We start from the raw sequence: 57,671 nt of genomic DNA on the forward strand, positions 1-57,671 counted from the left end.
TAATTTTATGCTAACCGGAAATATATGTCTATTCTACACATTTATATAATTTCTGCTAACTGAAAATATATGTCTATTCTACACATTTATATAATTTATGCTTCTTCCATGCATCTATATATTGAGGGTTATTACACACATCTATTTTGTTCTATAAACTACCGCGCTACATGCAGGAATGGTAACTGCTATATCACCATTTTCTACCATTACCGGAATTCGACCCACATTATACAATTCCTCAGATGTTTCCATTAATCGTTCCATTACGTTTCCATTTGGAATGTTTAACTGCCAAACAGGAATTTTCACATTGATTTCATGGTCTGATGTATTGATAGCTGTTACTGTGCCATTTAATGCATCAAATCGTCCATAACTTAAATAATTGTTGCCCCAGTCTAATTGCTTGTAAGAACCTTTCTTCAATTCATCGCAATGATTGTGTATAAAAATCATATCTCTGTAAAATTCGATTAATTCAAAATCTTCTTTGCCCCAAGGATATGTTCTTCGGTTGTCCGGATCTGTCCATCCACACACGCCGGCTTCATCCCCATAATACAATGTTGGTGCTCCCGGCAGAGTCATCTGCATTACGACTCCCTGTTTAAATATGGCTTTCTTTACATTTTCATTTGCCGCTTCTGCTCCTGCAATTGCAATTCTTCCAGCCATACCGTTTGTTCTTGTCATAAATCTTGAATGATCATGATTTGACAATTCATTCATTGCCACTAATAACGACTGATTCTGGAATTGCGCCATATGATATTTCATTGCATCATTAAAGCTGTGGGCATTTCCCTTAAGTTCCGGTTTTACATTGTCAGAATGTTTATCAACACCTGTTAAAAACCAGCTTACAGGATCCATGAACGCATCATAATTCATTACCGTATCCCATTGGTCGCCCTTTAGCCATTCTCCCGCTTCGCCATAATGTTCTGCTAAAATAATTGCATCCTTATTTGCTTCCTTAACTGCCTTTCGGAATTTACGCCAGAATTCATGATTAAATTCACCACTATGTCCCAAATCAGCTGCAACATCTAATCTCCATCCATCAACATTATAAGGAGGTGAAACCCACTTTTTTGCAATGTCTAAAATATACTGTTGCAACTTTTCACTATCTTCATAATTAAGTTTTGGCAAAGTATCAAATCCCCACCATCCTTCATATGTTGAATTGTGAGGCCACTGACCGCCATTAAATTTAAAAAAAGAATTATATGGGCTGTCCTGAGAAATATATGCACCTTTCTCATAGCCATTCTCTTCTCTATAAATTTCCTCGTAATCCATCCATTTGTTAAAAGAGCCACAATGGTTAAATACGCCGTCAATAATCACTTTAATTCCACGTTTATGAGCCTCTTCTACTAATTCAATAAACAATTCGTTACTTGCTTCAAGATTTTTCTTATTTGTAACTCTTGAAATGTATTTTGTTGCCTTTGAATTATCTGTCTCTCCATCTTTTAATACATCCCCCTCATCAACAACTATTTTTCCAAAATGAGGGTCTATATAATCATAGTCCTGTGTGTCATACTTATGGTTTGAAGGAGATACGAACAACGGATTAAAATAAATAGCCTTTACGCCTAATTTTTCCAAATAATCCATCTTATCTATAACTCCCTGTAAATCACCACCATAAAACTGTCTGGTATCGTCTGCTGCCGGATTTTCATACCAGTCTTCAATTTTTTCTACGCCTTTTCCAATATACGCATATTCATTTGTTTCAACATCGTTTGTTTTATCTCCGTTGCAAAAACGTTCTACATATATCTGGTACATAACTGCACCTTTTGCCCAATCCGGTGTATTAAATCCGGGTGTTATTGAAAAGTCATAAACATCTGAGTAGCTTGTATCAGCTCCTGCTATATTGTAAAACAGGATTTCATTTCCATCTATCTCAAATCTATATCTATAACATCTGTTTTCAAGGTGAATTCTTACAGTATAATACTCAAATATTTCATCCTGATAACATGATGTCATTTGAATTCTTTCATTATCAATAATTATATATACTTCATTTGCCATTCTATGGCCTACGCGAAGTATAAAGCTATATTTATCTGTCTGTTTATTGTATCTGCAAAACTGTTCTGTTCCGTCATGAAAAATAGAATTTCTATTATGGTTCATATTGTTCTCCTAAATATAAAACTATATAAAATTTCCTAAAAAAAAATCAGGAAATAAACATTACTTTTCAACTATCTGTTTGTAACTGTCATATATATTATTTCATATATTATTCAATATCTTATTCCAAACCTACTCACTAAATTATATTACATATTTGCATAAATTGGTGCTATTTATTTTTATACAAACAAAAAGGACAGCTGCTACTGCTGTCCTTTTCGGAGAAGGTATTCGTTTTTTCTTTGGGGTGTAGCAAAAAAAACTATATAATGTATTGGGGGGTTTTACAATAATTATTATAGCATAAAATCAACTGTTGTAAAGCGTTTTGTTACCGATAACAACACTTTTTATCTTTTGCACAATTTATTATTGTTTATTATTGTTTTTTATTAGTATTTTACACAATTTCTTGTTTTTTAAAACATTTTTATTAGTCATTATTACTTTTGTTAAAAAATACTTTCGAATTCCTGTTGGTTTATCTTCTCTTTTTCGATCAACATTTGAGCACATTTTTGTAATTGTTCCATATGATCTTCGATAATTTTTTTAGCATCTTTGTAACATGTATCAATGATATTTTTTACTTCTTCATCAATTACTGATGCTGTATGTTCTGCATATCCTTTTGACTGTGCTAAATCACGTCCAATAAATACTTCTTCAGAATCATTATCATAATTTATTAAACCTAATCTGTCAGAAAATCCATATTTTGTAACCATTGCCTTAGCCATTGCAGTTGCCTGTTTAATATCTTGAGATGCTCCTGTTGTAATATCATCAAGAATTATTTCTTCTGCAATTCTTCCACCAAGGCTTACCATTATTTCCTGAATCATATGTCCTTTTGTATCAAACATTTCATCTTTTTCAGGTAATGGCATTGTATAACCTGCTGCTCCTGCTCCTGTTGGAATAACTGAAACCGTATGAACAGGTCCTACGTCAGGCAATACATGGAATAAAATTGCATGGCCTGCTTCGTGATAAGCTGTAATACGTTTCTCTTTGTCAGAAATAATTTTACTCTTCTTTTCTTTTCCAACCCCAACTTTAATAAGTGCTTTATCAATATCTTCCTGAATAATAAATGCTCTGTCAGATTTTGCTGCAATAATAGCCGCTTCATTTAAGAGGTTTTCCAAATCAGCTCCTGTAAATCCTGATGTAATCTGTGCGATTTTTTTCAAATCAACATCCTCGCCTAACGGCTTATTCTTTGCATGAACTTCAAGTATTCCCTTTCTGCCTACAACATCAGGTCTTCCTACTAATACTTTTCTGTCAAATCGTCCCGGTCTTAAAATAGCCGGATCAAGAATATCTACTCTGTTAGTAGCTGCCATAACAATGATACCTTCATTAACACCAAATCCGTCCATTTCTACAAGCATCTGGTTTAATGTCTGTTCACGTTCATCATGGCCACCACCCATTCCTGTTCCCCTTCGTCTGGCAACAGCATCGATTTCATCGATAAATATAATACATGGTGCATTTTTCTTTGCTTCCGCAAATAAATCTCTTACTCTGGAAGCACCTACGCCTACAAACATTTCCACAAAATCAGAACCTGAAATTGTAAAGAAAGGCACCTTAGCTTCACCTGCAACAGCTTTTGCTAATAATGTCTTACCTGTTCCCGGAGGGCCTTCTAATAAAACACCCTTTGGAATTCTTGCTCCTAAATCTATATATTTTTTAGGATTCCTTAGGAAATCTACAATTTCTTCAAGTTCTTCTTTTTCTTCAATAAGACCTGCGACATTTGAGAAATTAATATTCTTAACATCAAGTACAAGTCTTGCGCGGCTCTTACCAAAGTTAGCCATTTTTGCATTGCCTGCATTGGCACTACCATTCATAACCATAATAATAACAATTACAACACCTGCCATTAATAGCACCTGTATAATTGATATCATCAATGAATTATCACCTGCAACATCAGTAACTGTAGGCTTAACATCTGTATCTATTTCATCTATATCACTAATTACTTTATTTACATCTGTTACATATACTACTTTTCTTGATTTATCCTTTGATAAAACAACAACAATACTTCCTGATGGTACCTCATTATTTTGTCTGATTGTAACTTCTGATACATTTCCAGCCTTTAAATCAGTAATAAAATCATTATATTTATAATCACTGTCTTTCGTTGAAAATATTGAAAATGCATACATACCTACAATCATTAATGCTATAACTATAAAGTAAATTCTAAATCCTCTTGAACTATTCTTCAATTTTTCACCTCCTATGGTAGTATTTTGTATCGCTGTCAGTAAAATTTCACGCATCCGTCATCTTAATCGGAGGCAAATTTTTTTTGAATATTAAATTACTCTTCAACAACGCCTACAAAAGGTAAGTCTCTGTACTTCTGGTCGTAGTCAAGCCCATAGCCTACTACAAATTTATCTTCTATTTCAAACCCTGTATAATCAACATGAACATCTACTTCTCTTCTTGATGGTTTATCAAGAAGTGTTGTTACTGCAATGCTTGCAGGCTTTCTTTCTTTTAACAACGGTATTAACTTGTTTAATGTATTACCTGAATCAATGATATCTTCAACAACAATTACATTTAATCCTTCTATGTCATGATCCAAATCTTTTTTGATTTTAATATCACCTGTACTTACAGTACCTGAGCCATAACTTGATACACTCATAAAATCAAGAGTTACCGGTATTGATATTCTCTTTGCTAATTCGCATGTATAAAAAACGCTTCCTTTTAGGATACAGATAAGACGAACAGATTTTCCCTTATAATCTTCGCTAATCTGCTTTGCAATCTCTCTAACTCTTTTATCAATTTGTTCTTCACTAATCATTTCCTCGATATGACTTGCCATTTTCTTCTCTCCTTTGTTTTTTAATTATAAAATTCAATCTTAATTATGTTTCTAGTATTACTGTTGACTTTATAGTAACTACTCATTCTATATCCGACTATCCACACTATATGATTTCCATCGGCCAATAGTAATACTTTATCTCTGTCTTCTTTAGGAATTTTTTCATTGATAAAATATTCTTTCAGTTTCTTTTTACTTCCGAAATCATTTACTACAAGGTAATCACCCTCTTTACGATTCCGTAAGGTTAACGAACCTATTTTATCACAATCAATCCATTTAGTATACAGTAATTCCTGTATATCATCTACTGAAAATCCGTTGTTTTCGAAGTCTATTTTAAATTTTCCATTGTACGGATTCTCGTTTATAAGTTCATTATTTACAATAATTGGAATCTCCTTAATTTTTTCAATTTTTATATCGGATAAATCCGAAAGTAGAATTCCCTTATACTTTTTTATTGCTTTGATATTATAAGGCAAATTAACTGACTTTGACACTTCAAGCTTTGCCAAATTTATAATACTTTCAACGTGCGCCGCCGTTACATCTTTTAATTTTCCTGCTTTTTTCTCAATTCCTTTTCTGACAATCCTTTTTGCTATAGCCGGATGAATTTCAAAAGCCTTTAATGAGATGAATATTCCTTCTTCATTTTCGTCTACATATTCATCATATGTCTTATTTGTTTCAATCTCTAAATAATCTTCTATTTCTCCTAACATTTTTCCGGCATTTACAATATTATATTCAGCTTTTTTATTTATATTTTCTTTTATATACGGAATCAATTCTAATCTAAGCTTATTTCTGCTATATTCTGTTTCAAAATTTGTTTTATCTGTCCTATATGATATATGATTTTCTTCAAGATATTTTTCAATCTCTTTTCTAGATACACAAAGCAGTGGCCTTACAATGTTATCACGCTGCATAGGGATACCCGAAATTCCTTTTATTCCGGTTCCTCTAAAAAGGTTAAACAAAATAGTTTCACTATTATCATTCAAATTATGTGCCACCGATATTTTATTTGCATTATATTTCTCCTGCACTTTTGCAAAACATTCATATCTGCAGACTCTTCCTGCCTCCTCCTCTGACATTCCTCTGGCTATTGCCTCTTTTTTAGCATCTATGTGAAAAATTTCATACGGAATATGCTCTTTGTCACAAATTTTTCTAACATATTCCATATCTCCATCTGCTTCTTTGCCTCTGATATGATGATGTACATGAACCACTACAAGTTTTAAATTAATAAATTTGCTTATTTCTTTTAGTACATATAGCATACAAATGGAATCAGCGCCTCCGGATACTCCCAGAACGACGCTGTCTCCATTTTGCAGCATATTGTTTTCTTTAATAAAATTCAATACTTTTTTTATCATATTTTTAATATACTGTATGCTTATTCTAAAGTCAAACAACCCGGTTAAATCGTTTAATATTTTCATCTATCTGTTACTTTGATTGTCATAAAATACCTTAAATCAATAATTTATGTGATACTCTTTGTTTAATGCTTTCGCCATATTCCTGTCACAAGAACCGTCATATCATCTTTTGGCACTCCACCCGACAGTTTTATCGCCTCATTCATAATAATAAGTGCCATTTCTTTTGGATTATTACTCTCTATATCCATTATCACATTTGCCATCTCCTTTTCTTTATCATCGCACTGCAATGATTCCACTATTCCATCTGAAATCATTATTACAAAATCACCGTCATACAATTTTTTAGTTATAGTCTCAACATCCACCTCATTTAAAACTCCTATTGGTAAAGATGTTGACTTTATACATTCTACCCAGTTTCCTCTTTTTATAAACGTGCATGCAGCACCTGACTTCAAAAATCTACATGTTCCCGAATATAGATCAATCATTCCCATGTCGACCGTAGTAGAAATATCCCATCCACTTTTTGTCAGCAAAACCGAATTAATAAGCCTTAATATTGTATTTTCATTCAGTCCACTGTCCATAAACTGTTCCAACAAATCAATTATGATTCCACTATACTCATTTGCAACACTTCCTGAGCCCATACCATCGCATATGCTCATAAATGTCTGCCCTTTATCTAACACAAGATACGTAAAATTATCCCCTGAAACCTGTTCATTTCTTTTAACTGTTTTTGCACTCCCCTGTAATGTGTGAAAATTCACCTCCTCTAATAACTGAAATTTTCCATATTCTAATGGTATATTTCCATATTCTAAGTTTACCATTCTCATCTTTTTGCCAACCACCCGACTTATTATATCCGTCATCATTCTAACCGTAGCTTTTGCCCTCTTCTTCTTTTTGGCGTAAAACTCTACTTCTATATATTCTTTCTCATTTTTCACCACCCTTATTTTCTTTGCATATATTTTTTTCTCTCTGAATTTTCGTTGTATTTTTTCTGCCATTCTGTCTGTAAGTAAATCTTCACTAATTGCCGGTCTCAAAAATTTTTCCACGATTTTACTTACTTCATTGAATTGTGATGCCATGGCTTCCCTCGTTTCCACCATTTTGCTAAACCACAAATAATTAAGCCTTGCCCTTTCCATATACTGTATTTCACTATTCGCACATCCGCTACACACACACTCATTTATATGATTTTCCAAATATTCGTTTTGAAAATTTTCATTATACTCACTGTTTATATACTGCATTTTAGAAGCTATTCCCTTAAAAGCTTTCGCCGTTTTTAACACCTGCTCCGCATCTACATTTTGCATACCATCATCTATTGGCGATAATTTTTTCTGAACCATAAATTTATTTATTCCATATGCAAATATTATGGTTGTTGACCAGTTAAGCATTATTATCGGAATATATGTAAGCATTTTAAATGTACTCCAATGAAGCGACGCCATATTATTCATATAAAAATCTGCTCCCTCCATAACAACCATTGTCATAACCGAAATTCCTGCCAAAATAAACGGATTTGGATTCTTTGCCCATTTCTTATATAAATTAATACACACATATGTCATCAAAATTATCATTGTATACTTGCACATTGGCAAAAATCCCTGATAAAAATATATTCCCCCTGCCATAACCGGTGCTATCACTACTCCAAATACGGGCAATATGTTTCCCGCACTATACCATGCCAAAGCTATCGGATTACAGCCAAAAAATGTAATTCCTGTTACTGCCCAGGATATCATAAGTAAAAATAATGGTTTCAATACCTTTTGCGTCATTAATCAATCCTCCATTTTTTTATTGACAACAGTATATCGGATGTCAATATCCAAAATTGTCGAATCATAACCTTATGTTCCTTAGACTTTTTGACATTTTTTCCTTTTAAACTTTTATAGACCGCCTTGGTCAAAAGGTCTAAGTTCACATGAATTTGTTCATAAGCGGGTTAAAGCCAAATTCATATAAACATCAAGTATATTATACAAACATGAGCTTACTCATAAGTAAATAAAAGACTTTTTAATCTGTCCAAATACGAGCAAAAAAAAGAAGCTGACCTTTAAAGTAAATGCAAAAAGTTAAATTATCTTATAACTATTAATTCCATATACTTTTAAAATCAGTTTCTTTTTTAATTATATAGAAAATAAATCTCTTTAAAAATTAATTTTTTATTATATTAATATAAACATCTTTAAAATTGGTTTCTTTTGTATTTAGGAAAATTTACTTCGTAAATCGCTTTCTTACTTATTTCCTATAGCTTTAGTCTTCTGGCTTAAAGATTACTTCATCCGGATACACTAATCCCATCTTTCTTGCCATTTCTTCTATATATTCGTCTGTCTTAACGTAGTCTTCTTTTTCTTTTAATTCATCTGATAATTCTAATTGGTCATTATATTCCTGCGTAAGTTCTTTTTTCTGTTTCTTTAAATCTGATAACGTTCCATATGCATTAAATGTCTGTACAAGTAAAATAGCACATAACATAATAACTACAAGGCTTATTCCAACTATCATGCCTCTGTTATCGTTTTTTTTCTTACTCTTACTTACTCTGCTCACTCTGGAAGTAGCAGTGCTTTTCCTTGGTTTTCTTACCTGTTGTCCGTTTTGCTGTCTGCGTTGCATGCTTTCCTGTGGTTTTCTTTTTTCCGACATCTACTCACCTTATTTCCTTTTGCAAACTTTTCTTCTATTTTCGTCTTTCTTAGTTTAATTCGTTTCCATGCTTTTTTCAATGGTTTTAATAAAGTTCTAATTATCTTTTCCAAAACTTTCGAAATTTTCAACACTAATTTTCTTCCTACTATTATTTCATAAACTGCCATTGCCAAAAGCATTCCAAATATAGGATACCATCTTAAATTTCCGTAATTTTTTTTAATCAACATACTAAAAAATATGTAAGCTACACATATCCAATATATAAAATCTTCAATAACCACTCTAATAAAATGTGGTTTAATAAGATTTCTTATTATCCTTATAGCATCGTATACAATTGCAAATATTATTCCGCAATACAGTGAAGTAAAAAGCAAAATAAGTTCATCTTTAATCATTTAAACATCCTTTTAAGCATGCTTTCTTTTTTTCTTTTATATGATGAGATTTCAGAATATTCCATGCTGTCCACAGTTCCTTCAATCTCTAATTCCCCTTTTTCTATACTTAACCTATTTACTTTTAAATCCTCACCTTTAATAGTCAGAATTCCCATTGTCGTTTCAAGTAATACCTCTTTTGTATCAAAAGAAATAACATCCTCGACCCCTGTAATCTCCATTGATTTCCTGTTAAGCATCATAAGTTTATGAGCTTTGGAAATATTATCATTCTCCACTAAATCACCCACATAGCTATACTTACATAAATATATGAAACTCTTTTTTTATTTATACTAACTAAAAAAACAATCCGTAGGTATCAAAGCTAGAGCTTTTGACCCAAACATCTAAGTTTATATTTCTATCAAATATTTTCTGTATGGGCTAATTTAGGCACTCTTTTATTAGATGCATTAGTACATTTATATTTGTATACTATCTTAAATTTATGTCAAATCTTTGTACATTTCTGTAGTTTCTTCTTTTTTTACAGTTTCATTCAAATTTAATACCTGAACTTTAACCGTTCTCTGTCCAAATTGAATTTCAATTACATCGTTAATCTTAACATCGTAAGAAGCTTTTACAGGTTTTCCATTTACTATTACTCTTCCTGCATCACAAGCTTCATTAGCTACTGTTCTTCTTTTAATAATTCTTGATACTTTTAAGTATTTATCTATTCTCATGTTTCCTCCTGATTTTGTTGTTAATTAGATATCCTTTTTTCTGCTATTATATTCATTAACCGGATATCTTTTCTGTTTTGCACAATTACATTATTAATTACAAATCTTATATTTTATTGTAAATTTAATTATTTTATAATTTATTTCTAAACTTCATGATTAAAAAGCAGTATAAAATAAAGGGCTTTTGATAACAAAAGCCCTTAAAATCACTTATATATTTACTCTTTTAAATTAGTTAAGAGCTTCTTTTAAAGCCTTACCTGCTTTGAACTTAGGTACATTAGCTGCAGCAATTGTGATCTTTTCCTTTGTTGCAGGGTTGATACCTTCACGAGCTGGTCTCTTAGAAACTTCAAAGTTACCAAATCCGATTAACTGTACTTTTTCACCCTTCTTCATTTCTTCTGTTACAACGTCTGTAAAAGCCTTAACAGCCTTTGCTGCGTCTGTCTTTGATAATCCTGCTTCTTCAGCTACTGCTGCGATAAATTCTGTCTTGTTCATGTTTATATCCTCCTAAAAATTAGTTCAGAAACTACTTTAATTTCATGTGTTCCTGTAATATACGTTTTCCTCGCGTACTTCAATAAACTTTATACATCATTTACCCTTACTTTGTCAAGGTAATTTGCTTATTTTAAGGGGATTTCAGCCAAATTTTATGTGCATTTTTCATAAAACATTTTTTTTATTTTTTTCGAACTTTTACGACTTATTTTTTTTAGCACAAAATTTTGTCATTTTAATTGTATTTTTTACCCGTTTAAATTTAAGACTCCATTTGCTTTCCTAAAAAATTTGCTGCAACTGCCGCTAACTTTTGTTCAGTTACCGATATTGGATTCTTTATGTCTTTTCCAATTATTGCAACCGCACCAACTGCATCTCCTTCACAGATAATCGGATATATTACTTCACCCATAGATGGTTCTTCACCTTCCTCAATGATAGCTATCCCCTTTTTTAAACTATTATGAGTTGTAAAGACTTCACGTTCATCTATTAAGTTTTCTACATCCTTACTTATCTTCTTTCCTATGTTTTCTTTTTTAGCTCCACCTGATGCAGCAACTACCTGATCCCTGTCGCAAATCATAATCATTTGGCCTGATGTCTGCCCTAACGCTTCCGCATATTGTTTTGCAAAATTGTCAAGTTCTCCAATTGGTGAATATTTTTTTAAAATGACCTCACCATCTCTATTTGTAAAAATCTCTAAAGGATCGCCTTCCCTTATTCTTAAAGTTCTTCTGATTTCCTTTGGAACAACAACTCTCCCCAATTCATCGATTCTTCGTACGATACCTGTCGCTTTCATGTTATTATCCTCCATAACTAATCTTTTAAAGAATTTAATTTTTTCTTTAATGTAATTAAATCCTATTTTGCTAAATTTAAGTTATGGAGTTAGTATGTGGAAAACTTAAGATAATATTCTTAATTTTACTCTAACCCTGTAAGCCTGCTGACTGACGAATCATATCTTCAACTACAATATCGTAAATTTCTCCAATTGAGTTACAATATTCTAAAACTTTCCAAGGCTCATTTGTATGGAAATGAATTTTAATCAAATCTTCATCTCCTACTGCGATAAGACAGTTACCTTCAAAATGTTCTGTTATGTACTCTGATATCTCATCCTCATCTAAATCTTTATTTCTTCTGTCAATCAAAAGCTGTGTATCATAACGATATGCAAACTGATCTTCTTCTACATCAATACTATTAATTTCTGACATAATTATCACCTCTTAAATTTTGTTATATTTATAATTCTTTAAAATTATGACGTTGTGGTCAAAAGTCCCTTACTTTGATGACTACAGATTGTTCATACTGCACACTCCTATAATCCTACTCCTTTATGAGCAAGCTTATGTGGGCTTAAGCCTTTTGAACCTGGCATCATATTATTTTCCAATAATAATACTTATCAATCTCTTATCAAGCATTATTGTTTTGTTCCACGGATTAATTATAATTCCACTTATTCCATCTGTTTTTAAGGCTGTCACAAATAAGCTGTCAATGTCACTCATAAAAGTAGACATTACACTACCGCTTCCTTTAACTTCCTCATCAAAACTTGTAAACGCCATCCACCACATTCTTCCATCATCTGTCTTAATTGCCTGAATATTCAAATTCCCATCTGCTTTAGGTGGCTCAACCGCAATAATTAATCTGCCTTTTTCCTTCATTCTTCTTCGGATAACTGTTAAAGTATGAGCTAACATTTCCTGAGTGCTTTCCTGCTGCAATGCTGCAATCGCATTTTCAATCTTAATATTATCCTTTAAGCCCTCATCTTTCATATTATCCGAATTTAAATCTGTTCTCACATTTTCTAAATTATCCTGTGAACCATTCAAATCATCCGGCAAATTATTTTTTATCTTTTTACTCATTTATATTATAACCTCAATGAATCACATAATTAAAATCCTAACAATATACTAACGTTTTCATTGAACCTTCCACTCTTTAATAAATTACATATTGTTAGAATCCTGACCTTTAGCATAAAATTTTACTAATATCTTAACAATAAATTTAGGCCAGAATTTTGAAAACATAACTTCATCTTCATCGCTTCTCTTATTATCGGCAATAATGGCTGATGTTTCTGAATCTTCATGTATTCTATGTGCCACTAATGGCTTTTTGCAATAAATAAAGCTTCCTTTAAGTTTAGAAAGTTTCTCCCATGCCTGCCAGTCTTCATTGCTTCTAAATCCAACTTCAAAAATAGGATTCGGCAAATTTGCTCTGACATATCCTACTGAAGGGCAACAAATAGGTGATCCAAATGATAATATTCTTCTTCTTACAAATCTGCTGTTAAAAAACAATCTTGTCTTTAATGGTATAAGCATGATTCTTTTAACTTTAAGTAATTTGTTTTCTTTAACATATTCACCATTTCTAAGTTCCCAGTAATCTGTAAAGAAAATCAAAGGATGTTTGCTTCTTTCAAATTCCTTTAATAAAGTTTCTGTATACTCTGGAAAATATACATCATCCTGATGTGCAATTGTCACATAAGGAGTATCAATCTGTTTATATCCGAAATTCCAGTCTTGGACAATTCCTCCCTGACCTTCGTTTACTATCAGTTCTATATTGTGTTTTTTTGCCATATCAGCAATATACTCATTAGGTGTTGAAGTAACCATTTTAATTGTACTTTTTACTGTCTGTTTTTCTAATGACTGTATGCATTCCTCTAAAAAAGGACTTTCTTTGTATGCACATATTACAAATGAATGTTTCATCTTTCTTCTCCTAAAAACTCTGTTGTTATTTACTAAGTTTTTTTGCTCTACTATTGTTTATTATTTTGGTTTACCAAACTATATCATTGCTTATTATTCACGATTACTAAACTTTAACATTGTTTGTTCCCATTTTTTTAATTCTGTTGCTCTCTATTTATACAATCTTTTTATATAGCATCATTATACATATTACTATGCTCTTTGGCATTTTGCAAAATATAGTTACAATTAGTCTTATTAAAGCTGTTTCACCTTTAGGCTTTCCAAGTCCCACATAAGGATTTTTCTTATAATCAGGAATCTTCCCGGATAACCAGTTAAAATATTCTGTATACGCTTTTGACATTTCTTTTTTAGTACTCTGTTTACATATAAAGGTCAAATTCCAGATAACATATTTTATAACAAAATACTCAAACATTTTAGGCTTCATATATTTTTGATTTTTATTTCTCTCTATTAACCCTTCAAGAAAAGGAATTGGAGAATTTGCCACTTTTTTCTGAGTTGTATTTGAAACCGACTCATCTCTGTAAATCCAATTATAACCCACATAATCTGTTGTTATGATTTTGTCACTTTCGCCGTAAGCTGTAACATTAAAATATGAATCCTCTCCCATTTTATAATCGCCAAATTTAAGATTATGTTCTCTGACAAATTGCGTTTTCATAATACGTCCCCAAGGACTTATCATTCTAAACTTTGCCCATTCATCTTTTGTGAGAACCATTTCATCTAAAACTTTTCCTCCAGGAGTAATTCGCCTGTATCCACCAATTACCATATCAGCATCAGTTTCCAAAATTCTGCTTAGCAGCATTTCTATACAGTCTTCTTTCATGGAATCATCATTATCCATAAACATCAGATATTCACCTGTGGCAAATTCGATTCCTCTGTTTCTTGTATAAGCTATTCCATGATTTTCCTGTGTAAGAACAATTAAATTATTATATTCTTTTGCAAGCTCGTTTAATATTTCTAGCGTTGAATCCTTTGAGCCATCATTAACAACTATAATTTCTATATTTTTATATGTCTGCCTTTGCAGTGACAAAATACAATCCTTTATATATTTTTCACTGTTATATGCAGGTATTACAATTGATACTTTTTTATCCATTTCCTAAACCTCTCAAAAAGGCTTTACAAAATCAGATTTTGTAAAAGCCTTTCCTTTTATGCTAGCTTTTGAACAATTAATACCGCCAAAAGTCCATATGCAGTTATAAATGTCATGATTCCGGTAAGCAATCGGGCGTAACCTGTTTTTGTTACATTAATACATAATTTCCCGTTATATGCAGCTACTATAGCCAGCCACAATATTGGAAGATAATATCTGGCCTGTACACCTACTATAGCCTTCTGACCTACAGGTGTAAATGCAAGATACATTGCTGTCCATATCAATACAACAATAATAAAGATAAGTCCCCAAACACCTAATTTTGTTTTTACATTAAGAGGCTTTTCTTCTTTATTTTTGCAAATTAAAATCATAATAAGTGCCATTATTACATAAGCAAATTTATCCGGTCCTACGACTGTTCCACCATAATTCATAAGCATTAAATTACCAATTGTATATGGGTCTCTTGTCTCAGCTGAAATACCAAAGTTTTCAAAACTAAATATACTTGATAACAATTCTTTTGCATAATTAAATGGCTGTCCAATAATGTTTCCAATCTGACTTCCTGAGTTTGTATCTCCACCTCTGATATCCACAGTTGCCGTAACATCCGGTGAAATCATACTTGCTATTGTTGGCAACACAAATGTTGTAAGCATCCATCCACATACAGCCAATATTCCAAGTTTAAACCAGATTACACTCTTTTTACTTGAAAATTTCCTATTAGGAATAAATAGTGCAAGCATAACTAATGGTGCATAAACCATCTTAGATAAACTTCCCACTGTAATTGCAACCATTCCGGCTACTAATAACTTTGTATTTATCTTTTCTTCATCACTAATAATTTCATTTATCAGCAATACAACTCCAAGTGAAACAAAGCATAAAACAAAGCCATCATATGTTATAGAACTTGCCTGTAAAATACTTGTAGGCATTAATGCTATACAAACAAGTGCATATTTACATACTTTTGTCATCTTTATTGCAATCACCATAACAACAAGATATACAATTAAGTTCATAAATTTAATAAGCATCAGCATATTAGAAAAGCTTAAATGTAGTGCTCTTGCAATTTTTGCTCCAAGAATCTGAGGTATATATGCTACTGCAGTATAATTTGTTGCAACTGCCTTATTTGTTCTTGAAATTACTTTTTTATCATTAGCATTCATGTATTGGTCTACGAGATTTTTTTCCTCCAAAGTGTTATATGCAGGAATTCCTACTTTTTCCTCATACTTAACAACTGCACTCGTGTTATCTACTAAATCTCCGTAGGCATTTTCATATACGGCCTTAAAATGTGTTTCTTCATCCCATGTAAACGGTGTTGCGCCTGTAGAATAAATTAATGATACTCCGATTAAAAAACCTGATACAACGAAGAACAGCTCTATTCTTTTTCTAAGAATATCCTTACATAAAATAATCATTGCAAGCATCACAAGTACTGAAAATATAAAGCACATTCTATATTTGTTAGGTGTAAATGAATTTTTAATCTTAACTGCTTTTATACAGTCCACGTATTCTTTAGGAACATCAATTTTAATCTTGTTTCCGTATTCCCCTACAGAAGTCACCCCTGTTTTTAATTCAGGATACAATATGTCATTATATCCTTTTTTATTTTCTTTTCCATAAGACGATACAGTAGTAACTTCAAAACTGTAATGGATTATTTTATTTTCTTCTGATAATCCATATATCTGTACCTTTCCTATGTAAGTAGTCTTTTTTAACTTAACTTCAATTGAGTTATTTTTAACTGTAAAATTAGTAAAAGTTGTATCTTTAAGTCCATATCTTATACTCTTAAAATTAAAGCCAAAAAATTCGATTACAAACGTTAATACAACAATTAGAAATAATACAATTGCATACGCTAAAGGCTTCGGTATTTTATTTGTTATTCTTTTTACCATTAGACCCTCCATTGGCATTTGCTTTCATTTTAAGAAAATTAACTGTAATTCCTATAAAGGCAATCAATACTAATCCCCACAAAAAATCTGTAGAAATTTTCTTTCTTCCTTCAACTACAATACATAAAATATTTCCACTTATCTGCATATCATCATCATATGATGCTAAATTTTCAATTTTATCCTGTCTGTTACCATAAATAACAAGTTCACTGTCCTGTGGAATATTTTTGCCTTTCACAACAATTTTTAAAGAATCAGCACTAATTTTTAAATCGTGACATTCTATGTTTGAATATGCAACTGAGCTGTCTGAAGATTCTTCAGCATAATATAATGTTAACATGATATCCTGAACTTCTAACTCTTTTTCGCCTAGAACTTTTCCTGATTCATTATCATAAAACTTTATGGAAATAATTCCATTGTTTCTTTTTTCCTGCGTATATTTTTCTCTTAAATCTTTTATCTTAAGAGAAATGCTTTTAAGGTTGCTAACCTTCTTGTCTACAACTATGGAATATTCCCTGTCATTAGAAATACGTCCAACCGTATACTCTGTATCTTCGTTTGTATTTGCCGCTATTGTAGATTTGCCTACATCAAAAATCCTTCCGGTAACAGCCATAAATAAAATGTAGACAACCAATGCAATCCCTAAAATTATAATACTAAGATTTTTATTATATTTATTAAGCATACTTTTACCCATTATTATTTATTCTCTATAACATTTTTAGCATTAATATAAGGATATACCTCATATCTATACTCAATATCATCGTCATCTACCAGTCCAATATCATCTACGTTTTTAATATATTCTTCTTTGTAAATGCCGTAATATTTACCTTCAATTGTAATTTCATCATTTATAGCTGGAAGCACTTTTGTCTTTTTGTTATATTTAAAATTAACATAATAAAACTGTTTGTCCCCAACTTCTAACTTTATAGTAGCCGTATTTTTCTTATTGTTAAGTTCTATATAATTAACTTTTCCATTGACTTTTGCTTTCATTCCGGCATAGCCATATGGATTCTTTGCAACATCTTCATATGTATATGAAGGATTTAACGGATTAAATTCTCCTGCATTTACGTCGTAACTGTAAACAACTTCTACATATGGCAATGTACCTGTGTACTGATTATACTTTGTACTCTTATCGTCATTAAAATGTGTATACATATCAGTTTTTAATAAATATCCATAAACCTGAACTTTATCTCCGACTTTATATGTCTGTGAAATAGACTGTCTGCCATTAAATACTTTCATGTTTTTGCATTTGCAAACATAAATTTTTCCATCAGAATCCTTAATTGTTATATATGCATTTATTTTAGCTTCATAAACAGACTCCACCGTACCTGTAGCTTTTATCATTTTTCCAACATAATTATCAGGATAATATATTAACTGTGAGTATTTTACGTCCTTTACCTGCGAAATTAGTTTTTTAATTGGAACCTGTTCATAATTCCAATCATAATCAGTTAACGTTCCCTTACTGTCATAATACTTAATGGCACCATTTGGAATCCCTGAATTATAATTCATAACATTATATGTTCCATCAGCAAATGTTTTTGTAATTTCTCCGTCAAATCGATTCTCAACCATGTCGCCTTCTTCTATGCTACCATCACTATATGTAATCGTACATTTTCCATCAAGGCTTCCATCTTTCCACGTTCCTTCAACCTTAGAAACTATATCACCGTCTACTTCAATTACGCCCTTTCCTTCAGGATTTCCATTATTAAGTTTCCCTGTATAACTCCCTGTATACTTGTTACCAAAAAGCGTTATTCCACTTGTAATAGTTCCGTTAGAAGTGTTTTTTTCATTTGAGCATCCTGCAAAAACAGCAGCTGTCATTCCCACTGCAAATATTGCAACAAGCAACTTATGCTTACTCATATTTTCCTCCTATAATCTGTATTGCACCATCTATTTGGTCAGTGGCCATTCATCAGAAACTTTTATCAAAATGAACTTTGCTCATTTTGTTTCCACTTTATAATCTACTTAAACATAAACTTTCCATTACTTTGTACTAAATTAGCATTGTAATATTTGTTTTCTTTCTTTAATTTATCTTCCCAGACCTTTTTGAACTCTTTCTGAGATTTTTCATCATTATAGTTAAGATTGTCTGCTAATTTTACGTGAACATCAGTATTTAAAATAACATCATAACCTGCTTCATCTATTTTAAAGCAAACATCTAAATCTCTATATGGGAAACTAAATTTTTCATTTATTCCACCAACTTCTTTAATTACGTTAGTTCTAAACATTACCAATTTTAAAGACACACCCATAACATTCTGAGGTCCGTCTGCTCTATGACAATATCCTCTAAAAATTGAAGGCAAATGATAAAACAGACTTGATGCAGTTGCATTACTGTCATAATTAAGTCCACAGCTTTCAATTTTCTTATTTTTATTAAGGCATTTTACACCTGTTATTCCAACATGTTTCCACTGACAGTATTTAAGTAATTCTTCTACCCAATTGTCTGTCATAGGAATAGCATCATTATCTGCGACCACAACGTATTCAGTCTTAACTGCTTCCATTTCTTTTGAAAGCTGACCTTTTACAACTTTATATTCAATATGAAGATTTGACATTTCTCTCTGTTTTTTCTTCATTTCATTAATCTGTTTTTCATCATTAGCTAAAACAGTTACGCTATAATCACCTTTTAAATCATAATCAATTTTATAAAATCCTAAATCTTTAGTAAGCGCCGGAGTTCCGTCTTCTCCGATTTCTGTCAAATATTTTTTAATTGCTTTATTTCCATTTTCAAAAGCATATAATTTACTGTTTGGATTTGCTGCTGTTGAATCAGGATGAATTCTCCAATGATATAAAATTTTTGGTACATGCTTTATGTCAGCTCCTGCACCGTTACATCTTAATACGAATTCAAAATCCTGAGCCCCATCAAATTCCTGATTTAATCCACCGACTTTATCTAACAATTCTCTTGAAAACATTAAAAAGTGGCAGATATAATTTGTATGTCTTAAAAATTCTTCGTTTAAATCCGGTTTAAATGCCGGATTAATTAGCTTTCCTGTATCTGCTACGATTTTATCTTCATCTGAATAAACCATATCAGGAATTTTATCATGTGCATTAAGTTCCTTAACCATTTCATATAATGCATTTGGTGTAAGCAAATCATCATGGTCTAACAATGCTATATATTCTCCCTTAGCATTATCAAATCCTTCATTTGTATTATTTGAAATTCCATCATTCTTACTTAATTTTATATAGCTGATTCTCTCATCTTTATATTCATTTAATGTATCTTTAACAATTGTTGTGTTACTTCCGTCTGCGATACATAATTCAAGATTTGAATATGTCTGTTCTAATACACTGTCAACAAGCTGTCTGAGAAAAACAGGTGCAGTCTCATATGCAGGCACTACAATACTTACTAACGGTGCATATTCAAACTTCACTTTTCTTTGTTCATTTAACTCATCTTCTCCAGGTAAAAATTTTTCTATATTATTTTGATAATATCTGTCTCTTTTCTTCGTATCAAACCACTCCATAAATCTAAGAGTGAAATCGTGTAAACCGTACTGTTTAAAGAGATCAATACCATTCTTCAAATTCATTTCCAATTCTTCCTTTCATTTCACAGACATTCATCTGTTAGTTATCCTGCCAAAGTTTCTTGGGCATTCCTATTCAATCGACAACTGATTAATCATACACTAATATGGAAAAAATAACAACTTTATTAAAATATATGCCTTAATTTTGCTTAACTTATCAATATAAACTTAATATTGATTTATATAAGTCAACAATCAAATTTTCACAAACGGACTTAATATACCTGTATCATTCTAAGCCCGTTCTAAATCATTTTAAGCTCGTCCCAAAACGAATAAAATTCTTAAGGCAATATCTCCCGGCACTCTTGAGCGCAGTGCATGTGGATAAAATATTTTTCTAATCTGTGTTATAAGACCATTTTTCTTTATAAATAATGCCATTTTCTTCTTTTGTTCATTTGACAATCTATCCTCAAACACTTTTGCAAAATAGATAAGGTTCTGTTTTGCTTCAACGCTTGCAGGGCCAAACACTTCCTTTTGGAAGAATCCTTTTAACAGACCTATTGTATTAGAATCCTCAGCTGTAACAGCTTCCGTATGTCTTATATGCGAAGCCGTAAAACGCTTATCATAAATCGTATCACCAAAACATACACAACATCTGATGAGCCATCTGTCATGCATTTCTATTCCGGGGTCTACATCTAAAATAAATTGTTTACATGCTTCATGATTAAATACAAGCAAAAATCCTGATGCAGGAGTACAGTATAAAACATCTGTTAAACCAATGTTTTCTTTTTGCTCCGGCGAGTGACGGATAAAGCTTCCATCACTCATGTAATAATCATATGCTGAAAAATAAACCAAAGGTTTATTTGTATCTTTTTTCTTCTCAAGTTCTTCAACCGCCCATTTAATTTTATCAGGGTACCATACGTCATCCTGATCGCAAAATGCATAATATTCTGCCGGTTCACATTCTCTTGCTATCTGGTAAAATGATTTCGGAGGTCGTAAATTAACTCCATTATTTTCTAAAAGAATTATCCTCTTACCTGATTTATTGCTTTCGATATAATTTTTAATAAATTCAACTGTATTATCTGTAGAGCAGTCATCTCTTACATATATATCAATATTTTCATAAGTCTGTTCAATAAGACTGTCCAATTGAGTTTTCAAAAATTTTTCGCCGTTATACGTTGCCAGCAAAATGTTTACTTTCGGTTGACTCATGCCAATTCTCCTTTATTCATTTATCGCCATGCAGGAATCTCTTACAACCAAATGACATGGTAATTTTACTTTAATTGTTGTCTTGATTGCTAAATTTGATGCTGCAAATAAGGAATTTACACCATACTGACCCATTTCATATGCAGGTGCATGAAGTGTCGTAAGTGCAGGTGCCGTATATCTTGTCATTTCCAAATCATCAAATCCAATCAATGAAATATCTTCTGGAATATTAAGATCATGCTCTCTAATTGCCTTCATTGCACCAAATGCAATCTGGTCACTTGCAGCAAACACCGCTGTAGGCAACTGTTTTTTTTCTAGAATTTCATTCATCATTTGATATCCTGATTCCATGGAATATCTTCCTTCTATAAGATATTTATTGTAATCTATCTCATTTTTCTCACAGAATTTAATAAATGCTTTTTTTCTATAATCTTCATATACTACATTATCATTCTCTTCGCCCAGAAATTCTCTACCACCTAAAAACGCAATTTCTTTATGGCCTAATTCTATAAGATATGTAAGTGCCTCATTAACTGCCATTTCAAAATCAAGTGAAAATGTAGTTGCCTTATAATCATGGAATGACATATCCAAAAAGACTATATTCTTTGTAATGCTCATAAATTTTTCGACTTCTTCGTTGCTAAATTTACCAATACAAATAATTCCGTCAGCATCTTCAATTTGTTCTAAATAGTTGGGATTTGACTTGAAAGTTCTCACAACATTAATGCAGTTCTTAACACAAAAATCCTCTATTCCTCTTCTTACCTTAAGATAATAATTATCCTTTGCTTCCTGTTGTTCAGAAAACCATTGAATAATTCCCAATGTAAAAATAGCTTTAGACATTTTCTTACTCTTGTTGTACTTAAGTTCCTTTGCTGCATTAATAACTTTTTTCTTAGTTTCAAGCGATGTACTCAAAGTAGGATCCTCATTCAAAATTCTTGATACTGTTGAGGGGCTTACCTGAGCTAATTTCGCCACATCTTTGATTGTAGCCATACTCTATACCACCTTTATCTTATTTATGTCCCTAGTCACTTTTTCCTTAGTAACTCCGCCATTTTTTTAATGACGCCGCTTCAAGTATAACATCTTTTTTTAATTAAAGATATGATTTATTGTGATTTTCTACTATTTTACTGTTATTTATTTAGTGGTAAACACGGAAATCAAATAAGTTTACTAAATTATATTGTATTTTAGTAAACAAAAGTTTATATTTAAATTAGCAAAAGTATTCTAACAAATTAACAATTAATATCAGCAATTAGATTATAGATTAATTTGCTTTAATTAGAGCCACTCATTCTGATTACTTATAAATATTGTTTATTTCTGAATACTACAAATCGGATTATTTTTTAACGGAGGATTTAAATGAATATTAACGAATTAAAATCATTATTTGGCAAAAATGAATTTGACTCACTTTTAATGGATATTTACGAGGATTCATCTTTAATTGGATACCAGAACAACAGATACATTAAGGCTTTAGATAAATTTGAAAGTCTTTTCGGTGAAGGAGAGGTTGAAATCTATAGTGCTCCAGGAAGAACTGAAGTAGGCGGTAACCATACTGACCACCAGCACGGACAGGTTCTTGCTGCATCTATTAACTTAGATGCCATTTCTATCACACAAAAAACTGATGACGGAATTATTTCTTTAGTATCTGAAGGATATGACCTTATTACAATTGATACTGCAAATACAGAACTTATTGAAGAAGAAAAAGGCACAACAGTTGCGCTTATTAAAGGTGTTGTTAATGAATTTAAAAACCGTGGATACAAAGTCGGTGGATTTAAAGCATACATTACAAGTGACGTATTAGTTGGTGCAGGTCTATCTTCATCTGCTGCATTTGAAGCTGTTATCGGAACAATTCTTTCAGGATTGTATAATGATATGAAAATTTCTTCAGTAGAAATTGCCATTATAAGTCAGTATGCAGAAAACGTTTATTTTGGAAAACCTTGTGGATTAATGGATCAGATGGCATGCTCCGTTGGTGGATTTGTTAACATTGATTTTATTGATCCTGCTCATCCTGTTGTAAACAAAATTGATTTTGATATTACAAACGAAGGATATAGTTTATGTATTGTTGATACAAAGGGTAGCCATGCAGATTTAACTGACGATTATGCTTTGATTCCTGCTGAAATGAAAGAAGTTGCCAAAGTATTTGGCAAAGAAGTTCTTGGAGACGTAAACCCTGATGAATTTTTCAGTAACATACCTAAGGCATTGGCTGGAGCTTCTTCGAGAGGAGTTCTTCGAGCATATCATTTCTTTACTGAAAATAAACGTGTATCAGTTGAAGTTAATGCTTTAAAAGAAAATAATTTCCACAAATTCCTTGATACAGTTAAGGAATCCGGAAATTCATCATATAAATTTTTGCAGAATATTTATGCAAATAAGGAACCTTTAAATCAGCCTGTAAGCATCGCCCTTGCTGCCAGCGAATATATCCTCGGTGATAATGGCGTATGTCGTGTTCATGGTGGTGGATTTGCCGGAACCATTCAGGCATTTGTAAAAAACGAGGCCGTGCCTGAATATAAGAAATTTATTGAATCTATATTTGGCACAGACTCATGTCACATTTTAAAAATACGTAAATATGGAGGTATGAAGGTACAATGAGTATTTTAGTATTAGGCGGAGCCGGATATATCGGTTCTCACACGGTTTATGAACTTATTGACAGAGGTGAAGATGTTGTCGTAGTTGATAATTTACAAACAGGATTTAAAGCAGCTGTTCATCCCAAAGCAAGATTCTATGAAGGTGATATAAGAGCCAAAGCTTTCTTAGATGATTTATTTACAAAAGAAAAAATTGACGGAGTTATTCATTTTGCTGCCAACTCTCAGGTTGGAGAAAGTATGAAAGTTCCTCTCAAATACTATGATAACAATTTATACGGAACAATGGTTCTTTTAGAAAGCATGGTTGAACATGGAATTGATAAAATTGTATTTTCTTCTACTGCTGCAACATATGGAGAACCTGAAAGAATTCCAATTTTAGAAAGTGACAGAACTGAACCTACAAATACATATGGTGAAACAAAGCTTTCTATGGAAAAAATGATGAAATGGACAAGTAAAGCCCACAATTTACGTTATGTAGCATTAAGGTATTTTAATGCATGCGGTGCTCATATCAGTGGAAAAATTGGAGAAGCCCATAATCCTGAAACTCATTTGATTCCACTTGTACTTCAGGTTCCACTTGGAAAACGTCCTTATATTTCTATATTTGGAAATGATTACGATACAAAAGACGGCACATGTGTACGTGATTATATTCATGTTACTGATTTGGCACAGGCACATATCCTTGCTCTTAAATATTTGGCTGAAGGAAATGACAGTGATGTATTTAATCTTGGAAATGGAATTGGATTTACGGTAAACGAAATAATTGAAAGTGCAAGAAAAGTTACAGGTTTAGACATTCCTGCTAAATACGAAGCTCGCCGTGCCGGTGATCCTTCAAAGCTTATTGCTTCAAGTGAAAAAGCTAAGACTGTTTTAGGATGGAAGCCTGAATATCCTGATGTTGAAAAAATTATTGAGACTGCATGGAAATGGCATAAATCTCATCCAAACGGATATGAAGATTAAAATTCCTACTATATGTTAACAGGCGATTTAACTGTTCTTAGCATTATATCTTAAAACTTATATTTATTCATAAATATAAAGTTTAGAAAGGTTGTTATATGTTAGATTTATATATAAAAAAATTAGTTAATTATGGAATTAACACAGGCTTAATACCTGAATGTGAAAGAATTTATTCTACTAATTTGCTCCTCGAAGTATTTGGAAAAGATGATTATACATATTTGGCTGTTGATGACAAAGAAGAAAACCTTGGCGATATTCTCGTTGCTCTTTGTGATGAAGCCGTAAAATTAGGAATAATTGAAGACAGCGTAACTTACAGAGATTTATTTGACACAAAATTAATGAACTGCATTATGCCACGTCCTTCACAGGTTCAAGAAAATTTCTGGAAGGAATATGCTAAATCTCCTGAAGATGCCACTAAATTTTACTATGATTTTTCTCAAAACAGCAATTATATCCGTCGCGACAGAATAAAAAAAGATATGAAATGGGTTGTACCTTCTGAGTACGGAGATATTGATATAACTATCAATCTTTCAAAGCCTGAAAAAGACCCTAAAGCTATTGCTGCTGCCAAAAACAGCACAAGTGTATCATATCCTAAATGCCAGCTTTGTATGGAAAACGAAGGTTATGCAGGTCGCATTAACCACCCTGCAAGAGAAAACCACCGTATAATCCCTATAAAGATAAATGATTGTGACTGGGGATTTCAATACTCTCCTTATGTTTACTACAATGAACATTGTATTGTATTTTCAGGCACACACACACCTATGAAGATAGAAAAGGCAACATTTATCAAGTTATTCGATTTTATCAAATTAATGCCTCACTACTTCTTAGGTTCAAATGCCGACCTTCCAATTGTAGGTGGTTCAATTTTAACTCATGATCATTTTCAGGGCGGACATTATACATTCGCAATGGCGAAAGCTGATTCAATCAAGACTTTTAAAGTTAAAGATTATGAAGATGTAGACTGTTCAATTCTTCATTGGCCACTTTCAGTAATCAGATTGAAATCAAAAGACAGCAACCGATTAGTAGAATTAGGTTCTCATATTTTAAATAAATGGAGAAACTATACTGATGAGGATGCATTTATATATGCAAATACAGATGGTGAACCACACAACACAATTACACCAATTGCCCGTTTTAGGGATGGCATGTATGAGCTTGATTTGGCTTTACGAAATAATATTACTACAAAGGAACATCCTCTTGGTGTTTATCATCCTCATGAAAAGCTTCATCATATTAAGAAAGAAAATATCGGTCTTATTGAAGTAATGGGTCTTGCAGTTTTACCTTCAAGACTTAAAGGTGAAATGCAAACATTAGCTGATTATATCGTAAATAAAAAAGATATACGAAGCAATGAATCTATTTCTAAGCATGCTGACTGGGTTGATGAATTTCTTCCAAAATATAATGACATTACATCTGAAAATGTTATGAACATTCTTGAATCAGAAATTGGAAAAGTATTTGTAAAAGTTCTCGAAGACGCTGGTGTTTACAAGTGTACACCTGAAGGTCTTGAAGCTTTCACAAGATTTATCGATACATTATAAAGCTTTCAAATTTTCTTTTAATATACGAGGCGCCTGCAGTTTTACTGCAGACGCCTCACCCTTTTTATAAAAACTTTAACTTTATATTCATATTATATTCTTCATCAGGTTTTAAAATTGCCGACTCAAATTTATCATTATTGATATTATCCGGTACATACTGCGGTTCAAGACAAAATGCATGTCGTCTGTTATACACTGCTCCATTTTTTCCTGATTCATCTGATACAAAATTAGCTGTATAAAGTTGTAATCCCGGTGTATCTGTATAAAGCTCCATCTTAATTCCTGACTTATCTCCGATGGCTTTTGCCGCCAGTCTTAATTCATGAGCATTTCCATTTATCATAAAATTATGGTCATATCCCGTTCCAAATTTTAACTGTTCATCTTCAACATCAATATCTCTCCCAATTGATTTCATTTCCGTAAAATCCATTGGTGTACCTTTTACGCTTCTAATTTCACCTGAAGGAATAGAATTGTTTGTGGCAAATGGAGTAAAATAATCACCATTTATCATTAATTTCTGCTCATATACTTCGCCTGAATTATGGCCATTTAAATTGTAGTATGAGTGATTTGTAAAATTAGCAATTGTAGTTTTATCCGTTGTTCCTTTATAATTTAAAATTAATTCATTGTCCTCTGTAAGTATGTATGTAAGATTCACTTTTAAATTTCCCGGAAATCCCTGCTCCATATCTTTACTTAATATTTCAAATGAAATCTTATCATTTACATTCTCATCATAAATTGCTTTCCACATTTTTAGTGCTGTACAATTTGAACCACTATGAAGATTATTACCATTGTCACCATCATTGCTTTCCAAATTGTATTCAACTCCATCAATTATGCACCTTGCACCTTTGATTCTATTGGCATTTCTACCTACATTTGCTCCAAAAAAAGCTGATGCGCCCTGATACGGGTCAACATTATCATAGCCTAAAACTATATCCGTGTCTTTTCCATCTTTATCCGGCACAATTAATGAAACTAGAGTTGCACCATAATCGCATACTTTAACTTTCATTCCATTGCTATTTTCAAGAGTAAATAAATGTGTCTGTTCCCCATTTTTTGTTTTTCCAAATTCACTAATCTTCATCTGAATCTCCTTATTCTTGTAATTTTAAAGTAATTACGGACGTGAGGAATATTACCCTTCCTGAAAGGACGCTCGCGCTGCTTGTCGCTCGTAGCAGTTCTAAACATTCAGCACACAGACCGGCTTTGAAACCTACAGTTTCAGCCGGACTATGCGCCGAATATTTGAACCGACGGCGCCAAATGCCCTTTCATCAAGTATAATATTCCTCACTATTTAATTGCTTGTTCTTCTTTCAAATTTTCTTACATTCTTAGAGATTTCCCTACTCTTTTACTTATTTAAAATTTTAATGTTTACCATATATAATTTTCTTTTATCTTTTAAAATTTCCCTGCTTCATATTCTTTACAAACTCAGGATATTCTTCTGTCGGCATAGGCTTTGCATATAAATATCCCTGAATATACGAACACCCATACTGCTTTAACTTTTCAGCCTGTTCAACTGTTTCAACACCCTCTGCAACAACTTCCATATTAAGTTCTTTTGCCATGGCAAGAATCATTTTGATAATTGTATCTGCTCTTGCAGGATCCTGTGTTTGTGATACAAACCTCATATCCATCTTTATAATGTTAACCGGAATATCTTTTAAGGCATTAAGAGATGAATATCCACTTCCAAAATCATCCATTTCTACAATAAATCCAAACATTTGAAGTTTTTTTATTACATTTACATTTTTCTCTAAATCAAGAGTAAATGCACTTTCAGTAATTTCAAGTCTAAGCTTATTTTTATCAATTCCGTACTTTTCGATAAGATTTGTAAACACTTTATATAAATCTATAATGTAAAAATCCTTCATTGAAATATTTACTGCAATATAGTCATCTCTGCCTTCCTCTTTCCACTGTTTAAGAATCTGGCATACTTTCTCCCACACATACATATCAAGTTCTGTAATCAAGCCATTTTGTTCAAAGAACTCTATAAAATCTCCAGGTGGAATTAATCCTAATTTTCTGTGTTCCCATCTCACAAGAGCCTCTGCTCCTTTTACCAATCCATCTTCGCATCTGACCTGGGGTTGAAGATAAACTTTAAAATCTTCATTTTCTATGGCACTTGTAAGTTCTTCTTTATACATATGCTCTTTTAAAATTTTATTTCTAAGATTATCATTATAAACTGCTGCAACACAATTTCCATTATTCTTTATAGAGTCAAGCGCCATTCTTGCCCTATCGCACATAGTTCCAACATCAACTTTAGAATCATAATCTACTTCATAAATTCCATATCTGATATGAACAGTACATGTGATGTTGTTATAAGTAACCTTTATATTTCTTTTCTTCTCAAGGTCTTTTATTACCAAATCACTCTTAGGACATAATGTAATAAAATTATCACTTTCCACTCTCGCATATACCCTTTTATCAGAGCACTGCGCTAAACAGTTTTCTGAAATCTGCTTAAGAATGGCATCACCCATTTTTCTTCCAAACATATCGTTTACGATTTTAAATCTTGATATGTTAAATATCATAATTGCAAATTTATCATCCGGGTATTTATTTGTTATCTCATTTACTTTTTCATAGAACCTCTTCATATTGTACAGTCCTGTAAGTTCATCATGAGTTTCCAAATATCTCATAACAGAATTAACGATTGTTATTTCCGTTATATCTTCAAATACAAAGTATTTTGCATATGCTATATTATCATTTTCACATAATTCGCCATATTTACACTGAAAATAAAGTTTCTTATCTTCATGCATAATACTTATTTTTTTGTGATAAGTTTTCTCTAACGCGGCAGGTGTATATAAATTATATGCTTTACAAAATTCCTCAAGCGAACACTTTTGTGTGCATTTATCAAATAATCTTTCCGCTTCTTTATTATAGGCAATTATGCTATCATCTGTGCCGAATACTACCATCGGCAGTTCTGATTCCTCAGCAATTTTCTGCAGTGCCCTGTTCTTAACAACTTTATGACTATATTGAAATGTTATTTCATAAACAAATGCACCTAATATACCATAAAACAATAATGATACATTCTCCCACAATCTAAGCTGAAACATTACAATATTAATGCATGACACAATTATCATGCATGTTAATATCTGCATATATTTCACCTTATAAATACGTGGCGAATTTAATATACGGTATATGAAGCACAATATAAAAACTGCGACAAATACATATGTAATAAATATGTGTGCATCATATCCCAAATTATAAAGCCATGCAGCCACACCACTTTTATTCATCCTTACATTCTCAATTCTAATAATTGAATGTATAAACATATTTATAGTATCCACAATTGTAAATACAAACACAGCTCTTTTAATATATTTGAAGCATTCAAATGCTTTACCTAACCCTGTATATTCAAATGCATATTCTATTAATGCCAATATCATCCATGTAAAGCATGCATAAAATGGCCATATAAGAATGCTATCTATAAAATTCGAACCAATACCCTGCATTATAATTCCGAGTATTACTGCAACAAGATTACTCTCCATAAATAATGCAATGCTTTTTCCTGTCCTATTTTTATGTATTAAACTTAATTTAAGATACCTTACATCCATTACCCCCAATAAGATATATGGAATAATCATGTATTTCCCCATTCAAATTCTCCCTTTGTAAATTAATAGTTTCAATTTACTCTCACCCGTATTTATTTTACCACATTACTCTATATAAACATACACTTTTAATCTAATTCCTGTACCATATTACTTTCACTATTCTCTTCATCTCTTGCATCAATTATTTTAGCAAATATCTTTTGATATACTTTTGCATGGCAAAATCCTGATATTAATGGGAATAAAATAAATAACGCCGGAATCTTAAAAGCAAATATGAATATTGCTACATCAATTATAATAAGTAAAATTGACTGAAGAAAATGTCTTGTTGAAAATATTAATGAAATCATTAAAGTCCTCTTAACAGTATCATAAAATTTTGCGATATATGGGAATACAAAATTAATCGTCATTGTATAAATAATGAGTACTAACAAATAAAATGGTAATGCATAAAACAATTTGCTTCCTACCTTAGATGAGTTAAATACAATATAAAGACTTGTACAAACTAATCCTCCGATTGTTCCCATTATAAGCCATACAATTGTTGATATTTTAAAATTCTCCTTAAAAGCCTTAAAGAAACTTCTTACCACATATGACTCCTCACCAACAACTAATTTCATCATTACTGAGTAAAATGCTGTTGTAGATGCGCCAACTGTAATTATTGGCAAAGAACAAATTACCCACAATATTGCCAAAACCATTACATCTGCAAATCCATCTAAAAATGTCATTAATTTTCCTTCACTGTCAAATATATTTTTCACTATTTTTACCTTTGTGTATTATTACACACCTTTCGTTTTAAATTTGTCACTAATTTTAATAGTCAATCTGAATTCCCTATCAACACAATTTACATTTAATTTATTATTTCAAGTTTGCTTCCTTTCTCTTTGTCTTTCGTAACCACAATCTGCCTGTCAATTCTGGTCTTAAGTTCTGATACATGCGATATAATCCCTACAAGTCTTCCTACATCTGTAATCGAACTTAATGCCCTCATTGCACTTTCAAGCGATTCTCCATCCAATGATCCAAATCCCTCATCTACAAATAATGTATCAATCTTTATTCCTCCGGACTTAGCCTGGATTTCGTCAGACAAACCTAATGCCATCGACAAAGAAGCTTTAAATGATTCTCCACCTGAAAGAGTTTTTATATCCCTTTCACTTCCACTATAATAATCGATAACATTTAACTCTAATCCGCTCTTGCTTACCTTATTGTCAGCTTCACGCTTTCTCTTCAACTCATACTGACCTGAAGTCATATCCCTGAAATGGCTATTTGCCTTGACTATAATTCTATCAAACATTTCCATTTGGACATAGGTTTCTAAAGTAATTCTTGACTTCGAAGAAAGAGTTCCATTGCATGTATCCGCCAGACTGCCGACAACCTGCAGCTTATCTTCTACTTCCACGGCTTCATCCATACACTTCTCAATTCTTTCATTTGCAAATTTATTCATATCCAGTCGTGAATGAACTTCTTTTTCACTCTTTCCAAGTTCCTTTTCCATACTTTGAAGCTGCTTCTTTTCTTCCTTTAATTCATCCAAATCTTCAACCTTTGAATTTTTAAATTGATTTTTCAAAGCCGCTATCGCATTTTCAAGCCCGGATTTTCTTTCCTTTGCTTCTTCATAGTTATCTCTTGCCTTTTCAAATAACTTAATAAGCCTGTTTCTTTTATCCTGCAAACTGCTGATATATTCCTCTGCTTCTTTCAAACTTGAGTATTTAAGTTTAGACTGAAGTTCTTCTATTCTGATATTTGCATTTGCAATATTAGTATTTTCTTCAATTATTTTATTTGAAATTTCCACAATTTCTGTTTTTTTACTTTCAAGTTCGTTCTTTAGTTTAGGCAAATTTTCTTCAATTGTTTTCTTCTCTTCTTTAAAATCTGACAATTCTTTAGCTTTAACATTTAAGTTCTTTATATCATCGTTTAACTTCTTTGTATTTTCTTCTAAAATATTAAAGCTATTCTCATCTATGCTTTCAGCAAATTCATTTGGATTTTCATTTACTACATCATCTATTCTTTCTTTCAACGAATCGATTTCTGTAATTTTTGCCCTCAAATTACCTGAAATTTCACTTCTTTTCTCTTCCTTTTTCTGTCTAAGATTTTTAGCATTTTTCAAATCTTTCTCAGACGGAATTTCATCTTTAACCTCAGTTATATGAGGATGACTTGTCGAACCACAAACAGGACAAGGTTCTCCCTCTTTCAGATTTTGTCCAAGCATACCAGCCTGCGCATCCATGTACTTAGCCATAAGACTTTCATAATTTTGTGATGCGTTATTATACTCATTAACGCTTTCCACATATTTTTCCTTTAAAGACTTATGCTCATCTTTGACTTTAACATATTTTTTAAACAATTTTTTCAAATTAGAATAAAGATTTATCTTATCCTCAACACTCTTAATGCTGCTCTGGCATTTTTCAAATTCAACTTCGCAGCCTTTTATTTCTTCAAGCCTTTTTTCAGAAATCAAAATACTATTTTCATTATTTTCTACATCGTCTTTAATTTTAGTTTCTTTATTTGTTAATTTTATCAAATTTACCTGTCTGTTATGTAAACTTTCAAGTTCTTTAGTAAGTTCATTGTAGCTTTCAAGTTTTTGTTTTTCTATCTCGATTTCAGTTGCAAGCTTTTCGCGTTCACTTTCCGTCTCTTTTTGCAAATTATAATTTTCTAAGAGTTTCGGCATAACTTCTAATACTTTAGCAAGTTCATTTTCATTATTTTCAATGTTTTTCATACCTGCTAAAACATTTACTGTTTTACCAATTGTCTCATTAATTTTTTCAAGATTCTTATTAACTTCTTTTTTATTTTTTTCTAAAGTTTTTAACAAATCTTTGTCTTTATTAATAAGTTCTAAAATAAAATTATTAATATCTTCTGTCTTCCAAAATGTGTTGTCATCAATAATCTGTTTTAATTTTTCTTTATCATTTTCATCATTGCCACACTGAACACTTGCAATGTAATTTTTGATTGACTTCTCAATATCCTGATACTTAAACTTAAGTTCATTCTTTTTTCTTTTTAATTTTTCCTGTAAATCAAGATATTCATTTGTATTAAATATCTTTCTTAAAATTTTGCTTCGTTCATCAGTTCCCGTAAGCAGAACTTTCATAAAATCTCCCTGTGCAATCATGGCAATCTGAGAGAATTGTCCTCTATCTAGTCCTATAATTTCTGTAACTGCATCATTTACATTCTTTTTATTTATAATTGGTTCTCTGTCCTTAGTAAGAAAATATAATTCTGCCTCTTCCTTCTGTACAACCAGTTTGTTCCCACGTTTTGCTTTACGCATATATTCAGGAATTCTTCTGATTTTATATTTTTCATCTCTATATTCAAATTCTAATTCAACATAGCTTTCCGTTTCATCATCAGCATATTTGCTTCTAAGAGATTTCACTTCTCTTACCTGTCCGCTTGCCTCTCCATAAAGAGCATATGAAATTGCATCAAATATAGTCGTCTTTCCGGCTCCTGTATCACCTGTAATCAAATACAATCCGCTTTCACCTAATAATGTAAAATCAACTACGGTTTTGTCTGCATAAGGTCCAAAACCACACATAACTAATTTAATTGGTCTCATGGCTTTCCTCCCTTGCTTCTCCTAAAATTTCCAACAGGTAATTCCTTTGCTTTTCTGACATTTTCCGTCCATTCTGTTTTTCAAAAAATTCCTCAAAATAATCCAATGGAGATTTAGTCTCTCCTGTTTCAACATTATCAACAACAGAATATGAACGTGTTCGCGTATTGTCATATTCCATGCTCATCAGATTTGGATAAATGCTTTTTAATTTTCCTATTGCATTCAAAATATCATCTTCATCTGTAAGCACTGCTCTGTAATAGTCTTCTTTTTTTAATTCTTTGTAAAACTCTTCACTTGTTATTTTGCTGAACTTTCCTTTAATTGTCTTTAAATCATGTAACGGCTTTACGGGAATTTCTTTAATTTCTATATTTCCTTTTTCTTTTAAATCAACAATCGTCATTGACTTATTATGTTTTTCTTCTGAGAATGAATACTTAAGCAATGTTCCTGCATAACGTGCACTTTCCCTGCCCATTTGCTGAGCTCTATGAATGTGTCCTAACGCAACATAATCAAATGCTTCATAATTTTCAACGCTAACATTATCAAGTCCGCCAACTGAAACTTCTTCTGATTCGCTTCTCATCGCACCTGTAACAAACTGGTGTGACACAATCACATTTCTCTTTGTTTCATCAATTTTTTCCTGACTTAGAACGTACTCTAATGCGTCATCATAGTCTTTAATTTCAGCCTCTTTATAAATATTTTTTACCGTTGCCGGCTTTATGAATGGCAATAAATAAACATTTATTTTGCCATAGTCATCTTCTAATTCTATTTTTTGTAAATTGCCATTATACACTCTCGACATATAAACCTTTGCCGCAGACAGTATATCTGAACCAAATCCTATTCTCTCAGCACTGTCATGATTTCCGCTTATTACAAAAATCGGCAAATTGATAGACACGAGTCTTGTCAACATTTCGTCAAATAACTTAACTGCCTCCGCAGACGGAACCGGCTTATCGTAAATATCCCCCGCCATAATAATTCCATCTATCTTTTCATTTTCTATTACATTATAAACCTGTTCAAAAACAAATTTTTGATCCTCTATCATGGAAAATCCATTTACTCTTTTCCCAATATGCAAATCCGCAAGATGTAAAAATCTCATTCACTTCTCCATTCCTATTGATAAACAACTCGAGCAGGTTATCCCACTCGAGTTGTTACATTTGCCATAATTGTGCTGTTAAATTTTTATATTTTTTCAGGCACATTCTTACTAAAATTCTGCACCAAGTGTAGCAGCCATTACAGCCTTTATTGTATGCATTCTGTTTTCAGCTTCATCAAATACTACTGAATGTTCTGATTCAAATACTTCATCTGTAACTTCCATTTCCGTAAGTCCAAATTTTTCATAAATCTGCTTGCCAATCTTTGTGTCTAAATCATGGAATGCAGGGAGACAATGCATAAATACAACATCCTTATCAGCATTGTTAATTAAATCCATTGTCACTCTGTATGGAAGTAAGTCATTGATACGTTCTTCCCATACTTCATCAGGTTCGCCCATTGAAACCCATACATCAGTATAGATTGCATTTGCATCCTTAGTTGCAACCATAGGGTCTTCAATAAATTCTAAAGTTGCTCCTGTTTCTTTAGCAACTGCCTGACATTCATCAATAAGTTCTTTAGCCGGCCAATATTTTTTTGGAGCACATGCTACAAAATGCATTCCCATTTTTGCGCATCCGACCATGAGCGAATTTCCCATGTTATAACGTGCATCGCCCATGTATACAAATTTAAGTCCTTCTAATTTTCCAAATTTTTCTTTTAATGTAAGAAAATCTGCTAAAATCTGTGTTGGATGAAATTCATTTGTAAGCCCATTCCATACAGGAACTCCTGCATACTCTGATAGCTGTTCAACGATTTCCTGCTCAAATCCTCTATATTCAATACCGTCAAACATTCTTCCTAATACTCTTGCAGTATCTTTAATGCTTTCTTTCTTACCAATCTGTGAACCTGTTGGGTCTAAATATGTAACTCCCATTCCTAAATCATGAGCTGCTACTTCAAAAGAGCATCTTGTTCTTGTACTTGTTTTTTCAAATATAATTGCTATATTCTTTCCTTTTAATACATCAACGAGTTCTCCGGCTTTCTTTTTTGCCTTTAACTGCGCTGCCAAATCAATAAATTCCCCAATCTGTTTTGGTGTAAAATCCAATAATTTTAAAAATGACTGTCCTTTAATGTTCATGTTCTCCTCCTAATGTTATGTCTTTGTATTATTTTTGTTATGTTTTTATATTGAATATTTATAATATCAGCAAGTTATTTCCTAGCAAACTTGTTTCCTAAATCAGTAAGTCTTTCTCTGACACTAACTGTCGAGCCGCTAACTCTAAGTTTTGGAAACGCTTTAACCTGTCTTTTTCCTAATTTCTGTGCTTTAAGAAGCATAGCTGCATATTTAGCTTCCATTTCTAATTTCTGTTTCTTTAATTCAACAATGCTTGTCTCATATGCACTCGCAATTTTCTCACGGCTGTTAACTGTTGCTTCTGCGATTTTTTCACGACTACTTGCTGTTGCTTCTGCGATTTTTTCACGACTACTTGCTGTTGCTTCTGCAATCTTTTCACGACTACTTGCTGTTGCTTCTGCAATCTTTTCCTTACTATTAGCTGTTGCTTCTGCAATCTTTTCCTTACTATTAGCTGTTGCTTCTGCAATCTTCACGCGGCTTTCAGCCGTCGCTTCTGCAAGTTTTTCCTTGCCTTCTTCTGTTTTTTCAGAAACAGTAATTGCTGAATTTCCAACCACATCTTTAAGCTGATCTCCAATATCTTTAAGGCCGTCAGCAATTTTTTCAAGCTGTCCAAGACTCTTCTTAAATCCTACAATTTCCTTAACAGTTACAATTATATCAATAATAAATGCTATCGCAAATATTACTAACAAAGCATATATTACCATAAGCGGAATCTTACTTACCACACCATAAATCATTGGATGAATCATGTTAACCATAATCATACTTCCAAGACCCCACTTTATGCTAAACTCCAGGCAAATATAACCACCTATATTAAATCTATTTTCTGAATAATCCCACCATCTCATACGGAATATTTTATCCAAAATCCAACCGGTAAATAATTCTAGCACTGAACAAATTACCACACCACCTATAAATAACACAATTGCATTATCCTTAAGTGGTTCTAGTGCATATAGGATTCCAACCATCCCAACTCCATAAATCGGGCAAACAGGTCCATTCAAAAATCCTCTGTTTACTACTTTTCCCCTTGTAATTGCAACAAACGAAACTTCAACGCACCATCCAAGAAAAGCATAAATAAAAAAGAATACCAGACAATTAATAAACACATTCATCTCTTTAAACTGTATTTCCTTTCCGCTTAATTATTAAAAAATACCATTCCTTATATTAAACAACTATTTTTTTGCCTGCATTAAATAAGGAATCATCTGCCCTATTACTTAATCTCATTTTTAAGAGCATAATAATTTTCACTAATAAAAAAGATTATACTACGTATTAATATCTGTAGCAAACAAAAAAAGACTACTATTTTAGTTTTTATTTTACCTCAAACTTACTTTCAACAAGCAGCCAGTTTGCCCTAAACAATCTCATTATCTGCCAATAAGCTGCCCCCCTAAGATTGTATTCATCAATTAAATTTAATTTTGCATTTATGCTCCTTACATCTTCAAACCATACCTCATGTATTTCATTTCCGATTGTGTAATTAAAAAATGGAGTTTGTGCCACATTATCATATTGTACTGTAGCGCCATTATTAATTGCTAGTTGAATTGCCTCAACATTTCCAATTGTCTTAGCTTTAGTCACACCTTTTTCATATGGCAAAGTCCAATCATAGCCGTAGTTTGGTATTCCCATATCGATTTTTGCCTCAGGAATTTGTGAAAGTGCATATTCAATTACCTGTCTGACTTTATTAATTGGCGCCACCGCCATTGGTGAACTATAAGTATAACCCCATTCGTATGTCATCAAAAGGACTGAATTTGCGGCAGCACCAAGTCCACCATAATCTTTTCCTTCATATAGCAAACCTTTCTGGTCAGATGACGTCTTTGGTGCAAGTGCCACTGACACCCAAATTCCATACTCATTCATTCGTCTTGTACATTCTGCAACAAAACTTGTGAAGGCATCTCTGTCTTCTTTATAAATATATTCAAAATCTATATCAAGCCCTGCAAAGCCCTTTTCATTCATTAAATAAATCAAATTGCCTATCAGGTTTTCAATTGCCTGCTCATTATTAACTAGAGCTGTAATCAAATTATTGCTAAATACTCCATTTTCATCAAATGGAGTAAGCGTAAGTACAGGCTTGGTATCATTTTCATAGGCTTCATTTATCATCCACTGGTCATCTAAAGCCGGAGACACAACTTCCCCTTCCTTAGTAAATCCATACGAAAAAATATATAATCCTGACAAATACGGCAAAGTTACTCTCAACACATAATTACTTATAAAAGGATACGCATAGCCATTTATTACTCTTCTTGTTCTATACTGATTTGGTCGAAATTCAACTAAAAGAGCCTGCCCAACTGCTAATTTATACGGATAAATAAGCTGATTTGCAAATATTATTTCTTCTACCGGTGTTCCAAATTTATTTGCAATGCTATCAACTGTATCCAGTGGTTCCACAACATATATCTGCATACGGTACCTCTTTCTAAATTCCACTTATACTAATTTATGTTGTTTAGTATATTTGTGTCACTTTCTACAAGGTGCAAACTGCCATTTAATTTTCTATATATTAGGTATCAACTTTTAGGAGAAATGGATATTTTATTTTGTTTCACATGTCTAAGCCCTAAAAAACAGAGGATGCGAAGTTATAAACTCGCATCCTCTGTTTTTTCGTAATACTAAAGTTATAAGATTTTCCCTATAGGAAATAATGTATTGTTAAAACTAATAATAGTTTGTAACCATATTTTAATTTTATTGTCTTTAGAATAAAATTCCGCCGTACTGAGCAATTACTGCTGCAAATACAAGTGAAACAATTGTCATTAATTTGATTAAGATATTGATTGATGGTCCTGATGTATCCTTGAACGGATCACCTACTGTATCACCAACAACTGCTGCCTTATGAGCATCGCTTCCTTTTCCGCCTGCGAAACCACCTTCGATATACTTCTTAGCGTTATCCCAAGCACCACCTGCGTTTGCCATGAAGATAGCCATCATAACACCACTTACAAGTGCACCTGCAAGCATACCACCAAGAGCTTCTACGCCGAGTAAGAATCCGATTAATAATGGTGCTACTACTGCCATAACACCCGGAATAATCATTTCATGTAAAGCTGCCTGTGTTGAAATACCAACACATGTCTTATAGTCAGGTTTTTCTGTTCCTTTAAGGATTCCCGGTTTTTCTTTGAACTGACGACGAACTTCTTCAATCATCTTATTTGCTGCCTTACCAACTGAAGACATTGTTAAAGCTGAGAACATAAATGGAAGCATACCACCAATGAATAAACCTGCAACTACAGGAGCATCAAGGATGTTAATTCCTTCTTTTGTAATGCCTGCTGTTTCAGCAAATGAAACAAATAATGATAAAGCTGTAAGTGCTGCTGAACCAATGGCAAAACCTTTACCAATTGCTGCTGTTGTGTTACCAACTGCATCTAATTTATCTGTAATATCTCTAACGCTTTCATCAAGTTCTGACATTTCTGCAATACCACCTGCATTATCAGCAATTGGACCATAAGCATCAACTGCGATTGTCATACCTGTTGTTGAAAGCATACCAACTGCTGCAAGAGCGATACCATACATTCCAGCAAAATGGAAAGCAACTAAAATACCGATTGCAACGATGATGATAGGAATAAATGTTGATTTCATACCAACTGATAAACCGCTGATAATATTTGTTGCTGAACCTGTCTGAGAGCTTTCAGCGATTTCTTTAACACTCTTATATTTTTCTGAAGTATACATTTCTGTAACTTTACCAATAATAGTACCAACGATAAGACCTGAAATAATTGCGATAAATGCATCGAATCCACCGAAAAATACTTTGCTTAAAATTGCTGATGCAATAATAACTAAAACTGTAGCTGTATATTCGCCTGCATTTAAAGCCTTCTGAGGATCAGAACCTTCTTTACCTCTAACAAAGAAAGTTGCGATTACAGAAGCAAGAATACCGATTGCTGCAATAACAAGTGGGAAAAGAGCTGTCATAAATGATGTAGCATCTCCCAATGTTGTAACAATACCTAATGTAACTGCTGAAACTAAAGCACCAACATAACTTTCAAATAAGTCAGCACCCATACCTGCAACGTCACCTACATTGTCACCTACGTTATCAGCGATAACTGCCGGGTTTCTTGGATCATCTTCAGGAATACCAGCTTCAACTTTACCAACAAGGTCAGCACCAACGTCTGCTGCCTTTGTATAGATACCACCACCAACTCTTGCAAAAAGAGCAATTGATGAAGCACCTAAACTAAATCCTGTAAGTATACTAACTGAATTAGAAGTAATTCCTGTTGTAGCATTAAGCACAATGAAAATAACGCTAAGTCCAACAATACCAAGACCTACAACGCAAAGACCCATAACTGCACCACCTGAGAATGCAATTGAAAGAGCCTTATTCATACCACTTTCCTTAGCTGCATTTGCAGTTCTAACATTTGCCTTAGTAGCAACTGTCATTCCAAAATAACCTGCTAAAGTTGAGAAAGCTGCTCCAACTAAGAAACAAACGGCTGTAAGCCAGCTAACTCCAAATCCAATAACTATAAAAAGCACTGCCGCAAAAATAACTAAAACCTTATATTCTGAATATAAAAATGCTTTAGCACCTTCTGCAATGGCGTCTGAAATTTCTACCATTCTTTCATTTCCAGGTTTAGCTTTTCCAATAACCACTGCTTTGTATGCTGCAAAAATTAAAGCAATAACACCTGCTATCGGAGCTAAATAAACCAAATTCTCCATTTCAAATTTCCTCCTGTTTTCAATTTTTCTTTTAATAATTTTGAGGCTAATAAAGTTTATCATTTCCAGCATTTAACAAAATTAACTATATCGTATTTTTACTTGTTTTATTTAACTTATATACATTTTTTATTTAAGAAAATAAACTTTATTTCAAATCCCCATTAATATTTCAATAGATTATCATTTTATTTCAAACTTATCAAGTATTTTGTTAATTTTTTCACAATAAAATTTTCACTAATAAAAGTGCAAAAGTTTTTTTGAACGTTTTCTTTCTTAATTAAATATGTTTTATTTCCATCATAAATTTTTACTTAAAAAAGTTTTTTAATTTGTTTTATTTTAAGTTATTTTTTATTAGATCTTTTTTTATGAACTTTTTCTTCCTTTTTTCTTTATTTAGTAAATTTTCCTTTGTAATTTTTATAAAGTGTGTGTTATAATATCTGTGTTAAAATAAAGTTTAAACTTAACTTTATTAATAACAGGCTGAAAAATAATATGAAATTAAAGGAGAACTACTATGAGACATGAACTTGATCACATTGATGAACAAATTATCAGACTGCTTCACGAAAATGCCCGTACCCCCCTTAAGGCAATAGCCAGTCAGGTGTTTCTTTCATCCCCGGCAGTTTCTGCAAGAATTGAACGTCTTGAGAAAGCCGGAATTATAACAGGCTACAATGCAATAATCAATCCTGCTGAATTAGGATATCATATTAAGGCATTTATTAATTTGGAAGTAAAACCGGGACAGAAGAAAGACTTCTACCCATACATAAAGAGCTGTGATAACGTTATTGAATGTAATTGCGTAACAGGAGAATACGCAATGCTTATTGAAGTAATGTTTAAAAGCACTGAAGAACTTGACCATTTTATCGGCGAACTTCAGAAGTTTGGAAGCACAAAGACTCAGATTGTTTTCTCAACATCTGTACCTCACAGAGGAATTCCTCTTTCAGACTAATTTTTAATACTAATCGCTATAGAATGATAATATAAAAGCTTAGATGCTTTAGATTTTTTAATAGTAATATGAGATTTAGTTATTATGAATCTCCAAAAAATACGGCTGAATTTTATTTTGAAATTCAGCCGTATTTTTTAATTACATTTCAGAAATCCTGCTTTAGTCTCGAATTACAGAGATCCTATTCTAATCACACATTTCAGAAATCCCACTTTAGTCTCATAGTTCATAAATTCTATTTATCTTCTTTAGATTATCAATAATATCATATCCATTTCTTAAAATTATATTGCAATTATGCTCTGATAGATGCCTACGGCTTTCTATCTGATTATTTGTGCTTATAATTCTTTTATCTTCATTAAATATAAAATTCATAATCTCACACGCCCATGCACGTGCCGGTTTTTTTAATGATAAAAAATGCACTGTATCCGTAACATTAATCTTTTCACTTAAAACATCTGATGCAAATATTTTAGCGCCACTTGCCTGTGCCGCCAAAAGTGCTGTTGACAATGCTGTCTTTTTCCATGGAGCCAGAATAATATCTGATGCCGATAAAGCTTTATCAAGGTTTTCCATAGATCCAAGAAAATACAACCTTTCTTCAAATCCATATCTCGAAGCATACTTTTTAAAGAATTTGATTTCATTTATTTCCTTCTTATTATCTTCATTACCTATAAATAAAAGACATGCATTTTTAACTTCTCTTAATTCACGAAATATTTCTATAGAAAATTTCTGATTAAATTGGTCACTTATATTTCCAATATGCAAAAAAACAATCTGGTTGTCATCTATTCCAAGAGAACTTCTAAACTCTTTTGCAGTATCTAAATTAAACTCATATTCAATTACATCAACTGCCTTATTCACAGAAACAATTTCCTCTTTATTTTCATTCGGCACCATTATGCCTTCATTACCTTCATCGATTTCATTTGTCACTGCTGCATTTGTGTTAACATGGTCTACTCCGGATATTTCCCGATTAACACTTTTACTTCCATTATTATCCAAATTAATTTCATTCGTATCAGCATTCTTTTTACCGGATGCAGCTGTATTATCCGATTGATTGTTATTTCCTGTTGTGACTATGTGTGTGATTTCATCATTTTTATTATTTTTTCTATTATGAGCGACGTCATTTTCACTACAGTTAATAATTCTTACCGGTATTTCATTTTCTTTTGCCACAGCTAAAGCGACCATTCCATTTTTCAAAAAAGAATGTACAACATCGTATTTATTTCTTTTCTGAATGAATTCTGCAAATTTAGTTTTAAATTTTCTATCGGAAGTACTCGCACATAAGCAGAATACATTGCATCCTTCATTGCTAAACTGCTTCTCCATACTTCCTAATTGATTTGCTGCAACTAATATATCAAAATGAAATTTATTCCTATCCATATTTTTGACATAACTTAATACAGTGGAATTTAGGGCACAAAATTCCATCCTATCTAATAATAGTAAAATATTCTTATCTCCCATTATTTTCTCCTTTTCATAATTTGTAATTAATTTTTCAACCCAATTAGTCTAATCTACTATTTAAATAAGAAACAATTGCTATCCAATCTAAATATTTGTATGCATAAATGCTAAACTTTTCTGCCGCATTTGTACTATAAGAACTGATTATGCCAATCAAATAACATAAATACACAAAATCAGTATCTTTATCTATGTACTGTGACAATAATTTTTTATATTTGTCATACACGGCAATCGTCTTGTCGCCATCATTCTGCAAACCGTATAAAGACATTTTGGTTAAATAATGAAATGCATCTACGTATTCAGGCATCTCATAATGCGCATACTCAAAGTCATACATGCACACTTCTTTTTTGCTATTATAATAAATGTTCCAAGGCGAAAAATCACCGTGACTAACCGCATAATAATCCTCTGTTTCTTTAAGCTGGTTTTCTATAATTCTAATTGAATGCTGTAATATCATTCCCTCATTTTTCGGGAACTTTGTCTTTATTTCGGATTTTAATTTCTGAATTAATCTATATAAATCTGTCTCCTCATATTTACATAATATCTTTGTTTTGTCCATAATGTCTTTAAGACACTTCATATGCCTATCATCAAATTCAAGTTTAACTTTTTCTGAAAGTTTCTTCTCGCTTTTTTGTGCAAAAATATGCAAATCCCCAATAATAGACGCATCTATTATTTCAGGAATGTTTGCAACTTCTTTTTCATGCAAAAAGTCAATCATATCTATCTCGTGCTTCATCACATTAATAACTTCAGAAGAATTAGAAATTCTCAAATAGCACAATATCTTCTCATTCGTAAAAATCTGTAGCGTAACTTTTTGGTTTAATTCAGACGAAATATCTCCCATATAAGCTGCTACATAATAATTTTCCGTTCCAACTAAACCGTCTATATATTCCTTTAGCTGTGGCTGCAACAATAAGTTAACTGTCTCAACTCCCATTTTGCGAAGCGCAAATCCAACATCCTTTACCGTTAAAATTAAATCTCTTCTTTTCTGATCCTTCTTAGAATATGGCTGACACATTTCAATCGCCAATTTCAATTTATCTGCCGGAAGAATCCATGTATTTTCGTTCTGATTAAAAACGAGGTACCTTCCACCTCCATCATCAGATGCAAATATACAATTTAATAATTGTTTATACCCGAACATCTCTACATCCCTCTTTTCAACAAATTTTCCGTAATTTTTCCCTGCATAATTGCCGTATTTGTTATTTTCATACTATCTGTCATAAATTTGTTACTTTATGCCATACTGCAAATCATAAAATTATTTTATTTGTCTTTCCTATAAATTTATATTTTAGTTTTTCATTTTGTTCTTAAATTCAAATTTAATATTACTTTAGTTTTCTTTTTAATCCTTTTTATTTTTTTAATCCGTTTCTAAATTTTTTCTATAATTTTATCTCATTTTGTAATCTGACCTAAATAATTCATTTGGTCGTTTTTATAATTTTATCCTTTCCTTAAATTTTATTTTTCCTATCTGTACTCTCAATACAGACTTAGCAAATTAACACGTTAAATAATACTTTAATTATACTATTTTAAAGGTATTATATCAAATATTAATAAGCACAATTTTTACGTTGCTCCATTGTACAATATGGCGTTTTTTTACTAATTAAATTTTGATGTGGATTTTGTTATAATGCTATGCAATATGTCGTTTTACCAATTATATTTTGATGTATATTTTGCTTTGTACTGCTGTGTAATATAGCGTTTTTTTACTAATTGTGTTACGATTACACAAGATTAAATTTTTGATAACACATATGGTAACGAGAGGATTTTGTTATGCAGAAAGATGATTTATATTCATCAGGGGAATTTGCCAAAATGGCACATGTTTCCGTGAGAACAATACGTTATTACGATAAACAGAATATTTTAAAACCAACTTATATTACTGATTACGGAGCAAGATTTTATTCTCATGAGGATTTGGTTAGATTACAGCAAATCCTTTTGCTCAAATACCTTGGTTTTTCTTTGGATGACATCAGAGAAATCACAATCGACGACAGTAATTCGCAAATGCTTCTCAATTCATTGAATATGCAGCTTAAACTTGTTCAGGATAGAATCGAGCAAATGCAGATGGTGGAGAAGGCGATTAAAGACACAACAACTGCCTTAACAAAGGAACATCATGTTGACTGGAGCCAGATGTTAGAGCTTATTCATTTGACAAATGCAGAAAATTCCATAAAAACACAGTATCAGAATGCTTCTAATATTTCTGCAAGAATTAATTTGCACAATTTATACTCTCATAATGAGCAGCATTGGTTTAACTGGCTTTATGACAATTACAACATTCAGCCGTGCATGAAGGTTTTAGAAATCGGTTGTGGAAGCGGAGCCCTTTGGTCCCAAAATATGGACAAAGTACCTTCTGACATTAACATTTATCTTTCTGATATTTCTCAGGGAATGATTCGTGATACCAGACGTGCTATCGGACTTGCTGACACACGATTTTCTTTTGGAACATTTGACTGCGAAAATATTCCATATAAAGATGAAGAATTTGACCTTGTAATTGCTAATCATGTGCTTTTCTACTGTGAAAATATTGATACTGCTCTCTCTGAAGTCAACAGAGTTCTAAAGAAAGGCGGTCGTTTCATATGTAGCACTTACGGAAATAAGCATATGTGTGAGATTGACAAACTTGTCAAATCTTTTGACAACCGTATAAATTTGTCATCAAATAAACTTTATGAAAAATTTGGTCTTGATAATGGTGAAGATTTTCTTAAACTTCATTTTAACTCTATTCAAATGAAGCCTTATGAAGATTACCTTGAGGTTGACCAAGCTGAGCCATTGATGGAATATATTTTGTCCTGTCACGGAAACCAGAATGAATATATTCTTAGCAAATATCAGGAATTCAAAGATTTTGTCGAGCAGAAAACAAAAACGCCTTTCCATATTACTAAAGAAGCCGGAATATTTGTTTGCGTGAAATAAATGATGGCATTTAGCAAAAACAAAAATAAGTTAGGGTACAACTCTGTACCCTAAAGTTAACTTAAGGTTTTACAAGGGTACAACTTTGTACCCCTAAGCATAAAATTTCTTTTCCTTAATTATGAAATCTGATATAAGACTCAATAAAATGTAAAAGATAACTGTTACTTATGGTATAAGTGAACAATCTTAGCAAATAATAGCTTCAAGAATCTAAAATATCGCACCATATGTACCAAATTTGCATAAAATAGTGCACTTAAATATGAATTTTTTATTAAATTTCAAAAAAATTGAAAAAAAGACTTGAAGGTGACGTTACGTCACCTTTTATTATATACTTAACATTTGAGTCAGACAGTTTTATTGCTTTCAAAGTAGAATGTTTTATGATATTTAAAATCGTGCGAACTAATATTGTTGAATTGATAAATTTTATCAACTAATATTGTTGCAAAAATCGTGCAACCGGATATTGCTACGATAATTTTATCATCATCAAATTCTACTTAAGCAAAATTTGATTAAACAAAGGAGATATACTATGAAAGGTATTATTTTAGCAGGTGGTTCAGGCACACGTCTTTACCCTCTCACAATGGTAACTTCTAAACAGTTACTTCCTATTTATGACAAACCTATGATTTATTATCCAATGTCAGTTTTAATGAATGCAGGCATTCGTGATATTTTAATCATTTCTACACCACAGGATACTCCTCGTTTCCAGGAATTACTTGGCGACGGACATCAGTTTGGTGTTAACCTTTCTTATAAGGTTCAGCCTAGCCCGGACGGACTTGCTCAGGCATTTGTAATCGGTGAAGAATTTATTGGTGATGATTGTGTTGCCATGGTTCTTGGTGATAACATTTTTGCAGGTCACGGACTTAAGAAGCGTTTAAAAGCTGCTGTTGAAAATGCAGAAAGTGGAAAAGGTGCAACAGTATTTGGTTACTATGTTGACGATCCTGAAAGATTTGGTATCGTAGAATTTGACAAAGAAGGTAAGGCTATTTCTATAGAAGAAAAGCCTGCACAGCCAAAGAGTAACTACTGCGTTACAGGTCTTTATTTCTATGATAATAAGGTTGTTGAATATGCTAAAAACCTTAAGCCAAGTGCTAGAGGTGAATTAGAAATCACTGATTTGAACAGAATCTACTTAGAAAACAACGAATTAAATGTTGAACTTTTAGGACAAGGATTCACTTGGTTAGATACAGGAACACATGAAAGTCTTGTTGAAGCAACTAACTTTGTTAAGACTGTTGAAACACATCAGCATAGAAAAATTGCATGTCTTGAAGAAATCGCTTACCTTAACGGATGGATTTCAAGAGAAGACGTTCTTAAAGTTTATGAAATATTAAAGAAAAATCAGTATGGCCAGTATTTAAAAGATGTACTTGATGAAAAATACATGGACGTACTTCACTAATTAAAACTTTGTTTTCTTTGAAAACTTAGTTTGATAAACAGGGTATTTCCCTAAGCAATAACATTCATGTTATTAGAAAAAGAAAATTTACACAATTAAGGAGAATTATTATGAACATTATCGTAACCGGCGGTGCCGGATTTATCGGAAGTAACTTTGTATTCCATATGTTAAACACATATCCGGACTACCGTATCATTTGTCTTGACTGCCTCACATACGCAGGAAATCTTTCAACACTTGCTCCAGTTATGGACAATCCAAATTTCCGTTTTGTAAAAGAAGACATCACAGATAGAGAAGCTGTATATAAATTATTTGAAGAAGAACATCCGGACATCGTTGTTAACTTTGCTGCAGAAAGCCATGTTGACCGTTCAATCGAAAACCCTGAAGTATTCTTAAACACAAATATTTTAGGAACTGCAGTTCTTATGGATGCTTGTAGAAAATACGGCATCAAGCGTTATCATCAGGTATCAACTGATGAAGTTTATGGTGATTTACCACTTGACAGACCTGACTTATTCTTCACTGAAGAAACACCAATTCACACAAGCAGCCCATACAGTTCATCAAAAGCTGCTGCTGACTTATTAGTATTAGCATATCACAGAACATATGGACTTCCTGTAACAATCAGCAGATGTTCAAATAACTACGGACCATATCATTTCCCAGAGAAATTGATTCCACTTATGATTGCTAATGCATTAAATGACAAACCACTTCCAGTATATGGCAAGGGCGAAAACGTTCGTGACTGGTTATATGTAGAAGATCACTGCCGTGCAATCGACTTAATCATCCACAAAGGTAGAGTTGGTGAAGTTTACAATGTTGGTGGTCACAATGAAATGACAAACATCGATATCGTTAAGATTATTTGTAAAGAATTAGGCAAACCAGAAAGCCTTATCACATATGTAGCTGATAGAAAGGGACACGATATGCGTTACGCTATCGACCCAACAAAGATTCACAACGAACTTGGATGGTTACCTGAAACAAAATTTGCTGATGGTATCAAGAAGACAATTCAGTGGTATCTTGACAACAAAGAATGGTGGGAAACTATCATTTCCGGAGAATATCAGAATTATTATGAAAAAATGTATGGCAACAGATAATATGTCTGCCTAAATGAAAATCCTGTTTTCTTCCCTGGAAACAGGATTTTTCATAATTCAATGGTGTACACTAAAATATATGTAATTTTAAAATCACAAGATGCCCGGGGCAAAAGGTCTTTTACCCACTTATAAGCAAGTTTATGTGGTCTTAAACCTTTTACCACTGGCATTGTTACAATATCAAAAAGGAGTAAATATGAAAATTCTCGTAACAGGAGTTAAAGGTCAATTAGGATTTGACGTAGTAAATGAATTAAAAGAGAAAAATATTGAAGCAGTTGGTGTTGATATCGAAGAAATGGATATCACAGACAAGGCTTCTGTAGATAAAGTCATCAAAGAAGTTAATCCTGACGCAGTAATTCACTGTGCTGCATGGACAGCCGTTGACGCTGCTGAAGATGAAGATAAGCAGGAAAAAGTTAAACTTGTAAACGTAAATGGAACACAGAATATCGCTGATGTTTGTAAGGAACTTGATATAAAAATGATGTATATTTCAACTGACTATGTATTTAACGGAGAAGGAACAGAACCTTGGCAGCCTGATTGCAAAGACTATGCACCTCAAAACGTTTACGGTCAGACAAAACTCGATGGTGAATTAGCTGTCGCAAATACATTAGACAAATATTTTATCGTAAGAATCGCATGGGTATTTGGTAAAAACGGAAATAACTTTATCAAGACAATGCTTAAAGTTGGCAAGAATCATGACCAGTTAAAGGTTGTTTCAGACCAGATAGGAACTCCAACTTACACATTTGACCTTGCTAAATTATTAGTATCTATGATTGTTACTGACAAATATGGATACTATCATGCAACAAACGAAGGTGGCTACATCAGTTGGTGGGATTTCACAAAAGAAATCTTCAAACAGGCTACTGAAATGGGTTATGACAGATACAGTGAAAAAAACATTACTGTTACACCTGTCACAACTGCTGAATACGGCGTTTCAAAAGCAAAACGTCCATTTAACAGCCGTCTCGATAAGAGCAAATTAGTTGAAAATGGATTCACTCCACTTCCAACATGGCAGGATGCTGTTAGCAGATATTTAAAAGAACTTGATATTGAAAGTTTGTAAAAATCAAAATATTTTATAAATAAGGAGTAAATAAAAATGGGACAGATTAAAGTTGAAAAAAATGCAGGTGGAATCAAAGGATTATGCGTTATCGAGCCAACAGTACACGGTGATGCAAGAGGATATTTTATGGAAACATACAACCAGAAAGATATGCAGGAAGCCGGACTTGACATGGTATTTGTACAGGATAATCAGTCAAGTTCTACTAAGGGTGTTCTCCGTGGTCTTCATTTCCAAAAAGAATTTCCACAGGGCAAATTAGTTAGAGTTGTAAAGGGTAGCGTATTTGATGTAGCTGTTGACTTAAGAAGTGATTCAGAAACATACGGAAAATGGTTTGGTGTTGAACTTACTGAAGAAAACAAGAAACAGTTCTACATTCCAGAAGGATTTGCTCATGGTTTCTTAGTACTTTCAGACCTTGCTGAATTCTGCTACAAATGTACAGACTTCTATCATCCTGGTGATGAAGGTGGACTTGCTTGGAATGATCCTGAAATTGGAATCAAATGGCCACAGCTTGTTGGCGAATACAAAGGAACTGCAAGCGGCGAAGGCTATAAGTTAGAAGACGGAACAGCACTTAACCTTAGCGACAAAGATCAGTTATGGGTAGGCTTAAAGGATACATTTAAGTTTTAATTAGATATGCACTCTTCAAGGTGTATGATTAAAGCAGGGCTGGCACTTGTGCCAGCCCTGCTTTGGTTTTTTAATTATTATTAATCCATTAAATTCTTATTTTTTTACCTTCTTTATTTTACTTGAGTCATTTCCATATTTTTCATATGAGTTTTTAGGTAATTTATTCCAAAATTTTAATATGTTAAATCCACATACTTGCAATCTTTTCCCCAAATTTGTGCAACTAATTAATTCTCTTTTGTATTCTTTTAAACTATTACTTTTTGTAATTTCTATAACATTTTTTACATTGCATGCACCAACAAGCTCATCCTCTAAATTGTTAACCTGTGGTATGCAAATAACATCTTTAATTGCACTCTGTTTTTTTAAGAACTTAACATTGTAATCTAAAATATCTATATTCGTTTCAACATCTGTATCATATACTAGTATTACGGTAGTTCCACTTTTTAAAGGTCTTATTCTTGCAATAGAAAATTTGTTTTGTATTACATTAAATTTTTCCACTTTTCCACTTTCAATACAACCTATCTCCTGTTTCAACGCATTTACTATTTTTTTATCATCTTCACCCTCTACATAATATTGGTATATTCCATTTTTTCTCATCCCGCACCACCCTAACTATAAATCAGCAATTTCATATATTCTATTTAATTCCGGAGCAGTACAAAACAAATCATTTTCAACAGCATTTTTCAGCGAATCTGTATTCCTTTTTAAATACTTAGACGCACTAATACATTTTATTGTTGTTTCATCATCTGACATATCCTTTTTCAAAAATGAATAGGCATGTTTTGGTAACTGCATATCTAAAATATCAGAATTGTGGGTTGTGAAAAACAACTGTTTTCTTCCTTTAAGCTTATCTATTATAATCGATAAACATGCCTTCTCAATGTCACTATTAACAAATGAAAATAACTCATCACAATAATATAAATCATGCATATTACATATAAGTGATGTTATTATATAAGATATTTCAAGTCCAGCTTTAGTCCCACTTGACATTACATTACTATTTTCAATTCTTCCATCTTTGATTATTACAGAACAATTCTCCCAAATAATTGCATATGTGTTTTCAACTTCATTTACCTTTACTACTTCTTTTACTGATGGATCTAACGTTTTTAATATTTGTTCTAAAATAAATATATATTTATCATTTTCTTCAATAGTTTTATATTTTTTTTCCTCTATTACATCTATTGGATACGAAAAACTCCAACCATTTGTATTTATCTTATCATATGTTGTACAACTACAATTTTTCTCATTAAGTTTATTTGCGCACATTTCATAATTATCTTTAATTAAAATAGGAGTATAATATATTTTAATGTCCACTTCATCCTCACTATAATCATCTTTTTCTTTTGGCAATACCTTCATTTCAAATCTATAAAGAATATTGGTATCTGTAACAAAATCAATTGAAATTTTTGCTTCTTTTTTTTCATCAGAAATTCTATCTGTAAATCTTCTAAATCCACCATCATTTAAATAATTTGTAAACAACATAAGCAATCGTCCTAATGATGTTTTCCCAGTGGCATTTCCACCCATAATTATATTTACTTTCTTATATCTAAAATTAGGTCTTTCCTCTAAAAATTCCTCTTCTATTGTTGAATCTACTATTTTCTTTGGATAAGACATATTCATATGAAAATTTTTAAAAGCATAAAAATTATCAACTTTAATATCCATAATAATCATAGCTCGTTCTCCTTTGTTTATTTGTTCGTGTTTTATGAAGTAATACTCTTCCATTTATTATACCTCTTTTTGTTTTATTTTCAAGCATGTATAATTTTATACTTTGTGTACTAAAAAACAAATAAGTTTTAGATGTATATTTTAAATGTTTTTATATTAATCCATATATAACGTCGAACTTTGACAAACCAACACTCAATTGAATTTATAATATACTTTTTAGTCTTCTAATAAATGACATCATTTTACTAAGATAATTTGCAGTAACTTAATATTCTTCCTTACCTCAACTACTTCTTAAAAACTTCCCGAAGCTCACCCGCGACTTTTTTTCTTCGTGTAAATGGCATTTTGCCGATTCTATAAATGTACAAGAATGGGATTGCCCATTTATGCTTGTAAAAGAATGGGAAAAATTCCTCGATTGTATCCATTGAAGGGAAAAGTCTGCGGAATATGTATTTTACTTTATCGGATGCTTTCTTCTTCTCACCCTTAGTATACCCCATCTTGTGGGCCACACTATTTTCCAAATTTCCGTATGTTCCGGCGTCAAAAATATATGACAACATATCATGTTCTTTATCATCAAATGAATTCCACCACTTGTCTTGCTCTTTAGCATCAAATGAGCCACATAACTTGTCCTGTTTTTTAGCGTCAAATGACTCTCGCAACATATCCTGCTCTTTAGCATCAAATGAATCCTGCAACTCATCTGCTGCCGCATTGCCTTCTTTAGCATTCTCCCCAAACATTTTAAAGGCAATACTTCTAAATGTCTGCTCGAAATCGTAAGCATCAAGTTTCTTCAACTGCTCTTCAATGTAGTCAAAATCCAACTTTTCCTGCAAATTACTAACATACAAATATACGTCCAAAACAGTTCTCAAACCCATCCCACTATTAAGAAAATGCTTATATGTATGCACTATAAAATAAACATAAAAATCATTATCAGAAAAATAGAACTGATTTTTGCCATTTGCATCATTTATCAAAATTGACTTAACATCTTTATAATATTCATACCACTTAGGTCTTTCCTTTGAGCTTACCAACTGTCTGTGCATTTCAAAATTATATGCAGGGGGTTTCAAATACTCATCATGATATCCTTTATTATAATCATCAGATTTATATCCTCTTGCAGTCATAAACTCATAAACTTCTTTAGAATATTTATTGTCAAATAAAATATCATTATCAGCCATTTCCCTAAGTTCCGGAGCCGGATAATATTTTCTTATAACCATTCCTTTAAGAAGCATGTACCAAATATTATTTTTCTCGAAAAAATCCTGAATTGCTTCACGCTCTACATCCATAAGCACACTTTTGTAAATAAGCTGATTTTTCTCCTTTAACCAACGTTTCCAAATATCACTATCAGATTCAAATCCCAACTTTTCCATTGCCTGTGCCATAATTGAAACAAGATTATGTTTCTTTGCAATATAATAAATTCTTCCTATATATATTTTCTGAGAATTTTCTTCATTTGCCACATCTATAATATTTTCATTAAAAAAATCTTTGTCAATTATCTTATTGTTAACAAAATCTCCAAGGATTTTTATCACCATATAATAAGTTTTCAAATTTATATTTGCCATCACAATTTATCTCTTTCAATTTTTTATTTTAATACAATTATAAAATATTTCTTAAATTATATTTTATTATACTATGCCAAGCAAAATTTTCAGCCATGTAATTGCATCCACACTCTAATACTTTGTTTCTGTAATTTCTTAATATAAATGGCTTTTAGATGCTCCTAAATTATTCTATCTTACTTAATTTTCTAACTACCTCATCCACATCACATTCCGATGGATTATCACCTATTGCGTCGCACACTTTCCGAACAAATGAAATGTCTTCTCCCATAAACTCTGCAATCTGTTCCGCTGTTATTCCTGCTGACAAATTTCTGCATATCAGTGAAACTTTTGCCTTCATTGCGCCATCTTTCACGCCCTCTTCATAATAATCCTCTTTCAGATGATTCATGGTTCTGGCCTCGTCATATTCCATTCTAAGCATGTCTGCCACCTCCGACTTATGCTCCAGCAGAAATTCCTTTAAAACATCATGTAAAAGGCAATACTCTATCGCCATATCCAAATCGCATCCCTTCTGCCGGAATTCTCTTATCTTTGCTACCATTGTAGCATATTCCTGCATAATTTTGCACTTGTTCATCAAATCTTTATTGTGGCCGTCGTTTATGTTGTAAACCGTTGCAGTCCACTCATACTCACCTTCACTGCACGGCATTATAAATGAATCCGAAAGTCGTAATATTTCTTTCTCTGCTCTTCTTTCTGTCCCATTATAAAATACAACATACTGCGGCGTCGGCAGCTTTATCATTTTTCTACGATATACATCCAAATCATTCTCCATTATAAACTTGTTATACAATTCCGCCGTATATCTAAATCCTCGCAATGGCATATTATAATTCCATGTGCTTTGATGTTCATAAATCGCTATTCTGTTGTCAATAATACAAGACACATCATTCTTCATCTTCATGTAAAATACATCATCTAATGTATTAATTTCCAAATCATCAGGATTGGTATAAGCCGTATCATTTAGCGCATTAAATAATTCCAACAGATTTTCTTTATATTTTTCATAGCCAAATAGCATCCGAAACACTCTGTCTTTATGTTTTATGTTAGCTTCCGCCATAAACCCTCCATATAAATTGCTCCAGTTAAAGCATCATAATATTTGTAAAACGTTTTATACGATTAATATATCATATTGTGTAAAATTGCGCAAATATATTTTATGTGATGTTTATTCACTAAATATGAACCGTATTTTATTACTATTGTAATAGATATTATAAATAAAAAAGTAGCGTTCTCATCTGATAAATGTGGCGCTACTCTGTATATTTCTTTTATTGTAAAAATTTGATTCTGTGTAAGCAAATCATGTACCTTTCTATATTCATTCCTTGCATTTAAAAGATTATCACTCACCATCTTTCCGGTTACAAATTCGTTATCATCTTCATCACTATTATGGCATAAATACTAAAACAACCAATCTTCTCTATATGAAAAAAGAACCAATACAGTGGTCCTTTTTTATCAACATAATATTTTTTGCTTTTGAATGTCCGATAAAAATGAATTATTTACAATATCCCTTTTCTGTTGCAAAAAACCATTAGCTGTTTTTTCTATTTCTTTTGATACCTTTATATATTGATTTGAATTAAGAATAATTTTCCCCTGCTCATCCACATCAAAAGATACAAAACGATATTCATCTACTCCTGACTTTAATGCCAAATCGACTAGTGCTTTCTTTCCTTTAAAACATGAAGGCAAAACTAATTCAGATAAATATGAGCTCAAACGTATTTCATAATCAAGTATTGTCACAATTCCGAGATATTCTGAATTCATTATCGAATGAAACAAATATTTCTCCATACGAATTACCTCCTCCTTTAATTATAAAAACTAGAACAGTGTATAATATTTATCAACTAATGTCAATCCTTTTAACAAATAATCCCTTGCTGTATCTATTGTAGTTATCACTGCAGTATCATAGTCATCTGCTGACCAATGACTATACGGATGTCGTATATTATGATATGCGTTATATAAATCATTCAAAAATTCTTGTTGCTTATAAGTTAATCTTGATAACGAGTTCGAATTACATTCAAATCTTCCAGAATCATTTTTATTAAAATAACTAAAATTATTCTTTCCATTTGCATTGCAAGTATTCAATTCCATTATATCTCCCAAAATTCTGTGTAAATAATATTCATAAGCTCGAAATATTGGTGTAATTAAAGAAGTATAATCTGGCATATACCCTGTCAACATCGTGTTATATACAGCTGAAAGTAAATTGTTATAATGCTTTTCACTTCTTGTTCCATTATAATGTGGTAACAACTGTTCAAATTTTATTTCTACTTCCTCCTGTGTTATTGTAAGAACATGAATATGATTAAGTGTTTCAATTACAGTATGTTCATTTTTCATCAACTCAATCGCTAGAGAGATTACCTTTTGAAAAAGTACTGATTGTTTTCCTTGAACATAAGAATTTCGGTTAGAATAACAGTTAATGACTACCTTATTTCTTGAGTCCGTAGCAAGAATACGCTGTTTACTTCCATTTACATTTACATCAATATTAACTGTTTCTTTATCACTAACTCCCAATTCCTCATTTTCTTCATTGATGCATTCTATAATAGTTTTCCAATCATCTCCTGAAAATCCTACAAAATATATAGAGCCATCATTATAAGTTTTATATCCCTTTTCTAACAATGAATTTTTAGCGAGTTTATCCGCCATTTCATTATATTCTATTCCTGAATGTGCAGAAACTTTACAAAACTCAATATTAATAAATGCTCTTTTTTCCTTTATAAATGCAACATATTTACGTGTTAAATTCTTTTTTGCCTTCCATGAGCCATCTGCCCACTTTCCAATTCCCTCATAATCATAATATATTTTTATATTTTCTTTTTTGTATGCTATCGCCCATTTTACTGCCTCTTTTACGCCCTCTAATTCGGCTGCAACATTTCGGAATTCAAGGAATTCCGTATTATATTGTTCTGTAAAAGCCTTATATAAATGTGTTTGTATTCCTTTGTCGTCTAAAATAATTACTCCAAATCCTGATTTTTTTGCTACTGAACTATAACTTCCATCTACAAATGCTATAACATCATTTTCTGTTAATTTACTTATCTCTTCTTCCACTTGATTATTAATTTCATCGACTGAATTATTGACATCTGTAGTTTTGTCTTCTATATAAGCACCTGTCATATACGCTTCAGCCTCTGCCATACTTCCAAAAGATTTAAATTGCGCTCCTGAAAATCCTTTTGTTTGTGCCTCGCATTCTGCCCATGTTTCATATATTCCCGGTTTCACACCACTTTTAACAGCATAAAATTTTTT

The 57,671-nt window shown here is 32.1% G+C and carries 47 protein-coding genes (1 of these 47 only partly in view); 9 read left to right on the forward strand and 38 right to left on the reverse strand.

The genetic code is table 11. From position 1 onward, the window contains the following. Window positions 1-141: 141 nt before the first annotated feature. The 21 genes from DWX29_RS09055 to DWX29_RS09155 all read right to left on the reverse strand — a co-directional run bounded on the left by DWX29_RS09055 (window position 142) and on the right by DWX29_RS09155 (window position 22,526). Entirely contained in the window at window positions 142-2,166 is a 2,025-nt protein-coding gene (locus DWX29_RS09055; RefSeq protein WP_118565696.1) for a glycoside hydrolase family 13 protein, read from the reverse strand. Window positions 2,167-2,621: 455 nt separating this feature from the next. Further along, window positions 2,622-4,430, reverse strand: a complete 1,809-nt coding sequence (ftsH, locus tag DWX29_RS09060) for an ATP-dependent zinc metalloprotease FtsH (RefSeq protein WP_022088890.1) — start codon at window positions 4,428-4,430, stop codon at window positions 2,622-2,624. Window positions 4,431-4,525: 95 nt separating this feature from the next. After that, complete coding sequence (gene hpt, locus DWX29_RS09065; RefSeq protein ID WP_022088891.1) at window positions 4,526-5,047, reverse strand: hypoxanthine phosphoribosyltransferase; 522 nt, start codon at window positions 5,045-5,047, stop codon at window positions 4,526-4,528. A gap of 20 nt (window positions 5,048-5,067) precedes the next feature. Then, complete coding sequence (gene tilS, locus DWX29_RS09070; protein WP_022088892.1) at window positions 5,068-6,513, reverse strand: tRNA lysidine(34) synthetase TilS; 1,446 nt, start codon at window positions 6,511-6,513, stop codon at window positions 5,068-5,070. Between the two features lie 62 nt (window positions 6,514-6,575). After that, window positions 6,576-8,279, reverse strand: coding sequence for a SpoIIE family protein phosphatase (locus DWX29_RS09075; protein WP_022088893.1), 1,704 nt, complete (start codon window positions 8,277-8,279; stop codon window positions 6,576-6,578). Window positions 8,280-8,769: 490 nt separating this feature from the next. Continuing rightward, on the reverse strand, window positions 8,770-9,168 hold the full coding sequence (locus DWX29_RS09080; protein ID WP_118565698.1) for a septum formation initiator family protein: 399 nt from the start codon (window positions 9,166-9,168) through the stop codon (window positions 8,770-8,772). Further along, window positions 9,105-9,572, reverse strand: a complete 468-nt coding sequence (yabQ, locus tag DWX29_RS09085) for a spore cortex biosynthesis protein YabQ (protein WP_022088895.1) — start codon at window positions 9,570-9,572, stop codon at window positions 9,105-9,107. Before yabQ ends, DWX29_RS09080 begins: the two co-directional genes overlap by 64 nt. Then, window positions 9,569-9,853 carry a sporulation protein YabP gene (gene yabP / locus DWX29_RS09090; protein WP_243003062.1) on the reverse strand — a complete coding sequence of 95 codons (285 nt, stop codon included), beginning with the start codon at window positions 9,851-9,853 and terminating at the stop codon, window positions 9,569-9,571. The genes yabQ and yabP overlap by 4 nt, the downstream gene beginning before the upstream one ends. Before the next feature lie 210 nt (window positions 9,854-10,063). Beyond that, window positions 10,064-10,306 carry an RNA-binding S4 domain-containing protein gene (locus DWX29_RS09095; protein ID WP_118565699.1) on the reverse strand — a complete coding sequence of 81 codons (243 nt, stop codon included), beginning with the start codon at window positions 10,304-10,306 and terminating at the stop codon, window positions 10,064-10,066. Window positions 10,307-10,540: 234 nt separating this feature from the next. Beyond that, the gene (locus tag DWX29_RS09100) at window positions 10,541-10,813 is read right to left on the reverse strand and encodes an HU family DNA-binding protein (protein WP_022088898.1); all 273 of its coding nucleotides are present in this window, start codon (window positions 10,811-10,813) and stop codon (window positions 10,541-10,543) included. Window positions 10,814-11,078: 265 nt separating this feature from the next. After that, entirely contained in the window at window positions 11,079-11,627 is a 549-nt protein-coding gene (gene spoVT, locus DWX29_RS09105) for a stage V sporulation protein T (RefSeq protein ID WP_022088899.1), read from the reverse strand. Window positions 11,628-11,757: 130 nt separating this feature from the next. Beyond that, complete coding sequence (locus DWX29_RS09110; RefSeq protein ID WP_118565700.1) at window positions 11,758-12,051, reverse strand: hypothetical protein; 294 nt, start codon at window positions 12,049-12,051, stop codon at window positions 11,758-11,760. A 171-nt stretch (window positions 12,052-12,222) separates the two neighbouring features. Further along, entirely contained in the window at window positions 12,223-12,720 is a 498-nt protein-coding gene (locus DWX29_RS09115) for an SseB family protein (protein ID WP_118565701.1), read from the reverse strand. 84 nt (window positions 12,721-12,804) lie between these two features. Then, complete coding sequence (locus tag DWX29_RS09120) at window positions 12,805-13,587, reverse strand: glycosyltransferase (protein ID WP_022088902.1); 783 nt, start codon at window positions 13,585-13,587, stop codon at window positions 12,805-12,807. 157 nt (window positions 13,588-13,744) lie between these two features. Continuing rightward, on the reverse strand, window positions 13,745-14,716 hold the full coding sequence (locus DWX29_RS09125; protein ID WP_118565702.1) for a glycosyltransferase family 2 protein: 972 nt from the start codon (window positions 14,714-14,716) through the stop codon (window positions 13,745-13,747). A 56-nt stretch (window positions 14,717-14,772) separates the two neighbouring features. After that, window positions 14,773-16,665 carry a DUF2142 domain-containing protein gene (locus DWX29_RS09130; protein WP_158574530.1) on the reverse strand — a complete coding sequence of 631 codons (1,893 nt, stop codon included), beginning with the start codon at window positions 16,663-16,665 and terminating at the stop codon, window positions 14,773-14,775. Beyond that, window positions 16,643-17,377, reverse strand: a complete 735-nt coding sequence (locus tag DWX29_RS09135) for a hypothetical protein (protein ID WP_118565704.1) — start codon at window positions 17,375-17,377, stop codon at window positions 16,643-16,645. The genes DWX29_RS09130 and DWX29_RS09135 overlap by 23 nt, the downstream gene beginning before the upstream one ends. Before the next feature lie 2 nt (window positions 17,378-17,379). Then, window positions 17,380-18,591 (reverse strand): mORN motif protein, encoded by a 1,212-nt coding sequence (locus DWX29_RS09140; protein WP_022088906.1) that lies wholly within the window; start codon window positions 18,589-18,591, stop codon window positions 17,380-17,382. A 104-nt stretch (window positions 18,592-18,695) separates the two neighbouring features. Then, window positions 18,696-20,321 carry a glycosyltransferase gene (locus tag DWX29_RS09145; RefSeq protein ID WP_118565705.1) on the reverse strand — a complete coding sequence of 542 codons (1,626 nt, stop codon included), beginning with the start codon at window positions 20,319-20,321 and terminating at the stop codon, window positions 18,696-18,698. A 255-nt stretch (window positions 20,322-20,576) separates the two neighbouring features. Next, window positions 20,577-21,506 carry a glycosyltransferase gene (locus DWX29_RS09150; protein WP_022088908.1) on the reverse strand — a complete coding sequence of 310 codons (930 nt, stop codon included), beginning with the start codon at window positions 21,504-21,506 and terminating at the stop codon, window positions 20,577-20,579. 12 nt (window positions 21,507-21,518) lie between these two features. Continuing rightward, window positions 21,519-22,526 carry a LacI family DNA-binding transcriptional regulator gene (locus DWX29_RS09155; protein ID WP_022088909.1) on the reverse strand — a complete coding sequence of 336 codons (1,008 nt, stop codon included), beginning with the start codon at window positions 22,524-22,526 and terminating at the stop codon, window positions 21,519-21,521. Window positions 22,527-22,904: 378 nt separating this feature from the next. On the opposite strand from DWX29_RS09155, the gene DWX29_RS09160 reads away from it, so the two are divergent. From DWX29_RS09160 to galT, 3 genes are all read left to right on the forward strand, one after another. Then, entirely contained in the window at window positions 22,905-24,182 is a 1,278-nt protein-coding gene (locus DWX29_RS09160; RefSeq protein WP_022088910.1) for a galactokinase family protein, read from the forward strand. Next, a complete protein-coding gene (galE, locus tag DWX29_RS09165) occupies window positions 24,179-25,168 on the forward strand; it encodes a UDP-glucose 4-epimerase GalE (protein WP_118565706.1) in 990 nt (329 codons plus the stop codon). Before DWX29_RS09160 ends, galE begins: the two co-directional genes overlap by 4 nt. Window positions 25,169-25,266: 98 nt before the next feature. Further along, complete coding sequence (galT, locus tag DWX29_RS09170; protein ID WP_118565707.1) at window positions 25,267-26,757, forward strand: UDP-glucose--hexose-1-phosphate uridylyltransferase; 1,491 nt, start codon at window positions 25,267-25,269, stop codon at window positions 26,755-26,757. Window positions 26,758-26,821: 64 nt separating this feature from the next. On the opposite strand, the gene DWX29_RS09175 is transcribed toward galT, so the two are convergent. From DWX29_RS09175 to DWX29_RS09215, 9 genes are all read right to left on the reverse strand, one after another. Beyond that, window positions 26,822-27,871: an aldose epimerase family protein gene (locus tag DWX29_RS09175; protein ID WP_118565708.1), complete on the reverse strand. Its 1,050-nt coding sequence runs from the start codon at window positions 27,869-27,871 to the stop codon at window positions 26,822-26,824. A gap of 316 nt (window positions 27,872-28,187) precedes the next feature. Then, complete coding sequence (locus tag DWX29_RS09180) at window positions 28,188-30,482, reverse strand: EAL domain-containing protein (RefSeq protein WP_118565709.1); 2,295 nt, start codon at window positions 30,480-30,482, stop codon at window positions 28,188-28,190. Between the two features lie 86 nt (window positions 30,483-30,568). Next, window positions 30,569-31,222 (reverse strand): DUF624 domain-containing protein, encoded by a 654-nt coding sequence (locus tag DWX29_RS09185; protein WP_117910281.1) that lies wholly within the window; start codon window positions 31,220-31,222, stop codon window positions 30,569-30,571. Window positions 31,223-31,317: 95 nt separating this feature from the next. Continuing rightward, window positions 31,318-34,104, reverse strand: a complete 2,787-nt coding sequence (locus DWX29_RS09190) for an SMC family ATPase (protein ID WP_118565710.1) — start codon at window positions 34,102-34,104, stop codon at window positions 31,318-31,320. Next, the gene (locus tag DWX29_RS09195; RefSeq protein WP_118565711.1) at window positions 34,091-35,236 is read right to left on the reverse strand and encodes an exonuclease SbcCD subunit D; all 1,146 of its coding nucleotides are present in this window, start codon (window positions 35,234-35,236) and stop codon (window positions 34,091-34,093) included. Before DWX29_RS09195 ends, DWX29_RS09190 begins: the two co-directional genes overlap by 14 nt. Window positions 35,237-35,347: 111 nt before the next feature. Next, window positions 35,348-36,343 carry an ornithine carbamoyltransferase gene (argF, locus tag DWX29_RS09200; RefSeq protein WP_118565712.1) on the reverse strand — a complete coding sequence of 332 codons (996 nt, stop codon included), beginning with the start codon at window positions 36,341-36,343 and terminating at the stop codon, window positions 35,348-35,350. Window positions 36,344-36,417: 74 nt separating this feature from the next. Then, complete coding sequence (locus tag DWX29_RS09205; RefSeq protein WP_158574531.1) at window positions 36,418-37,479, reverse strand: hypothetical protein; 1,062 nt, start codon at window positions 37,477-37,479, stop codon at window positions 36,418-36,420. 214 nt (window positions 37,480-37,693) lie between these two features. Beyond that, the gene (locus DWX29_RS09210) at window positions 37,694-38,824 is read right to left on the reverse strand and encodes a glycosyl hydrolase family 18 protein (RefSeq protein WP_117910286.1); all 1,131 of its coding nucleotides are present in this window, start codon (window positions 38,822-38,824) and stop codon (window positions 37,694-37,696) included. Between the two features lie 297 nt (window positions 38,825-39,121). Then, window positions 39,122-41,149, reverse strand: coding sequence for a sodium-translocating pyrophosphatase (locus DWX29_RS09215; protein WP_022088921.1), 2,028 nt, complete (start codon window positions 41,147-41,149; stop codon window positions 39,122-39,124). 526 nt (window positions 41,150-41,675) lie between these two features. On the opposite strand from DWX29_RS09215, the gene DWX29_RS09220 reads away from it, so the two are divergent. Then, window positions 41,676-42,125: an Lrp/AsnC family transcriptional regulator gene (locus tag DWX29_RS09220; protein WP_022088922.1), complete on the forward strand. Its 450-nt coding sequence runs from the start codon at window positions 41,676-41,678 to the stop codon at window positions 42,123-42,125. Window positions 42,126-42,347: 222 nt separating this feature from the next. Here the strand turns inward: DWX29_RS09220 and DWX29_RS09225 are convergent, their stop codons facing one another. Beyond that, entirely contained in the window at window positions 42,348-43,634 is a 1,287-nt protein-coding gene (locus DWX29_RS09225; RefSeq protein WP_118565714.1) for a glycosyltransferase, read from the reverse strand. Between the two features lie 43 nt (window positions 43,635-43,677). Further along, complete coding sequence (locus tag DWX29_RS09230; RefSeq protein WP_117910289.1) at window positions 43,678-44,814, reverse strand: hypothetical protein; 1,137 nt, start codon at window positions 44,812-44,814, stop codon at window positions 43,678-43,680. Window positions 44,815-45,467: 653 nt separating this feature from the next. On the opposite strand from DWX29_RS09230, the gene DWX29_RS09235 reads away from it, so the two are divergent. From DWX29_RS09235 to rfbC, 5 genes are all read left to right on the forward strand, one after another. Then, window positions 45,468-46,649: a methyltransferase domain-containing protein gene (locus DWX29_RS09235; RefSeq protein WP_118565715.1), complete on the forward strand. Its 1,182-nt coding sequence runs from the start codon at window positions 45,468-45,470 to the stop codon at window positions 46,647-46,649. Between the two features lie 544 nt (window positions 46,650-47,193). Further along, window positions 47,194-48,090: a glucose-1-phosphate thymidylyltransferase RfbA gene (rfbA, locus tag DWX29_RS09240; RefSeq protein ID WP_118565716.1), complete on the forward strand. Its 897-nt coding sequence runs from the start codon at window positions 47,194-47,196 to the stop codon at window positions 48,088-48,090. A gap of 110 nt (window positions 48,091-48,200) precedes the next feature. Next, window positions 48,201-49,220, forward strand: coding sequence for a dTDP-glucose 4,6-dehydratase (gene rfbB / locus DWX29_RS09245; RefSeq protein ID WP_022088927.1), 1,020 nt, complete (start codon window positions 48,201-48,203; stop codon window positions 49,218-49,220). A 199-nt stretch (window positions 49,221-49,419) separates the two neighbouring features. Beyond that, on the forward strand, window positions 49,420-50,316 hold the full coding sequence (gene rfbD / locus DWX29_RS09250; RefSeq protein ID WP_118565717.1) for a dTDP-4-dehydrorhamnose reductase: 897 nt from the start codon (window positions 49,420-49,422) through the stop codon (window positions 50,314-50,316). A 36-nt stretch (window positions 50,317-50,352) separates the two neighbouring features. Further along, window positions 50,353-50,961 (forward strand): dTDP-4-dehydrorhamnose 3,5-epimerase, encoded by a 609-nt coding sequence (gene rfbC / locus DWX29_RS09255; protein WP_022088929.1) that lies wholly within the window; start codon window positions 50,353-50,355, stop codon window positions 50,959-50,961. A gap of 96 nt (window positions 50,962-51,057) precedes the next feature. On the opposite strand, the gene DWX29_RS09260 is transcribed toward rfbC, so the two are convergent. From DWX29_RS09260 to DWX29_RS09290, 6 genes are all read right to left on the reverse strand, one after another. Beyond that, a complete protein-coding gene (locus tag DWX29_RS09260; protein ID WP_118565718.1) occupies window positions 51,058-51,576 on the reverse strand; it encodes a hypothetical protein in 519 nt (172 codons plus the stop codon). A gap of 15 nt (window positions 51,577-51,591) precedes the next feature. Beyond that, window positions 51,592-52,695: an ATP-binding protein gene (locus DWX29_RS09265; RefSeq protein ID WP_118565719.1), complete on the reverse strand. Its 1,104-nt coding sequence runs from the start codon at window positions 52,693-52,695 to the stop codon at window positions 51,592-51,594. A gap of 290 nt (window positions 52,696-52,985) precedes the next feature. Continuing rightward, the gene (locus tag DWX29_RS09270) at window positions 52,986-54,311 is read right to left on the reverse strand and encodes a nucleotidyltransferase family protein (RefSeq protein ID WP_118565720.1); all 1,326 of its coding nucleotides are present in this window, start codon (window positions 54,309-54,311) and stop codon (window positions 52,986-52,988) included. A 169-nt stretch (window positions 54,312-54,480) separates the two neighbouring features. Next, window positions 54,481-55,401: a hypothetical protein gene (locus DWX29_RS09275; protein WP_118565721.1), complete on the reverse strand. Its 921-nt coding sequence runs from the start codon at window positions 55,399-55,401 to the stop codon at window positions 54,481-54,483. A 410-nt stretch (window positions 55,402-55,811) separates the two neighbouring features. Further along, window positions 55,812-56,159 (reverse strand): type II toxin-antitoxin system RnlB family antitoxin, encoded by a 348-nt coding sequence (locus tag DWX29_RS09285; protein ID WP_118565723.1) that lies wholly within the window; start codon window positions 56,157-56,159, stop codon window positions 55,812-55,814. Between the two features lie 30 nt (window positions 56,160-56,189). Next, window positions 56,190-57,671, reverse strand: partial view of a viroplasmin family protein gene (locus DWX29_RS09290; protein WP_118565724.1) — the 3' portion only. Its footprint extends 9 nt past the window's final position; 1,482 of the gene's 1,491 nt are visible here — the last part of the coding sequence; its start codon lies off the right edge, out of view; the stop codon is at window positions 56,190-56,192.

Source organism: Eubacterium sp. AF19-12LB (assembly GCF_003479125.1).
GTDB classification, from domain to species: domain Bacteria; phylum Bacillota; class Clostridia; order Lachnospirales; family Lachnospiraceae; genus Eubacterium_U; species Eubacterium_U album.

Bases quoted from the DNA above. Each gene is read 5' to 3' on its own strand.
- DWX29_RS09055 (WP_118565696.1), bottom strand. From the start codon at position 2,166: ATGAACCATAATAGAAATTCTATTTTTCATGACGGAACAGAACAGTTT.
- galT (WP_118565707.1), top strand. From the start codon at position 25,267: ATGTTAGATTTATATATAAAAAAATTAGTTAATTATGGAATTAACACA.
- DWX29_RS09225 (WP_118565714.1), bottom strand. From the start codon at position 43,634: ATGGGAGATAAGAATATTTTACTATTATTAGATAGGATGGAATTTTGT.
- DWX29_RS09270 (WP_118565720.1), bottom strand. From the start codon at position 54,311: ATGGCAAATATAAATTTGAAAACTTATTATATGGTGATAAAAATCCTT.
- DWX29_RS09160 (WP_022088910.1), top strand. From the start codon at position 22,905: ATGAATATTAACGAATTAAAATCATTATTTGGCAAAAATGAATTTGAC.
- DWX29_RS09190 (WP_118565710.1), bottom strand. From the start codon at position 34,104: ATGAGACCAATTAAATTAGTTATGTGTGGTTTTGGACCTTATGCAGAC.
- galE (WP_118565706.1), top strand. From the start codon at position 24,179: ATGAGTATTTTAGTATTAGGCGGAGCCGGATATATCGGTTCTCACACG.
- yabQ (WP_022088895.1), bottom strand. From the start codon at position 9,572: ATGATTAAAGATGAACTTATTTTGCTTTTTACTTCACTGTATTGCGGA.
- DWX29_RS09135 (WP_118565704.1), bottom strand. From the start codon at position 17,377: ATGGGTAAAAGTATGCTTAATAAATATAATAAAAATCTTAGTATTATA.
- rfbC (WP_022088929.1), top strand. From the start codon at position 50,353: ATGGGACAGATTAAAGTTGAAAAAAATGCAGGTGGAATCAAAGGATTA.
- DWX29_RS09230 (WP_117910289.1), bottom strand. From the start codon at position 44,814: ATGTTCGGGTATAAACAATTATTAAATTGTATATTTGCATCTGATGAT.
- DWX29_RS09130 (WP_158574530.1), bottom strand. From the start codon at position 16,665: ATGGTAAAAAGAATAACAAATAAAATACCGAAGCCTTTAGCGTATGCA.
- DWX29_RS09150 (WP_022088908.1), bottom strand. From the start codon at position 21,506: ATGAGTCAACCGAAAGTAAACATTTTGCTGGCAACGTATAACGGCGAA.
- DWX29_RS09195 (WP_118565711.1), bottom strand. From the start codon at position 35,236: ATGAGATTTTTACATCTTGCGGATTTGCATATTGGGAAAAGAGTAAAT.
- DWX29_RS09080 (WP_118565698.1), bottom strand. From the start codon at position 9,168: ATGTCGGAAAAAAGAAAACCACAGGAAAGCATGCAACGCAGACAGCAA.
- DWX29_RS09140 (WP_022088906.1), bottom strand. From the start codon at position 18,591: ATGAGTAAGCATAAGTTGCTTGTTGCAATATTTGCAGTGGGAATGACA.
- rfbB (WP_022088927.1), top strand. From the start codon at position 48,201: ATGAACATTATCGTAACCGGCGGTGCCGGATTTATCGGAAGTAACTTT.
- DWX29_RS09275 (WP_118565721.1), bottom strand. From the start codon at position 55,401: ATGGCGGAAGCTAACATAAAACATAAAGACAGAGTGTTTCGGATGCTA.
- DWX29_RS09145 (WP_118565705.1), bottom strand. From the start codon at position 20,321: ATGAATTTGAAGAATGGTATTGATCTCTTTAAACAGTACGGTTTACAC.
- DWX29_RS09260 (WP_118565718.1), bottom strand. From the start codon at position 51,576: ATGAGAAAAAATGGAATATACCAATATTATGTAGAGGGTGAAGATGAT.
- DWX29_RS09115 (WP_118565701.1), bottom strand. From the start codon at position 12,720: ATGAGTAAAAAGATAAAAAATAATTTGCCGGATGATTTGAATGGTTCA.
- DWX29_RS09125 (WP_118565702.1), bottom strand. From the start codon at position 14,716: ATGGATAAAAAAGTATCAATTGTAATACCTGCATATAACAGTGAAAAA.
- DWX29_RS09095 (WP_118565699.1), bottom strand. From the start codon at position 10,306: ATGAGAATAGATAAATACTTAAAAGTATCAAGAATTATTAAAAGAAGA.
- argF (WP_118565712.1), bottom strand. From the start codon at position 36,343: ATGAACATTAAAGGACAGTCATTTTTAAAATTATTGGATTTTACACCA.
- DWX29_RS09100 (WP_022088898.1), bottom strand. From the start codon at position 10,813: ATGAACAAGACAGAATTTATCGCAGCAGTAGCTGAAGAAGCAGGATTA.
- DWX29_RS09220 (WP_022088922.1), top strand. From the start codon at position 41,676: ATGAGACATGAACTTGATCACATTGATGAACAAATTATCAGACTGCTT.
- DWX29_RS09235 (WP_118565715.1), top strand. From the start codon at position 45,468: ATGCAGAAAGATGATTTATATTCATCAGGGGAATTTGCCAAAATGGCA.
- DWX29_RS09120 (WP_022088902.1), bottom strand. From the start codon at position 13,587: ATGAAACATTCATTTGTAATATGTGCATACAAAGAAAGTCCTTTTTTA.
- DWX29_RS09215 (WP_022088921.1), bottom strand. From the start codon at position 41,149: ATGGAGAATTTGGTTTATTTAGCTCCGATAGCAGGTGTTATTGCTTTA.
- DWX29_RS09265 (WP_118565719.1), bottom strand. From the start codon at position 52,695: ATGATTATTATGGATATTAAAGTTGATAATTTTTATGCTTTTAAAAAT.
- rfbA (WP_118565716.1), top strand. From the start codon at position 47,194: ATGAAAGGTATTATTTTAGCAGGTGGTTCAGGCACACGTCTTTACCCT.
- hpt (WP_022088891.1), bottom strand. From the start codon at position 5,047: ATGGCAAGTCATATCGAGGAAATGATTAGTGAAGAACAAATTGATAAA.
- spoVT (WP_022088899.1), bottom strand. From the start codon at position 11,627: ATGAAAGCGACAGGTATCGTACGAAGAATCGATGAATTGGGGAGAGTT.
- DWX29_RS09110 (WP_118565700.1), bottom strand. From the start codon at position 12,051: ATGTCAGAAATTAATAGTATTGATGTAGAAGAAGATCAGTTTGCATAT.
- rfbD (WP_118565717.1), top strand. From the start codon at position 49,420: ATGAAAATTCTCGTAACAGGAGTTAAAGGTCAATTAGGATTTGACGTA.
- DWX29_RS09075 (WP_022088893.1), bottom strand. From the start codon at position 8,279: ATGACGCAAAAGGTATTGAAACCATTATTTTTACTTATGATATCCTGG.
- DWX29_RS09285 (WP_118565723.1), bottom strand. From the start codon at position 56,159: ATGGAGAAATATTTGTTTCATTCGATAATGAATTCAGAATATCTCGGA.
- DWX29_RS09180 (WP_118565709.1), bottom strand. From the start codon at position 30,482: ATGGGGAAATACATGATTATTCCATATATCTTATTGGGGGTAATGGAT.
- tilS (WP_022088892.1), bottom strand. From the start codon at position 6,513: ATGAAAATATTAAACGATTTAACCGGGTTGTTTGACTTTAGAATAAGC.
- DWX29_RS09175 (WP_118565708.1), bottom strand. From the start codon at position 27,871: ATGAAGATTAGTGAATTTGGAAAAACAAAAAATGGGGAACAGACACAT.
- DWX29_RS09210 (WP_117910286.1), bottom strand. From the start codon at position 38,824: ATGCAGATATATGTTGTGGAACCACTGGATACAGTTGATAGCATTGCA.
- DWX29_RS09155 (WP_022088909.1), bottom strand. From the start codon at position 22,526: ATGGCTACAATCAAAGATGTGGCGAAATTAGCTCAGGTAAGCCCCTCA.